The organism is Sporocytophaga myxococcoides (assembly GCF_000775915.1).
Classification (GTDB): domain Bacteria; phylum Bacteroidota; class Bacteroidia; order Cytophagales; family Cytophagaceae; genus Sporocytophaga; species Sporocytophaga myxococcoides_A.
The window spans coordinates 173,015-230,685 of the sequence record NZ_BBLT01000010.1 but is presented as its reverse complement, the minus strand read 5'-3'; the positions used below and the strand labels follow the sequence as shown (position 1 = coordinate 230,685).

The window sequence follows — 57,671 nt, the reverse complement described above, 5'->3', positions numbered from 1 at the left end:
GAATAATTCCTGCGAGATATGCTTCTACCAGATTTCCTGCTAAACCTTTGATAGATATAGGTGGAAAATCAATGATCAGAAGGGTTTATGAACAGGCTAAAAAAGCAAAACTACTTTCCAATGTTGTTGTAGCCACTGACAATAATGAAATATTTGACCATGTGAAAAGTTTCGGTGGGAATGTTGTCATGACAAAAGAAGAACATCCAAGCGGAACTGACAGGTGCTTTGAAGCATTGGAAAAAACTTCGGGCAATTTTGATTTTGTTATTAATATTCAGGGAGATGAGCCATTCATTCACCCTGAGCAGATTGACCTTTTGGCTTCTGCACTTAACCAAGAAACTGAACTGGCTACTTTAGTTAAAAAGATAGAAGACCAGGAAACCCTATTCAACCATAATACACCAAAAGTTATTTTTGATAAATATAAAGAAGCTATATACTTCAGCCGTCAGACCATTCCATACATAAGAGGGGCTGAACCTGAGCAATGGCTTTCGAAAGCCGCATTTTACAAGCACATCGGTATCTATGCTTATCGGTCAGATATTCTTAAGGCGATCACTTCTCTTGAGACCGGCAGTCTGGAGAAATCAGAATCTCTGGAACAATTAAGATGGCTGGAGAATGGATTTAAAATAAAAGTAGAGATTACAACTTATGAGAGTGTGGGAATAGATGTTCCTTCTGACCTGGAAAAAATAAAAGATCTGATATAATCAGATCTTTTTTTCAAGACTGTCTACAGCCGTCTCTACTTTTAATTTGAATCGGGTCCATCCCTCCTCTGCATCTGCTTTGGTAGAATCAATATTGTATCCTTGCACTTCCTTCTTTAAAGCTGTAAATTTCTGTTTCATTACCTTAGAGCCTTTGTCTGCTTTTTTATCAGCCTTTTTCTCCAAAGCTTCTATTTTATTTTCTAACTTCTCTTTCTCTTCCTCCATTTCAGCTTTTGAAGTTTCCTTCTTATTCTGGTTTTCCTGTTGAGAATACATTGAAGTTGCTGAATCACTATGTCCTGCTTCTGTTTTTCTTTCCTCACAACCTGAAAGGTAAATTCCGCCAATAAAGGCAAATCCTATAACAGAAGTAACTATGTTTATCTTTTTCATCTCTTTCATCACTTTATCAATCTCACAAATCTTCTCTATAACGCTGTCGGTCTTTTATACTCATTTTCCTTTCTTGTTTAACTGCCGCTTTTCCGGCAGACATTTCTTTTCTAAGTTTATATATTACAATCGCACAATCAGATTCTTTTACAATATTTTCTGAAATACTGTCACTGAAAATCCTCTTCAGTCCTTTCTTTTCATGACTAACAAGGCAGACTACATCCGCATTCACTTGTTTTGTAAAATGCAAAATACCTTCTTCCTCCGTTTTATCCGAAACCAGATGTATGGGATTATTTTCTAACTTAAAATCATCCCTGATCTCATCAAGTGTCTTCTGTATCTTCGCTTCAGAAATACTATTTGAAGGAGTATTAACCTTCAGAAAATGCAGGTTAGCCTTAAATGCCTCTGCCATACTTTTTACCTTTCCAACTATTTTATGAACAGGTTCTTCAAAGTCTGATGCAAAAACAATTGTTTCAACTTTAAAAGGAACCTCTGTATTCTTCAATATCAATAGTGGAACAGCAGCCTTTCTGATCAATTTTAAAGTAGTGGATCCGAATAGGACTTCTTCAATATCACTTTCTCCCTTCTTACCCACTATGATCAGATCTATCTCTTCATCTGCAGCATGCAGAAGGACTTCTTTTGAAACTTTCCCCTGAACAATGATACCGCTTGACTTAATACCTTTTGACTTAAGACGGTCTACAAAGCCCTTTAACAGTCTTTGCTTTACTTCCATTATTCTTGCCTGATAATCCATCTGCAGTTCATCTTCAAACAATGGATCACCAAAAGAACCTATTTTTGGTACATACACTTGCTGCACTACATGGAGCAGCTTCACTTCACATTTCTTTTGCAAAGCGATATATGCTGCTGCTTCAAGAGCTTTTTGTGAGTAAACAGAAAAATCCACGGGCACAAGTATTCTTTCCATTAATCAGTTTCTTATATCTTTAAATGCAACAGTTTTAAAAATCAAATTGTTGGAACCGCCCCGCAAATCAACTTAAAAATCAACATCTTAAGAGTTACTCAAATAATATTGAAAACAAAAAAATACTAAATAAAAAAGCTGAGCACAATTCAATGCTCAGCTTTTAAAAAATTGACTTCATCTAGTTTAACCTCCTATTTTCTTTACTTTATAACCTTTGCTTTGAAGGTAGGCCATGACTTTATCTCTGACGTCTCCTTGTATCAATATCTCACCGTCTTTCACACTTCCCCCTACACCGCATTTCTGTTTTAACTCTTTGCCTAATGTTTCAAGATCTTCAGCTTTGCCTACAAACTGAGTAACAGCTGTAACAACTTTTCCTCCACCTTTTCTGTCCAGCTGTATTCTGAGATCTTGTTGCTGGGGAGGTAAGGTCGTAACTTCTTCTTCCTGATTATATTGGTATTCAAATTCAGGGTTGGTAGAAAATACCACACCGTCTCTGTTCTTCTTATTTTTTTTCATATTGACAAAACTCTTAAACTATTAGGAACAATTGATATTTTTAATCGGGAATCCATATACACAGGTTCTCCATCAAGATGTACCGGACCAGATGACTCTCTTTCTATTTCAATATTTTTAGCTTTAATAATGTCCAGATAGTGAAATTTATTCACTTTTTTGGTGAACAACTTAAATCCGAGATTCAAAAGTGAGCTTGATGGAAAAGGATGCATCATACAGACATCAATGTAACCGTCCTGCAGACTTGCCTGAGGAGCAATAAATACATTGTTACCATATTGTGAGGCGTTGGCAAAACTTAAAAGAAATGCTTCCATTTCTATTTCTTTTCCATCCAGAGAGATTTTATAAGTTTCACATTTATAGCTTTTATATTCGGTAATGACAGTTTTCAGATAAGTAGAGAATCCTCTGGTTTTCTGTTCAGAAAAGACTTTTCCGATCAGAGCATCAAAGCCTACCCCTGCCGTGCAAAAAAATGGTAAATTATTTAACCTACAGTGATCGATAGAAACAGGAGCTGAGTCAAGAAGATATTTAATTGAATTTTGAATATGTATCGGAACCTTTAAATGTCTTGCAAGACCATTACCTGAACCAAGCGGTATTATCCCCAAAGCAGGTGTTTGCCCTATAAGCCCTGTGGCTACTTCATTGATTGTACCATCACCTCCCACAGCAACAACGGCATCAAAGTTATTATTTACCGCTTCCTGAGCCAGTTCTGTTGCATGACCTTTGAATTTGGTAAATGCAATTTCATAATACTTTTCCGAGCCGCTGAATACTTCTTTTATTTTCCGGGGAATATCCTCCTTACTTCTTACTCCTGCAATAGGATTAATAATAAAGAAAAATCGCTCTGGTTTTTGTTTCATTTAGTTATTTCCTTTCCAACCAACAAATCTGTTCCTCGAAAATACGACATATTCCTCACTTCACATATATAATCTTAATTCCAAGGATATTGAATAGCTGAATTTTTATAAAATAATAATTGCTTAATTTTATTTTTAATTACGCCCTATATTAAATTATTAAATAGAGATGGAAACAGCTCCTGCTAAAAAATTTTATCAAACACTTTACTTTTATGTCCTGATTGCTATAGTGGCAGGAGTATTAACAGGATACTTTTTTCCGTCAACGGGAGCAAAGTTAAAACCTCTTGGTGATGCTTTTATTAAGCTTATTAAAATGATTGTTCCGGGGGTTATTTTCACTACTGTTGCTTCTGGTATCGCAAGTGTCAAGGAAAATAAGAAAATAGGAAGAATAGGATTTAAAGCATTTATATACTTTGAAATAATTAGTACTCTTGCCCTTGTTATAGGGCTTATTGTTGCTAAATTCCTAAAACCAGGCCAAGGTATGAATGTCAATCCGGTCACCCTTGATATTTCAGGCATTGAGAGTTATACAGAATCAGCCAAAAAATTTGATACAACTACCTTTTTTCTGGACATTATCCCTGATTCCTTTTTCGGAGCTTTTGCTGAAGGTAAAATCCTTCAGGTGCTTTTTCTAGGTATTCTTTCAGGATTTGCAATTTCGAGAATGGGTGCATACAGGGATCCACTCGTAAAAGGAATAGATTACTTCAATCATTTCTTCTTTCGGGTAGTCTCAATTATTCTGAAGGCTGCACCAGTAGGAGCCTTTGGGGCTATGGCTTTTACTATTGGTAAATATGGCATTGAGAGTTTATTATCCCTGGGAGAGCTCATGGCATCTGTTTACCTGACCTGCCTCTTTTTTGTCTTTGTTATTCTGGGAATAATAAGCTGGCTTTCTGGCTTTTCTATTATTCGGATTTTAAAATATATAAAAGAAGAAATATTTCTTGTGCTTGGCACCAGTTCCTCGGAACCTGCCTTACCTGGATTAATGAAAAAAATGGAGAAGGCAGGTTGTTCTCAATCTATTACAGGACTGGTAATACCGGCAGGCTATACTTTTAACCTGGATGGCACTTCTATTTACCTCACCATGGCTACCATGTTCATTGCTTATGCAACCAACACTCAGATAAGTCTTTGGGATGAGATAGTACTACTTGGCATACTCATGCTTACTTCCAAAGGAGCTGCTGCTGTAACCGGAGGAGGTTTTATTGTCCTTGCTGCAACACTTTCATCTATAGATAAACTTCCTGTAGCTGGTATTGCCCTGCTTTTGGGTGTAGACAGATTTATGTCCGAGGCCAGGGCAATTACCAATCTCATAGGAAATACGGTAGCTACCTTGGTTATAGCGAAATGGGAAAAGGAATTTAAGCCAGATGAATTTTCTGAAAATCTGAGGTGATTTTCAATAATTCCCCTGAGGTCTGGAATTAAAATTTGTGTTCTCACAAATCAATGAAAATCTGAACTACACATGCACCTCACAAGAACCTGGGCTGCAAAAGCATAAGTACTTCATAAAAACAATTCTCTCTTCTGTAGACTTACTTTAATATAAGTAAGAATCAGGGGGAGATATTGAATTTATGTTAAAAAATCTGGTTTATCTGCTTTTGCTTAGCTTTTCATTCTTAATTGAAAGTCCTGCAAAATCGCAGGTGAAAGAGCCTGGTTATACATATATTCCCTGGGAAAGAATCAAAATTAACGATACAAAAAAAAACGAATCCGATACGGTTGTTGTCATCATTACTACAAGAAAATTCTCCCCGGACAAACTGCAACTGTTCAGTAAATACCAGGATGAACCATGTCACCTGCATTATGTAGTTGCAAGGTTGAAAAACAAAACCTGGAACCTGGAAATCAAAAATTCATTTGAAGAAGCAGCTCTTGAAATGCCTTTAAAGAAAGACTTCCTGTTCTATGTGCATGGAGATGGAAAAACATTTGCTGATGTGCTGGAAGGAGGTTTGCGCATGAGCATTCTCTATGGTGTAAATTTTGTAGCATTTGACTATCCTACCAAAGATGAAGAGTTGCCATTCTGGAAAAACTTTCAGACTTCTATCATTAACGTTAATAATGCTGTTGCTTCATTTGGAAAGATGATCAACGAAATAAAAACCTATCGTGCTTTACATGATAACACTGGCAAGTATACCTTACTATTACATAGTTTGGGAAATGAGCTGATCAAAAATTCTCCCGGCCTTCAGCACTCCTCAATAGTTTTTGAAAATATAGTGATGAATGCACCTGCAGTGAAACAAAGAAAACATTCTAAGTGGGTAGAAAATATTGCTATTCAAAATGATATATATATCATTTCAAACAGACGTGATATAATACTTACCGGAGCTTATTTTCTTACATTCAAGAGTTATCTTGGTAAAAAACACAGAAAGCCTCTTGCTGAAAATGCAACATACGTCCGTCTGGATAATGTTGCCGGCCATAAGCACAGCTTTTTTATTGATATAGAGCTGATGAACCTTACACCCTCAGTTAAACATTTCTATGATCAGATCCTTCACGGATTGCCCGCAGACAATAAAACTTGTTGCTATCTGAAAGCAAAAAGAAACAGGAATAATTACTCAATGGAAAAAAATCCACATTGCAGTTTTTTTATTACCCAAGAGAAAGCAAATGTAAACACTCCTGTAGCTAAGCCAATGACTGAATTAAGCCTTACTGATTTTATTAATCAGATATTCCATACCAAAAAATTCAGAACAGGTAGTAACTGAACTGATGGTAACTCCTAATACACCATGCAGGCTTATATTCTGCCCGGTGAAGAAAAGATTTGGCACTTTGGTACGAGTCGGTATAAATGTTTTGATAGGATCACTATAATCTTTCATTACTCCATACATGCTTCCATCTTTGGTTCCTATGTAATCTCTATAGGTTAAAGGAGTAGAAGTATTGTATGATTTGATTTTGCCTCTTAGTCCTGGAATTCTTTTTTCCAATTCATTAATCAGCTTTTCAGCCTTCCTGATTTTAAATTCCTCATATCCTTCTCCTCTGTTCGTTCTGTGGTGAGGTATGGTATGGAAAGAAAATTCCCAGGGAGCAACATCTTCATATTTCATGTAAGCCATTATTGTGAGGCTTTCGGCATATTCCTCGTCCTGTCTGCTTACAGGAAAAAACAATGCGTAACCGAGTGGCCAGTTTTCTTCATTATAGTTCAGAGTGTTCCACACATCAGGATTTTTATAATGATAGATGTTGCAGTTCCTGTATTTAATCGTTTTTGGTTTTAAGACTATATTAAGAATAAAAACAGAACTTGTATTTTCAAGACTATGAATCCTTGTTGAGTATGCCTTTCTGATCTTTCCAGGCTCAACCATATCAAGTGTATTACTTGGATGGATATTTGAAATGAATCGTTTTCCTTCTACCCTCTCCCCGTTTGACAACTCCACTGATTCAATCTCATCACCCTTGAAACAGAATTTAGTTACTTCCGAATAATTCCTGATTTCACCACCCATTTCTTTTATTGATTTCGTCAATATAGTTGCAATCTGAGCCCCTCCACCAATGCATTTGTAGGCGCTTTCTATATAGCTATTGATTATAAGCCCATGTACATAAAGTGGCGTTTTTTCTCCAATGCCTGCATACAATGGATTCGTACCAGCGAGTACATTCTGCAATATTTCATTAGAAGTAATAGATTCAATATATTCTTTAGCATTTACAGAAAGATACTCTGTATTAAAAAAGCTTTGTTCACTATATCGTAAATTATATAGCGGGGAAAAGTTACTTATTTCCCTAAGCTTTGTGCAATATTTCTGGATCGCTTCCTTCTCGGAAGGGAATTGTTCGATAAGCTTTTCGCTGAACCGTTCATAACCCATTGCATAAGGATATTCATTTTCATCATGATCAAAAGAAACTACATCAAAACAATCTTCGTCTAGTTTTTTCAGCTTTAGCTTATCCATCAATCCGAAATATCTGAAGTATTGATTCAGGTTTTGGCCTTCATCCAAACCTCCTATATAATGGATACCCGTATCAAATATCGCTTTATCTCTTACGAATATCTGAAGATTTCCTCCTATTTGTCTGTTCTTTTCAAGAATACAAACAGAATTCCCTTCTTTGGTAAGTGTGTACGCACATAATAACCCCCCTAGACCACTTCCAATAATTACATAATCAAATTGTGGCATTCTAAAAAATTATTTTTTTATTATAAAAATTCTATTTGATGTCAGCTTTGTATTGTCTACAATTTCAACATCAAGCCCTTTGTCTTTAGCTTGTTTTACGATAGCTTTGCCAGAAAGATACGAAAGCGGATTTTCTGTTTTGTTAAACTTAACAAAACGTGTGGAGAAGAATTCCGTTAACTTAGTACCTTTATGTCTCTCCTGATAATCCGTATCTCCATCTCTTAAAATCAGCATTCCCCCAAGGTTTAACTTATTAAAGCAATTGTTCAACAGGTCAGTTTGTGCTGCTTCAGGAAGATAATGCATCACATCATTTAATATAATCACATCCGAAGTTGGTATCTCATATTTAGTAATATCTCCAGCTTCAAAACTAACATTTGCAGGTTTGGCAAATCCATTGTTTGCTACCTCAATCTTTTCGGAGTCATAATCAATTCCAACAATTTTTCTTTCTTCAGATAGAAAACCAAGCATATTACACAAGAATCCATAACCGCATCCTAAGTCTGTGATCATAGCTTTTTTGGGTATGATAGCATTGAAAAACTCGTAGTTATTTTCTAATCTTAACTTTACTCTCAGATACCATTCCAGAACAGGTCCTTTATAGATATAGTTCTTGATTAACCTATCTTTATAGTAATTTACCGTTTCTTCTGAATCTTTAAGTTTTTGATATTCTCCTCTGAAATATCTTCCGATCAGTTTTGCTCTTTCAGAATACGTTTCTCCATATGTCTTGTCTTCCGGAGAAATTCTTGGCAAAAACTTCATTGTTATCCTTCCGCTTTTCAGAAGTAAGTCTCCCTTTGCAATTGTATCACCTGTGCCATGCAGAAGAAGAGGAAGAATATCTAGTTTTAAGCGCTCTGCCATAAGGAAAGCTCCTTTATGAAACCGTGCAACTTTCTTGTCTGCAGCTCTCGTTCCTTCCGGGAAAATAATGATGGAATAACCTTCGTCAACTAACCCTTTCAGTTTCTCCAAACCCGAATCATGGTCTGAGTTTGCAAGATAAAAATCAGCTGATCGGATAACTCTTCCAAAGAATGGAGAATTCCATACCCATTCATTCGTTACCATTACCATTTTGGGATAAAGCATAATAGTAACCAGAATATCCAGGAATGATTGATGATTCGCTATGATTACCGCAGGTTTCTTAAAGTCCTCCCCAGTTTCGTTTATAATCTTCTTCCTCACATTTCCCATAATATAAATCATGGACTTGCTGAAATACATCAGCAGATAATGCAGGATCAGCTTTCTCTTTTGAGTATTGACAGGAAGAACATACAATACAATAGGACCAACTATATTTAACAGCAAACATCCTGAAAGAAAATAGGTATAAGCTACAATTGTGAAGAATATCCCCTCAGCAGTATATGGATCAAACCCTTTTCTTGTCCTGTTGGTGATCAGCAACCTGAATAGTAATGGCTGTACGGTATAGGAAATGATAATTACCGAGAACATTCCTACTATTGATAAGAATGCTATCGATTGCAGGGCTGGATGTTGTGCAAACACCAACACACCTATTCCGACAATAGAAGTAAATGCTGAAAGAAATATGGACGTCTTATATGAAGCAAGATTATTGAGTCCCAGTCTGTACTCCTGAAGTAGACCTGACATGATAAATATGCTGTAATCAATTCCAAGACCGAGAATAAAAGTAGAGATGATGATATTAACTATGTTAAACTTTAGTCCCAGCATACCCATAAGTCCCAGTGTCCATAGCCAGCTCAAACACATTGGAACAAATGCTATTAAACCAAGCTCTAACCTTCCATAAGAAACAACAAGTATGAAGAATACCAATCCTAGGGAAAGCACCTCCAAAAGACTGAAATCCCTATTCAGAATTTCAATAAATTTATCAGTAAGATATTTTTTATCAACTATTGTAAGGTTATCATTTTCATGAATATCAGCATAGACCTGTTTTTTATTTTCCTCATCAACCTTTAATAAAGTAACTACCGTAGTCAGATCTTTACTTTCAGATATAAAATCATTGAAGAACAGTTTTCTTACATCAGCAAGCTCTTCCATTGATACTGGTTGATATTGTTTATCAAGCAACTCATAGAATCCTGCAAATGCTTCGGGCTTGAATTTATATTTACCTGACGACTCCTGAAGGTTCTTTTTCAACGCGGCTTTCTTTTCTTCTGTCCAGTAATGATTCCACCTTTTAATCTTTTCTTTCTGAAGACTATCACTGATCAGCATTTTACTAACTGAAGTATACTTGCGGATAACACCGTCTTCTCTCAGCTTTTCAACCTGATCAGCAACTTTCTCACTGCTGGCCAGAGCTTCATTCAGTGTTTTTCCGCTGGAAACGAGGTAAACTGACTTAGATGAAGCCGAACTGATTTTATTAAGATTTTCCTGAGCAACAAAAAGTTTATCAGAAACATAGTTCATCTTGAGCATATCACTTTCAAATTCAACCAGATTGTAAGTATATGCACAGATTATAGAGACCACAGCTATTGCCCCTATAATAAAAGGATTTCTGTCAAATTCGTAGGAAGTGTACTTATGAACAAAAGAAAGACTTCCCTGATCTTCTGCTTTTTGTTCTTCAACCTTTTTCTTCTTAAGAAAATGAGGAAGCACTATTAAACCAATCAAAGCTGCATTAATACAACTGATTGCAGCGAATAACCCCAGGTCCTGCAAAGCTTCGCTTTTCACAAACATCAGACAGAAGAACGAAGACGCAGTGATAAGACAACTTAGTAACAGAGGAGTTGTGACATCCTTTATAACTGCCTTAGGAGAACCGGTGCTCTTATAGTGGGTAAAAATATGAAGCGAGTAATCAATAGTAATACCAAGCAATACAGAACCCATTCCCAAAGCTATGGCAGAAATATTAGGCCTGAAGAAGGTTAATAAAGCAAGTGAAATCAATCCGCCAATAGCTACAGGCAGGAATATCAGAAATACAATTGCTGCTCTTCTGAAAAACAAACTGATAAATACGACAAGAATAGAGATAGCAATTGATACCGTTATGGTAATATCATTTTTAATTCTTTCGGCATTGCCAACTGACATCGCCATTGCTCCAAAATATTCTGCCTTTACCGTTCCGTTCTCTACCTTCTGCAGACTATCTATTGTAGCATCTATGCCTTTGATAAATTCAGCATTTTTTGCTGTTTTATTCCCGGAATGAGCAGGATCAATAAAAAACACAAGGTGCTTTTTATCTTTAGTTACAATACTTCCATTATATATTTCGTAATTATCTTCATATTGAAGATTCTGAAGTTTCTTTAATCCAATAAAAGTAATTCCAACAGGGTCTTTTACAATGAACTGTTTCATTACAATGCTGGCAGGTGATATCAAAGTCTTATAATTCCTTGCCATAGTTGAGTCAAGTTGCTGCCTTTCTGTCAACAGATTGATATCCGCATAATCCTTTTCATCCAGAAACAGGGGAATATTTTCATAGAAAGTATTATACACCTGAGCCATCATATCGTCAGACACTTTGTAATTAATGTCATTGATATATTCAGGCTGATATTTTCCCTTCAGTACTTCAGCCAGGCTTTCTGAGAAACTAACCAGTTTATCTGGATCCGTTGCTGTTGTGTCATTAAGATAAAGATGAAAGATAAGCTTATCTGTAAACTTAGAGTTCTGAAAGATCAGATTCATTTTCGTGATCTTCTCATCCTTGGGCATTATCTTGGAAATATCTTCTTCCATTTTGATGCCCGAGGCAAAATATGCAGCTACGGCAATGATAGAACAAATAATGACTGCAAGCAGCCATCTTCGTTTTTCAAAAAAATTATATAGAGTAAGAAATAGACCTGACATTAATATTTCAGCTTGAAATTTCAGTATTAAGTTTTTGCTTTGCAGGAAAAACTTTTAACAGCAAATAAGTTATAAGACCAAACAGTACAGCTGCAGCTACTGCTAGCAACATGCTTCCAACCGTATATTGGAAGAGATCTGCTTTAACATTTTCTAAAGTAATATCTCTGTTGAAAATCAAAACATCTTTCCCATTTGGCAAAACCATGCCTCCGGCCTTATAGCTTAAGAAAATAAGGATGGGAATCATTGGAGGAATGCTAATATGAGCTGCAGTTACGAAAAGCACTTTATTTAATCTCATTAAGTGCGCCAGTGTAATTCCCACAATCAACTGAAAACCCCATATCGGAACTATTCCCATAAAAACACCAAACATTACAGACAATGTTTTTCTCAAATCAGATTCATCCCTGTTGAATACATACTTCTTGAAAAAATCAGCTATGCTGTTTCTATTGAGACTTCTGATTACTTTAAAGGGTTTGATAAAAAGTATTGCAATAACTACCAGAATAGTGTTCAGAACACTTACTCTGCTAAAATCTTTAAATGGTCTGAAGTGCGTAACCCGTTCTTTACCATAATATACTTGCACTGGTACAGAATCTACTTTTACACCTTTCCAGGAAGCCCTGACTATATTCTCAATTTCAAACTCATATTTTCTGGTAAACCATTTCATTTTATATAATGGCTCCAGGGGATAAAGACGATATCCGGACTGAGTATCCGGAAGTTTTACACCTGTTTCAAACCAAAACCAGAAATTAGAGAACTTATGTCCAAAGCTGCTTTTCCCAGGCACAGAAGATTGTTCCATATTCCTTGCGCCTACAATAAGGGTTCCCGGTTCTTTTTCTATCTTATCTATAAATACAGGAAGATCTGATGCCATATGCTGACCATCAGAATCTATCGTAATAGCATATTGATATCCTTGCTCAAAAGCAGCTTTGAATCCTGTACGAAGGGCCATGCCTTTGCCCATATTACGAGGTTGCTGGACTACTTTAATCTGCGTGAAAGACTCAAGGATATTTCGGGTTGAATCTGTAGAGCCATCATTGACAACAATGACATCTCCAGTATATTCCAACACATCACTGATCACTTTGAACAAAGTTTTTTCATTGTTATATGTAGGAATCAACACACAACACTTAAGCTTGTCAAACTTCTCCCTATAGATATTTTTCAGAGATGTCATGAATCATTTCATATTGAACATTAGAAGACAAAAAGCTGATTAATAACATATTTCCCACTTGTTTAATTCCTTAAAAGCAAAAAATATTAATCAGTCCCTGTAGTTGCTATTTAAAGGTTCCGCTAAACTTAAAGAATACTTTATCTTCAAAAAATATGGTATTGTTTACCTTAATAACGGAATCTTCCAGTTGTTTATAATTGATATCAAAATCTAGAAACTTATTTACCTCCGGATTTACAATATTCATAAATTTCAAGTTATCACCCGTTACCAGAGTTAGTTCTTTTTCTAAAACTGATGATAGCATTTCTTTGATCATTTGAACCATGCACACTCCGGGCACAACAGGATTTCCAGGGAAATGACCTTCAAATATTTTATGTTTTTCATTCAGTTCAACTCTGACTTTTAGCGAACCTTCTGTAACCGGCTCTACTGCTTGTACTTTATAGAAATTCTTCTCTTGTAACATATTATCTTTTCAAAAGACTCATCTTTATTGTCAACTTTATATTCTTATGATCCAGCAGAATATTTGAGGGCACTTTATCTTTATAATCAGTGAATAGGATCTCCACTTTAACCTTGGATTTCTTACCGTAAGTCGTCATTATTTTTGACAATTGGCCATCTTCAAGATTGTAAAAATAAGCATTTTCTTCCTTCTTTCCTCTGAGTCTGTAAATTACATGAGTGCTATCATTTGAAACAACTGCTTCAGAAGCGATTAATGGATTCATGAGTAATAGCCTGAAGTCGTCCCGCAGAAGGTTGATTACTACCTTTTTGTTCATCTGGTCAATGCAGTAATGCACTTTAAAAAAATGAGACGGACCCAGCTCAAAGTCAAAAAGTTTAACACCTACTTCAGTGGTAAATACTAGTCTGTACTTATCCATCTCTGTATTTTTTATAATTAACAAGCCGCTAAGGTAATGACCATAAACATCTACAGCCGTTTTATAAACAAATGCACCACTGTCACTTTTAAAAAGCGACATCAGTTCTCCCGATTTCAAGGGCCTTCTTTCTTCTTCTGTACTGGCCGTTTTAGATCCTTTACATGAGAAAAGCAGAACTATGAGAATACTACTTAATATGAAACTTCTCATCTGAAATTTCTGCATTTACTTTTTTATTAATGAAAGCTATATTGGTATAATCCCCTGATGGCTCAGTCATAGTCAGTTTGGAAACTGTAAAATCCTTTTTGTCAAAGTATAAACTGATAGTTTTCAGAAAACCTTTCATGTTTTTGTTCAAAGGAGTAAGGTCAACCAGATAATACTTTTCATTCTGGTAATACTTGATATGATAATCCTTACTGTTCAGCACATTCCCCTGTACACTATTAATGATCATGTTGTTGATCTCCTGGAACATTTTATTAGATTGCATATCATATTTGTTTTCCCTGGAGTCATCTTTTATAAAGACTTTATTTTTATTCATGATGATCAGGTATTGAAAAGGATCAGTGTATTGCCATCTCAGCATGTTATCCTTTTTAAACATGAAAGTTCCCTTGGTAATAATTTTTTCTGCAAGTACATTCAGGTTTTTCTCCTGAACAAAATCACTTTGAATGGTCTTGGTTTCTTTCGCTGTTTTAGCAAGATTATTTTTAAATGAAACCGAATCCGTAAGCGGACTAAAACCAGCATGCTGACTTACAGCAATTGTGGTAAGCCCCAGAATAAACGAAAGAAAAAATCCGAATTTCTTAATTAAAAGCATATGCATCTTTATTTACAAACTTCTCAATTGATACAAAAGAATATCCATTTTCCTTTGCATACAAAATAAATGATTCTAAAATCTCAACAGTACGATCATTGGTATCATGAAAAAGATAAATAGCTCCAGGTTTCAGAGCCTTTTTCAGTTTATCCAATAAATTGATTTTATCCATTACAACAGTATCAAAGGAACGAACATTCCATCCGATTGTGGAATACCTTGTATCTCTAAGAGCCTTATACAAAGGAGGATTCGTTACTCCATAAGGCGGCCTGAAATACAAGGGATATTTCCCCAAAACTTCCCTGATCTTATCATCTGTCTGTTTCAATTCAAGTTTCATGCCTGAAGGTGATTTCAGGTCAAACCAGAAAGAATGATTGAAGGTATGATTTCCTACTATGTGTCCCTCCTGATCCGTTTTTTGTAATAAACCTTCATTTCCTTCTATGTTTTTTCCGATGACAAAAAAGGCTGCCGGGACAGAATGTTCTTTTAAAATCTTTAAAATTCTTGGCGTTATTTCAGGATGAGGTCCATCATCAAAGGTTATACATAATTCCTTCTTACTATCGGGACCAGAACAAACTGCCTTTACAAAAAAGCCAGCACTAAGATAGGTCACCCCATAAAATACAACAGCAGAATACACTAAAACATTAAGGACCAACCACCAAAAAGAAAAATCTTTTTCAATCGACAGAAAAAGGAGCAGTGCCGAAATGATGAAAAATAACGCGCTTACAAGCTTAAACCTCAACATGAGGATAATAAAATGAGGGAATGATTTCCGTGGTAATGGTTATACAAAAGAATTTTATTCACTTCCTTTTCAGGAGTGTGGCTTAAGGAAACACAAGCTGGAATTTCCTTTTTCTTTAATATCTGAGAAGCCAGCCAAACTCCAAATGCAGAAGAGGTCGAATATTCACCACAAAGATTTTTAAAAGCCGCTGAATTATTTTCTTTAAAGAAATTTTCTTTAAACTCTGAATATACCTTATCCCCTTCCTTATCGCCATTTGTTCCTATAAGGATAAGATCAATATCTTTCGCCTCAATATTATTGGAAGAGAATATTTTATCAAGAATCATTTTAAGATCTTCGTGGCTATTTGTGTTAAAAAGTATTTCAACAGCCAACACGATTGCATATGGATCCTTTGGACTTGAAGATAGAGAAAAGAATGCAGCACCTTCTCCAGGTATTGTCCCTTTTGAATTTTTGTTAAAAAACTCAGAAGTCGTTGCTCCTTTTTTCCAAACTCCTTTTTTCGCATGAATAGAATAATGATTATGCGTCATTTCGTCTACTCCACCTAACAAGACATTGGAAGCTTCTCCTTCTTTCAGAAGTAGTATTGAATCTACAAAAGCACTTTCGAATGAAAGATCTCTGTGAACATAGGTGAAGTTATAATTATTGCAGGTAAGAAGCAAAGCAATCTGAGCGCCTACAGTATTATGCGTTGACTGGATAAAAGATGTAGGAGTTAAAAACTGTTCCTTGTTGTTTAAAATATTACAAAGGAAATTTTCAGTATCTTCAAGACAACCCATGCCAGTGCCCGTAATGATTGCATCTGGGTTTTCCACCTTTGCATCTCTGAGACAATAATTGGCAGCAGCAACTCCCATCTTTATAACCCTGCCCATTCTCCGGGCAGAGGCAGGGGAAATAAACTCCTTGTAATTTGGCTCTATTACTTTAAAATAGTCCTGATGATATGTGATCTCTTCCAGAAAAGAGGAATTGTCCAGAGTATTCTGTGGAGAGACATTACCAAGACCATTAATATAAATCTGCATCATTTAAATCTTCTTAAAAACAAGAGCTGAGTTATTCCCTCCAAAACCAAAAGAATTGGAAAGTACGCTTTTAATATCGATACCTGATATTAAGGAAGTTTCAGGAGCAAGGTCCAGTTCTTTCATCTTAACTTTAAAGTTAAGATTCGGGAAGATGGTTTTATTCATAATGGATAAAGTAGAATAAACAGCCTCAATACCACCACAAGCCCCTAATGTGTGTCCGGTATATGACTTGGTAGAACTGAATTTCGGAATTTGTGTACCAAACAGTCGTGTCATCGCAGTACCCTCCGATAAATCGTTATTGGGAGTTCCTGTACCATGAACGTTAATATAGTCAATTTCCTCAGCTGCTAATCCTGCCACTTGAAGAGCTTTTTTCATGGCAAGAAACGCTCCTTGTCCATCAGGAGAACTTGCCGTCTGATGATAAGCGTCATTGGTATTCGCATATCCGCTTACTTCAGCGAGAATCGGTCTGTTTCCTGCTTTTGCAGCTTCTTCAGACTCTATCACAATATAACCTGCTCCCTCTCCGAGATTCAGTCCTTGCCTGCTATCGTCAAACGGTCGGCAATGCTCTTTATCCAGAATCATCAACGTGTTGAAGCCATTAATTGTAAAGACTGTAAGAGAGTCTACTCCTCCGGCAACAACCCTGTCAAGCATTCCTGCCTTTATCATTCTTGCCCCAAGCATGATAGAATTGGCAGAAGAAGAACAAGCAGTACTAATGGTAGTCATGAAGTCTTTAATACCCAATGCCTCAGCAATTCTTTCAGTACTTTCCCCGCAGTCGTGAGTTTCAAGAAATTTCATAAAATCCCCGTTGTCTGTCGGATCAAGATACTTATTATAAAGCATTTCAGTCTTACCCATTCCCCCTACAGAAGTAGCTGAAATAAAACCTGTTCTTAATTTGGATACTTTATCCAGGCCAGCTGCAAGATATGCCTCCCTCGCAGCAATGATTCCTAACAAAGTAGTTCTTGTCACTGGCCGATTCATATCAAATTCGGCCAATTGACCCAGATCCTTATCGGAAAGCTTTACTTCCGAAACAGGAATGATATTTTTATGAACAGTATCAAGGTTTTGAATATGCCCTATACCAGGCCTTAAAGATGTCAATGAGTTATAGTTCTCCTGCACATTGTTTCCAATGGAAGAGATAACTCCAAGACCGGTAATGACAACCTTTCTGCTCATTCCTAATTACGCTTTTTTGTGCTCTGAAATGTAGTCTGCCATCGACTTGATCGATGAAAATATCTTTTTGGCTGAAGCTGCATTTTCCACTCTTAAACCATATTCTTTCTCAAGAAGAACTATAAGTTCAAGAGCATCTATACTGTCAAGCCCAAGCCCGTCTCCGAATAAAGGAGCTGTAGGATTGATATCTTCAGGTTTTACATCTTCCAGTTTAAGGGCCTTTATTATCTGAACCTTTAATTGGTTTACTAAATCTTCCATAATAAACTTAAAAATTATATATTTTTTTAATTTGTTCTGTTGTATGTGTAATCATGTTATCTCCCTGATCCGCTTCTGCCAAATATACAAACGCCTCATATTTGCCCTCGCAAAACTCTACCCAACCAGCAATACAGGATTTCAATTTTCCTGAAGAGAAAAGATTATTTACATAATCTGTAATAAACTCAGGATTATATTCTTCAAAAATAAAAAAAGTATTTTCACCTTTTATCTTATTTCTGATACAAATTTCCCCAATTACAATATTGGGCAACGTATACACGAACACAGCAGGGCTTGGAAAGTAATTATTCTTATCCTTAACTGTTTCATAATAAGAAGTATCAGTTTGTAAACTCGAACTGGAATTCGAAAGTACCACACCAATCTCTGTTTCTGTATATTTTTCTTTAATTGCGATGTCTTTTAAAATCAGTTCCGTTGCCATCAGTCCAAGCTTGCACATATCATCCATTTTATAAAATGGTGAATGGGCTATTTCAAGCTTTTTGTAAAGGCTTCTGATAAAGGTAGCAAAGTCATCCTCTGGCTCGGCCTTAAGAAATTCTTCACCGTTCAGAATGGCCTTATTATTTCTTATGATCGAATATGATTTTATAAAACCCTTACTACTCATTGTTTCTCAAAAATCAATGCTGCATTACATCCTCCAAAACCGGCAGCTGTTTTTAAAACTTTTTTCACCTTTTTCTCCATGCAGTCACTTAATACATTTACGGGCTGAGTAACTCCCATTTTGGAAAAACCAGCTGTGGCAAACAGTATATTATTTTTCATTGAATAGGCTGCCATTACAGATTCTGCAATGCCGGCTGCTCCAAGAGTATGACCAATATATCCTTTCAGACTGTTCATCGGCACATTTTCCAGCCTGGCAGAATGAATTGCCTTGGATTCCATTTCATCATTATAATTTGTAGCAGTACCATGGCCTGAAATGTAATCAATTTCTTCTGCAGAAACAGCAGCATCTTTTAATGCCCCGTCTATTGCAAGAAATAAGCCCTCCCCAGTTCTTGAAGGACCTGAAATATGATTGGCATCGTTGGTGATTGCTCCTCCCTTTACTGCAATAGAAGTATTGTATTCAGGTTCAACAGAAAGAATAACCGTACTAGCACCTTCGCCCAGACTGATACCGTCTCTCTGTTCATCATATGGTCTGCACGGTCCGCTGCCGATTGCTCTAAATGACTGAAAACCGGAAACCGTAAACTCAGAAATAACATCTCCCCCGGCTATGATTATATTCCTGTATTTACCTTCATTTAAAATTCTTTTCCCTAACAATATTGCTACAGATCCTGATATACAGGCATTAGATACAACCAGCGGTTGATTTGGATTTTTGAAAAAAGAGCTTATCACTCTTGCCATTACAGCCGGCCTTAAACGTTCTTTAGGAAAGCTGTCATTCAGTCTTTCTTCCAGCAAATCTATATTTCCCTTGGCTGTAGAAATAATAAACAAAGTATCTCCTGAAGCAGGATCAATTTTAGTTTTATTCAGAGCATCCGAAATACTTGTAATAATCATTTTCTCAAGCCTTGTATACTCTGCATTAGAATTCAACCTGCAAAAAGCTTCTTCTAATAAAGGAGTGTTCACCAGTGATACAAAAAAAGGTGTCGGGGAAATAAAATGATCTTCGGAAAGTAATACTCCAGAGCATTTTTCCCTCATTTTTTTTGCATTGTCTCCGGTAGTAAAACCCAGAGATGTGATGACATTATCCGATATTAAAAAAACTGATTTCATCCTTTTTTATAAAGCCACTTTTCTTTCCACTGCTGATAGCAATCAGGATTTGTGATCGAAAGTTCCCCGTCTTTTAAAAAAACCTGAATAGTTTTTCCTGTAGTGAGTAATTCTCTTCCTTGGGGAGTATCTCTGTAAATTTTATAGTCGAATATTATTTTGGCAGCTTCTGTAGGCACAAAGGTCGTCTCCACAATTGCTTTTTCCTGCAGTCTTAATGGCCTTTTATAGTCGCAGTTTGCTGTTACAAGAGGAGTTAAATAACCTTGTGAACTGTATAATTCAACAAAATCAAGGTCAAATTCTTTCCCAAAAGCATCCCTGCCATCTTCAAAAAATTTGAGGTAATTTCCATGCCAGACAATTCCCATTGCATCCACCTCACAAAACCTTACTTTGATCTCAGTTCTGGCAACTAGTAAATTTGTTTCCAACTCTTAATTATTAAATTCTGAATTCTTTTTAGTTAAAAAGCCCAATATGGCTAACTTCTGACTTTAAATTTATTATAAAAATAGGCCATAATTAGCATTGCACCAAAAAAACCGGTTAATGCAGTTACCTCAGAGCATATATCCTGCATTCCAGCTCCCCTGAGAAATAAGTTATTAAACGTCTCCATACCCCATCCCAGAGGAGAAATAACACTCATTTTTCTCAATATTTCCGGCATTATAAATACTGGTATCCAGATTCCCCCTATTGCAGCAAGAATTACAATGAAAACGGCCGCAAATGTGGAAGATTGCTGATGAGTTTTAAATACTGTTCCAAGAAACACTCCTAATCCGGTAGCTGCCAATCCGATAGATACAACAGCTATTGTAAGCGCGGAAAGGTTTTGTCCTATTTCTAAGGCAGGTAATCCAAGTAGTGGCATTAAAAAAATTCCTGCCAACATCATTAAAACAAACTGCACAAGTGTAATCAACAAGTAAGCCAGGACCTTGCCAATCATTATTACCAGAGAAGTACCCGGAATTGTTCTCAACCTTAATGTGCTGCCATCTTCTCTCTCTTTAATAATACTGCCAGCCAAAGGAATGACAATAAAAAAAATTCCAAAGATTGTCCAGGCAGGAACATTATGCTGCACGGAATTCATAGACAAGCCTTCTAATTCTGGCACAGCACCTTTCTGATCTAACTGTATAAATCTTCTTGTATCTATATTAAACTGATTGCCATTAGGAAAATACTGGGATAAATGTTGCGAAATTACCTTTATCGACTGGCTGGCTTGATATCCGTCTAGAATTTTATCTAACGCTAATTGGACCGACTTTTTGAATGATGCCTGTAAAGCAGGATCATAAAAAACCTGAATACCCGCAAACAATGAATCTTTTACTTCTCCAGATTGGCCATTACTAAGCTCACCAAAAGCTCTGCTGATATCTCTGCCAATATGGGTGTGCAACATAAGAGAAGTACCCGGAGGAACAATGACACCAACTTTGTATGCTCCTTTTTTAACTTCTTCTCTTACACTGTTTATATCAGATTTTGAATATTCTGCCTGCGTTATCTTAAATATCCCTGCATGACTCAGACCTTGAAAAATCGCTTTACCACATTCATCTCTATCCTGATCAAGAACCAACACCTTTATTTCAGCCTGCTGATAATCCCTGAAAGGACCATCCTGAATTAATGCCATGATCACAATCATTGTTAAAGGCATTAAAAACAAGATCGTCAGACCTGCTTTGTCACGGATAAGAATCAAAAGTTCTTTATAAATAGCAAAGAAAATTCTCATACTAATCTCTCAATTCCTTTCCTGTTAGATTAATAAACAAGTCTTCAAGATTAGAATACCGATTCTCCTGGGATATCAGTTGTGCAGGCACACCTTCCTTAATGATCTTTCCCTTGTCTATAATAGCAATTCTGCTGCAAAGATCTTCAGCTTCTTCCAGATAATGACTTGTATAAATGATTGTTGTTCCGTTGCGGTTAATTTCTTTTAAAGTTTCAAGAATGAGCACTCTGGACTGCACATCCACTCCTACTGTCGGCTCATCCAGAATAATAATGGAAGGGTTGTGCAATATACCGGCAATAAGATTGACACGGCGCTTCATACCAGTAGAGTACTCATGAATCTTCTTATGACGATGATTTGAAAGCCCCATTTTCTTAAGCCAAAACTCGACTTCTACTTTTAATGGCTGGTTAGATAATCCATACATTCTCCCCAAAAAAATAAGGTTTTCCTCAGCGGTTAAAGTTGGATATAAAGCAATATCCTGTGGAACCAGACCATAGTATTTTTTTATTTTTTCAGGGTATCGAAGGATATCGGTCTCATTCATGTAAGCTGTCCCGATATTAGCGGATGAAAGTCCGCAGATAATAGAAATCAAAGTAGTTTTGCCGGCTCCATTAGGACCGAGTAACCCGAAAAAATCGCCCTTTTCAATATTCAGATTTATCCCCGAAAGCGCAGGGGCATATCCTTTTTTATAAGTTTTATAAAGATTATTTACCTGAACCACTTTTTATAAGGTAATTTTTTTCAGTTTGGTAAATATTGCTTTCTCACGATCTGCACATTCCAATAATATATCCGATAACGTTTTGTATGATACTGCAGAAGAAGCTCTCCCTTTACAGATTCTTCCAGCTTCAAATGCAAAATCTCTCCATCTGTCTCCGGTTTCTGTAACTTCCTGAGCCACCTCCTGAAGCCAAGGCTGTTGAAGTTGGTTGGATGCTTCCTGAAGAAAAGCACCAAATATAAATCTAAATCCGCCGCCTCCTGTCCCGATTTCTTCCTGCATTCTTATCACCTGACCCAGATATAAAATTGCCCTTCTTTCGTCCAGTTTATCCGGCCATTTTTTCAGGCTTCTAGCTAAAAAACGGATTCCTTTTACCCCAAAAAGAGGAATAGGAACATTAAGCATATCACCGGCAGTCTGCTTGATTCCTTTTACAATAGCAGGTTTAAAATCAAAGGAAGAAGGCACAGCTGTCGGATAGTACATTTTTCCTTTTGGAGGCATGGTCCCCTTAGCAAATCTTGCTCTTACCAAATCATCATAATCTATTTCACATGTTTCTTCCAGAACGGGATCACTTACCAGATATTTTCCGTTTCTCTTTCCGAAAACAACAATATTGTGAGCGTTAAAATGAAAGCGTAAAGCTTTAGGTAAATAAGGAAGATAAAATACACTTGTCACTAACCCAACAGGTAAGCCTTTTTCCAAAGTGCGATCCAATTCTTCCATTGCTTTTGTTTCGCTTCTGAAAGTTGTGGAATGCATAGAAATTCCCAGCCGGTTGCTTACTCTTTTAAATATCCATCCTGGAAGTATTCTATAAGAAGTAACTGGTATTCCGTTTAATTTTACAAAAGGAAGGTAGCTGAAAAACAAACCTGATCCTATCCCAAACACCATTGGCTCGGAGATACCTAGGTTGTGAAACTTCAGTAGATTTGATACAGCACCATTTTCACAATGCGCACTCTGATTATGTTCAAATTTCACTTCCAAGTTTATTCGGGTTTTATGAGTTGTGCCACAGAAAGATTCAGAGCACGAGCATATTTTTCAAGAGTTTTCTGGCTTAACTTTTCAAAAGCTGAAGGGCGCAAATGCCAGACAATTCTAAACCAAGAAATGCCTGTCATCTCTGCAAGCATTCCTTTGGTGATCATATTTTTTTCCAGATGAAATAGCAATGGGCTGGCTTTGCCGGATAATACCTGCTGTCTCGCCCGTTCGACTTTTTCATTGATTACCTCCCAGGCTTGATCTAGCGCAATATTTTCAGGTTCCCAACCAGCAGTCCTAACTTTAGTATAAGTGCCGTTTTTATCGGTTGCATATATAACTTTTCTAATGCTTTCCAGTGCACCATGATCTTGAGGAACCTGATCTTTTTCCATAAAAGCTAGATTAATCTTTTTTTACGAAAATCTTCATTTCACATTCAGCAACTGCATTTCCATTGCAGGTACAAAATGCTTTAATAAGCAGGACACCCATTACTTCATTTTCAAATCTCACTTCAGTTATCAGCTCTGATTGAATTGGAGGCAGTGAATGGATTTTCAGTCCTTTAATTGCTCCGATATAGCCTACTGGAGCACCTTTTAAATCACCATTAATATCAGATTTTTGTCGGTTAATTTCATAGCCCATTCGAAGAGCAGCAGTTTGAGCCATATTTTCTACCAACCCCGGTTCTCTGAAATAACCATTATAAGAAAAAATATTATCCTCTTTGATAGTCAGTCCGCTTATAGTTTTTGCATCATCAGAATACAAAAGCTTATCTACCATGACAAATGGCTCTTTTTGAGGAACCATGTTTACAACGATGTCGCCTTCGTAAATTGGACTATTGGAATTCATTTTAATAAAATTTAAAAATTTAACAGACAGTCAGAAGTGCATAAGAATAAGAGAACCTCGCACTTTCCGGAACTGCCAGCAATAATTTATCGCCTATATTTAATTTCCCTGAATTTATAATCTCTTCTACCATTACAAATACAGAAGCTGCTCCGATATTTCCTACACTGGTGAGATTAGTAAACCACTTTTCCTGAGGAATATCAAGATTACATTTTATTAATTCTTCTGCTATTTTATTTCTGAAAAACTCTGATGAAAGATGAGGAAGAACATAACTAACTTCTTTAACATCAAAATTTCGTTTTTTACAAATTCCTTTTAATGCCCTAGCTGCCAATTGAGAAATATTCTGATCCAACAATTTGACATCCTGTTTCATTGCCATTACAGAATTGTCTGCAATAGCTTTAGGTTCCATTTGCTTGAAACTTATCAGATTTCCATTTTCATCTTTATCTGAAGCAGCATACATACAAGTCTCTACTTCATTGGCAAAGGATATGCTATCGACCCATTCTATCTTAAGGGACAAACCTTTTTCTGCAGGTTTGTCTTCCAGGAGAAATGCTCCTGATCCATCTGAAAGCATCCATCTGAGGAAATCTTTTTCGAAAGCGAGTATGGGATTTTCATCCATTTCTCCGATCTTTTTTGCTTCCTCTTCATAATTTTTTGCCTGAAGCATGGGAGAACAAAGTTCTGAGCCTACAATTACAGCATTAGAAGTATTTTCAGACAGAATAGACATGTAACCTATCTTAAGTGCATGCATCCCAGAACAACAGTTGCCCATTGGAGAATATGTTTCCAGAGGTCTTCCTCCAAGATATCCATGGACCATAATTGCATGCGATGGCATAATTTGATCAGGATAAGAAGTACCACATGCTAGCAGTTCTATATCATCCTCCTTAAAGGATTTATCGAATAAAGATCTTACAGCTTCTGCTGCAAGCTGAGCGTTATTATGTGTTATATTACCCTCTTTGTTAAGAGCATAATATCTTGTTTTAATACCATTATTCCTTAATACTATCTTTTTAGCTCTCGAAGGTTTGCCGTTAATAAATCCCAGATAAGTTTCCATTTCATCAATTGAAACCGGATTATTTGGCAAATATTTCGCAACCCTTGTTATAAATACTTCCTTCATTAATAACTTCTCTTATGAAAATTTAGTCGCCGCCTAGTAGCAATAGCAACTAAAAACTTTAAGTCAAACAAAGAGTAAAATTAAGTGATTTCCTATTAAGAATCGCTAAAAATAATACTTAATATATTAAATTTCTATCTATCTGAATTGCAAGCCACTTCTACTTTACCCCAGAAAAATAAGCCACCTTCTTTTTCATTGGCCCCCAAAGTAATAGTCTTTTAATATTTGCAATCACAAACATAATCGGAGTACCTATAATGATTACAAATATTAAATAATATAAGAAAAATGATAAAGCTGCTTTTCTTTTTGGATTTCCGGAACGTCCTAATTTACTGATTGCTTTAGCCCAGATTTTAAAGATTTTAGATCCTGTCATTTCCATTGTCATCAATGGCTGTTTGATTTCTACAGCCCCTGCTTTTACAAGAGAATCCTGAAGGTTTTCTAATTGATTTCCCGATAAATATTTATAGATTATTTCCCCATATGCTGAAGCTCCCCTTATATCTGCCTCTGAAACTCCTGAAGCTGGTAAAAATCCCCAATAGCTTGATTTCTTTCCTTTCATAAGCCAGCCAATGATTGTTACAAGACTAACAAGATTGTGTGATTTATCAAACAAAGCAATGTTCCCTACAAGATTTCCACCCGCTGCTTTGATATAAGCTTTAGCCTTCTCCTGGCCAGAGATCCACATGTTTCGACAAGCTATGACGGTTATAACCGGTTTCCCATTCAAAATCCTTTTTGCTTCCTCGCTTTGGAGAAATGAACAGGCCGGCAAACTTGGAGACAAATACCATGGTTGGTATCCGAAAATTATAAGGTCGAAATCTGAATTCTGCACTTGCAAAGACTTCATCTTTATCCCCTCCTGATGAACGGTTTCAGGAAACACATCTAAAAATTCATCTGCAGACCAGGGAAAATTATAATCATTTTCTGGTTGGAGCTGCTCAAAAGTAAATTCTACGTCTTTCTTATTCATGCCCGAACAAACAGACTTCACAACTGCTGTTAACTGACCGGTTTGTGAATACCAGAGAACAAGTACTTTTTTCATGAATGTGTGTTTTTTGACCAGAAATTATAGAAATTAAACCATTGTTCCGGATAATTCTTTACCATTCTTTCAACTTCTTTCACATACTCTTTCACCATTTCTTCTACATTTCCATTACTTACCTTAGGAGGTGTAGCAAAGAAGTGATAATGTTCATCAGTTTCTTTCACTGCAAATACATAACTGTAAGGAACTTTTAAAGCTTTTGCAAGCTGAAAAGGGCCGAGAGGAAAGAGCGCCTCTTTTCCCAGAAAATCCGTTGATATTACTTTTCCACCTTCCACATACCTATCTCCATGAATACAGATTATTTCCTGATTTTTTAAAGCTTTATTTATTTCAAAGATATGAGAGAGGTCGTCCTTTACAGGGATAATATTAACAGGCCTTTCTCCATAAATTTCTGAAAAATAACTTTTAATTTTTTCATGTTCTGCATCGAACATGACTATGTTAATTTTTGCTTTGATCTGATTTAAAAGATGACCAGCTACCTCATAATTTCCAATGTGGGCGCTTATGAAGATCCCACCTTTACCCTGAGCTGCAATTTCTCTTAAATGAAGCTGGCCATCATGATTGATCGTAAACTTATTTCTGATTCCACCCATGATAGCCACTTTATCTATCAGAGTTTGACCAAATATATAATAATTTTGATATACTTTGAGCCAGGCTGTGAAGTACTTATATTTAAGAATTTCCCTGAAAAAATGAAATGATGATTTCGTTGACTTTAATGAAAAAAGCAAATAATAAAGTGCAACAAACCGAAGTACCAGATATGCGATTTTAAGACCAAGGTGCCTGATCAGGAAAACAAATATTTTGTGCCCTAATAAGGAACCCTGGGTTTTTCCTTTCCAGGCCATTATTACTTAACTTCCTGTTTCTCGCCTACTTTACTTAAAATGTAGTTATAAAAATCCTGGAAGTTAACTATTCCTACAAAATCTTCACCTTTAACTTTAAATCCGAAATTACTTTCAATAACAACTACAAGGTCTACATAGTCAAGGCTATCAAGACCAAGGGTTTCTTTCAGGTTAGCTTCGGGAGTTATTTTATCTGCATCTACCTCAAACTCTTCCACCAAAAAGCCATTAATTTTTTCGATAATTTCCTGATTTTTCATTTTACCTTTAAGTATGTTTTTTATTTTACCTTTTTCAATATTAGTGAGGAGTTGGTTCCTCCAAAGCCGAATGAATTTGACAATAAGGTGTCGATATTCTTTTCAACCGTTTTTGTAGCTATGTTTAATTTTGCGGAATCCTCATCGGGTGTTTCAAGATTGATGTTTGGTGCAACAAAATCATTTTGCATCATCAATAATGAATATACAATTTCGCTTGCTCCCGCCATCCAGCATTCATGACCTGTCATAGACTTAGTTGAGCTCACCAGCGGCTTTGAGCCACCAAACACTGAATCCAGGGCTCTTGCTTCATACATATCTCCAACAGGAGTAGACGTTGCATGAGCATTTACATAATCAATTAGACTTGCCGGAATACCAGCATCTCTGAGAGACATTTCCAAAGCCCTTACGGGACCTTCAACATTTGGTTGCGAAATATGACCTCCGTTAGAAGAAAATCCGTATCCGATAATTTCAGCAAGAATTGGCGCTCCTCTTTCTACTGCTGACTCATAACTTTCAATAATCACAGTAGCCGCGCCACCACTTGGCACCAAACCATCTCTGTTTTTATCAAAAGGTCTTGATGCCCTTGTTGGCTCATCTACTCTTACTGAGAACGTACTTAAAGCATCAAAATTACCCATTGAAAATGGGTTTATTTCCTGGGCACCTCCACAAATTACACCTTTCTGCAAACCATGTTTGATCAGAAAGTAGCCTATTCCGATGGCATGAGAGCCACTGGCACAAGCACCACTAACTGTGAAATTAACTCCTTTCAGTTTAAATATCGTAGCCAGATTCATGGTCACTGTTGAATTCATTGATTGAAAGACGGACCCTGAACCTACAAGAGTAGTATCTTTTTTCTCTCTTATTATGTCTGTTGCTTCAATTACAGCTCTTGCAGAACTGTCATTTCCAAACAAAACACCAAACTCGTTTCTGTCAATAATCTCCTCATCAAGTTTAGCATTTTTTATTGCTTCCAAAGTAGACAGGTATGCATATTCGCCTTGCTCAGCAAGACCAATTCTTTGCCTTCTGTCAAGTATTCCTTTGAGAACCGGTTTTTCAACCATTCCTGTAAGTGGCGAACGAAAGCCCATTATTTTTCGCTCTTCGTCAAATACTATTCCTGACTTGCCCTGGAAAAGAGAATCGCGCACTTGATCCAAACTTGTTCCCAAGCAAGAATAAATACCGATTCCAGTAATTACTACCCTGTTCATTTATACTAGGTGATTCTTATTAAATACTAGGTATACAATCCTCCGTTAACAGATATTACCTCTCCGGTAATATAAGATGCTTTATCTGAGGCTAAAAATGATACAACATTTGAAACCTCCTCAGCAGTTCCAAATCTTGCCAAAGGAATTAATGATTTAAATTCTTTTTCATTAATATCTTTTGTCATATCGGTAACTATAAAGCCCGGAGCTACTGCATTGACAGTTACCCCTCTTCTTCCCACTTCCTGAGCCAGGGCTTTTGTTGCCCCGATTATTGCGGCTTTACTTGCAGAATAGTTTGTTTGTCCCGGCATTCCCTTTATTCCTGAAAGCGAAACGACATTAACTATTCTTCCATATTTGTTAACCAACATTCCCTTTACTACCAGTCTGGTAATATAAAAGAATCCATTAAGACTTATATCCAGTACTCCGTGCCATTCTTCTTCACTCATCCACATCAGAAGATTATCTTTTCTGATTCCGGCATTGTTGACCAGAACCTCTATTACTTTATCAGGATTTTTTTCGATCCAGCTCCCAAGAACACCTTCTACTTCTTCTTTTTGGGAAACATTAAATTGCATCAATTCTCCATCACCTCCCTTTTCTCTTATCAATTCAAGAGTCTTTTCAGCTTCCTGAATGTTTGATTGAAAATTGATGAGAATTTTGTAGCCCATCTCTGCAAGATTCAGACACACTGCCCTTCCAATTCCTCTTGAACCTCCTGTTACTAAAGCGTATTTCATTATCTAAAAAATTTATTATTTCTTTCAAACAATTTCCTGCAAATCAGGTTAATGATTTAGGATAAGTGTAGATATTGTCTACAAATATAATAAAATAAATTTCTACCCACCCTTTATTTCAAGGGGTTGCTTATTTTTTAAATATTATCCGGCTTATTATCAATCAAATATTGTTTGACTTTTTTGATGTCCCCATATTTAGGGAGGTCATTTTCAAACCGTGGGAAAATCTCTCTTAATGCCTGATATACCCTATTCGTTTTCGCTGAAAGTTTGTCCTCAATTTCCAGATAATCTATTCCCTGAAGAATAGACATCAACTCAATAGATATCACTTCAAAAGTATTTTCTATGACTTTTTTAGTAAGTAAGGCCGAGTTGGTGCCCATACTTACAATATCCTGATTATCATTATTATTAGGAATACTATGAACATACATTGGATTACTTAAAACCTGATTCTCTGCAGTCGTGGAAGTCGCGGTGAACTGAACACCTTGCATCCCAAAGTTCAAGCCAAGTTTTCCAAGATTTGCGAAAGGAGGAATTTTACCATTCAGCTTATTATTCATCAGGTAATTCAATTGTCTTTCAGCAAGCATGGATAGTTTTGTGATGGCAATTTTTAATTTATCCATTTCCAGAGAAATGTAATCACCGTGAAAATTACCTCCATGATATACATTTTCAGCGATTGAATCAATTACAGGGTTATCATTTGCAGAATTCAATTCATTGATCAGAACTTCCTCTGCATAAGTGATGGTATCTTTTATCGGTCCAAGAATCTGAGGAACGCATCTTAGAGAATAGTACTCCTGTACCTTATCTTCGAGCACATATTCTTCCACTTTCTTCTTATAAAGTTCTTCCTGCCTGTTTCTTGTCAGCTTGCTGTCGAGAAGAATATTTCTCATTAGCTCTGCTATTTCCCGTTGGCCTTTATGCCTTTTTACCTGATTTAATTCATTGGAAAAATGATCATCATAGGAATTGACAAGCTCATTCAGCATACAGGATGCATAAGTACTCCATTCGATCAGCTTTTGAGCATGAATAAGGTTTACCAGGCCTATTCCTGTCATACATGAAGTACCATTCATGATGGCAAGGCCTTCTCTTCCGGTGACTTTCAAAGGGGAAATTTTATATTCTTTATAAACTTCGGCTGCAGGCCTCAGCTGGTTTTTCGAGGAAACCTCTCCCTCTCCTATCAGGCCAAGGGCCAAATGAGCCAGTTGAACAAGATCTCCGCTTGCTCCAACACCACCATGCTCAAATATTACAGGATATATCTCGTTATTAATCAAATCTTTTAACAGAGCAACCACCTCAATAGGAATACCTGAACATGCCTGGCAAAGTGAATTTAACCTGGCAACCATAACAGCTTTCAGATACATATCAGGCAATACAGCACCAACGCCGGAAGAATGGCTTCTTATAAGATTGTATTGAAGATCTATCTGATCTTTTTCGTCAATTCTATACTGAGCCATTGGCCCAAAACCAGTATTGATCCCATAAATCAGCTTATCTTTTGAAAAATAACTTAAAAAATCATGGTTTTTTCTTATTCTTTCTATTATAGATTCATGAATTTCAATAAGCTCTTTACCCGTCAATATTCTTTCAATTTCAGACAAATCGAGCTTTTTTTCTCCAATAGTAACCATCAGACTTATAAAATCAATTTTAGATTATTTTTTTACTAACCCTACAGAAGCGGTTAATCGTAAAAATATAATATTAGTTCCCAATATGATTAATTGTAAAAAAACTTAAACCTTTTCCAGGGAGATCAAGCTTTTTCACCTTTGATTAAAAATCAGGGTTCAAAATTAATGTAACTTTCGACCTTTAAAAAAAATTTTGCTCAAAGTTGCGGAAAGTATAATCAAAATGAAACCCCTTTAATAAAAATACGTCGATTTCATTATCCAAATACCTCTACCAAAATTAAAGATGAAAAAAATTTCCTGTTTTTTATTTATCACCATTCTGACCATAAAAGGAGCTATATCACAAAATTCACGGCCGGACTTATTTTCTTCTAAAAAGAGAAATCCTAAAACAAGTACATACTTCAGGAATGCTTCGGAAACGACTATTGATGGCAGACTAAACAGGAACGCTCTCCCTTATTTCCTCAATAGCATACCTTCAATTCAGGGTAATACCTCATTTTTGATTTCTTTAGATCAAGGGAAAAAGACGCCATACTTTATAAAGCGAAAACCATCTGAGATAAAAAATACTAGAAAAATTTCATTGGTCTCCCCTGAGCTTTGTAAAAAAGAAGCTGCAAATTTTCTGATTGAAGTTACCCCGGTCTTAAAATTTCACAATAATACCAATGAATTTGAAATTTTAAATAACCAGGAAGGAGATTTAAGACATATTCGTTTTGTGCAAAAAATTGCGGGAATTCCTGTTTTAGGTTGTGATGGAGTAATTCACCTCAATGAAGATGGTACCCATACATTTCATGGACACATCGAAAATGTGCCTGCTAATCTGAATGCAAATCCGTCTGTAAGTGCAGATCAGGTAGTTGAAACGGCACTCAATGATCTCAAAAAAACAGTTGTGGTAAGAACATTAACCTTGGAGGAAAAGCAGATTCTTGAATATAAAGGTCCGGAAGCAAAACTTGTAATTTTACCTAGATCTGAATTGATTAAGGTTTATGAGATAGCATGGGAAATTAGTATAAGACCCAATCTTATCGATCATTATCACTTTTATGTAAGCGCTGTTACCGGAAAAATAATCTTTAAAGAAAATCATACCTGCACTGCCATACATGCGACAGGTACAGCGCCTGACTTAAACGGAATTAACCAGACTTTAACCAGCTATCAAAAAGATGGAACCTACTACCTGATTGATACTTCCAATCCAATGTTCAGTGCTAAATCAGTTTTACCAGAACAGCCAATAGGTGCAATTTGGACAATGACTGCGGGAAATACAGACCTTACCAACATTGCGCAAATAACATCCTCTTCTGCATCTGCCTGGACTCCAACAGCAGTATCAGCCCACAGTAATGCTAAGATATGCTATGATTATTTCAAAAACACTCATAATAGAAATTCATTGAATGGCCAGGGTGGAAATATTATTTCAGTTATAAATGTAACTGACGGGGGCAAATCTATGGAAAATGCATACTGGAATGGAAAACTAATGGCTTATGGAAATGGAGGTTCTTATTTCAAACCTTTGGCTGGAGCTTTAGACGTGGCAGCACATGAAATGACACATGGTGTCATTCAAAATAGTTGCAATCTAAGATATTCGGGACAATCTGGCGCTATCAATGAATCATTGGCTGATATCTTTGGAGCCTTGGTTGATCGCGATGACTGGAAAATCGGTGAATCCATTACAAAGAATTTAACTTTATTTCCCTCAGGTGCTTTAAGGGATTTGTCTAATCCTCATAATGGCGGTTCTTCCAAATCTGATTACTGCTGGCAGCCACAACATATGGATGAATTTGTAATTACCTCAAGCGATAACGGAGGAGTACATATAAATAGTGGTATACCGAACAGGGCATTTTACTTGTATGCTACTCAGGTCACAAAAGAAAAAGCTGAAAAAGTCTATTATCTGGCTATGACCAAATACCTATTTGCGTCTTCCCGTTTTATTGACCTCAGAATATCGGTGGTCAGTGCTGCAGCTGAGCTCTATGGAGAAAACTCCAATGAAGTTGCTCAAGCCAAATCAGCTTTTGATCAGGTAGGAATTCTTGAAGGACAAGGAACCAAAGTCGAGGATACCCTTCCTGAAAACCCTGGTGATGAATATCTGCTAGTAACTAAAACAATAAAAGATAATTACAGACTTGAAACAATTAAAACTTCTACATCTGTGAGAACTCTTATTACTTCTACTAAAGTGGGGAGAAAACCAAGTATTTCCGATAATGGAAGAGTTATGTATTTTGTAACCCCGGAGGGAGCAATTAAACAAATATACACAGGAAGTAATGATGAAAGTATCTTTGATAATTCCAGAAAGTGGAATAATGTATCTGTCTCAAAAGACGGGACCAAAATAGCAGCAGTAACTGATGATGAAGATTCTTCTATCTATGTAAGGAAAACTACTGCTGAATCTCCCTGGATACGTTTTATTCTATACAATCCTACCTTTACTCAAGATTCTATAAGATCCAAAGGCCCTAAATATGCTGATGCGCTTGAATGGGATCATCCTGGAGAAAGCATTATGTACGATTGTTATAATGTTATTAAAGGAGATAAGGATAGTATAGTTTTCTGGGATGTGAACTTTATCAAAGTATGGGACAATGCTGAAAATGATTTTTCTGATGGAACTGTAACTAAACTTTATGCTGACCTTCCTCAGGACATAAGTATTGGTAATCCTTCCTTTTCCAAAAACTCACCCCATATTGTGGTATATGAGATAATAGATGAATCTGTCGGCTATGTCGATATGATTTCTACTAACCTTGAAACATCTGAAGGTAGCTTTATATTAGGTGGAAACAATGGCATGCTGTGTTTTCCCAGTTATAGTAAATCTGACGCCAGAATAGGATTTACAACATGGGCCCCCTCTGGTCAGGATACTATCTTCGCCTATGTGAATATGGATGTAGATAAAATAACCCCAAAAAATGGTTTCTATAGCTCCATCTCTGGCAAATACTTTAATTATTATGCAAACGGAGACCGTGTTTTGGGTAACGATCCAATAAAGTCTCTTGATTATAAAATTTATCCCAATCCCTTTGACAATAATAATATAACAATTGACTTCAATCCAATAGGAGCAACAGAGATTGTTTTGATAAATAGTTTAGGTCAGAACATTTATCAGGAAAACCTGAATCTGAATGGTTTCATTCACCATCATATTACATTACCAGAGCTAAAGGCCGGAACTTATATCATTAAAATCATTTCTAAAGATGGTATATTCACATCCAAGTTGATAAAGTTATAGATTAGATTTCTCATAACTCCGATTTTCAGAATGTTCTTTATACTATCAAAAATATTATTCTACATATTAATGCCTATGGTCTGGATCATTGGTATTCTTATTTATTCCATATTCATCAAAGACAGTAAGAGAAAAAAAGCAGCTGTTATTTTTTCTATCATCTTACTTTTATTTTTCTCTAATGAATATATTATTAATAAAGCCTTATCATTATGGGAAGAGCCTCCCATTCCAATAGCTCAGCTAGGAACAGGCTATACCGCCATCGTACTTACAGGAGTAACAGAGTCAAACAAGTCCCCCAAAGACCGCATTTACTATAATAAAGGGGCTGATCGCGTTCTACACACTCTGCAATTATACAAAGAACAAAAAATAAAATCTATAATCATTTCAGGGGGAGCAGCTGCAGTAGTAGGCGAACAAGCTCCGGAAGCCGAAAGTTTGAAAAAAACATTTCTCACTGCTGCAATTCCATCAAATGCAATGATTTTGGAGACCAAATCCCGAAATACAAGAGAGAATGCTTTATTAACAAAAAAGTTGATTGACTCCTTGAATTTAAATGGCCCCTTTCTGCTTGTTACTTCTGCATTTCACATGAAGAGAGCCAAAGGGTGTTTTAAAAAAGCAGGAATTGATGTTACAACCTATCCTGCAGACTATTATTCTACAGATGGTAAATTCACACCAGATCATTTTATTATTCCTTCAGAAAGAGCGATCTCAAAATGGAGTCTGTTAATACACGAGATTTTAGGATACGCGGTTTATAGAATGATGGGATATACTATTCCTACTTAACCCAAACTGATTTTATATTAACAAACTCCCTGATTCCAAAAGCTGCCAATTCCCTTCCATATCCGGAAAGTTTAACTCCACCAAATGGAAGCCTTGGGTCTGATTTTACCATACCATTGATAAATACAGAACCAGATTCTATTTGTCGAGCTAAAACTTTTCCCTTTTCAAAGTCTCTTGTCCAAATAGAAGCCCCTAGTCCATACTTGCTTTGATTAGCCAAATCAATTGCCTCCTGTTCATTCGGAACACTTATAATAGCAGCCACCGGACCAAAAAGCTCTTCATCAAATGCCGGCATACCTGGTTTAACATTTTCAAGAATTGTTGGAAAAAACATTGCTCCAACAGGGGGTGTCCCACCAACTGCCACTGAAGCGCCCAATGAAATACTCTTTTCCACTTGATCGAAAAGACTTTCAGCGAGATCCTTTCTTGCAAGAGGTCCAACCTGAATTTCTGGGGATAAAGGGTCTCCAAGTTTTAGAGCACTCACCGCTTTAGCCATAGACTGAACAAATTGATTCTTAACTGAATCAACAACTATAAATCGTTTAGCGGCGATACAACTTTGTCCATTATTGACCATTCTAGCCTTCACTGCCCATGATGCCGCATCATCAATATTAGCGTCTTTCAGCACTATAAAAGGATCACTCCCACCAAGCTCCAGAACAGTCTTTTTAAGATTAGCACCCGCAGAAGCTGCAACTTTCACTCCCGCCTGTTCGCTACCTGTCAAGGTCACAGCTTTAATTGTTTTATGCGCAATAAGCCGGTCAGTTTCCTCTCCGGAAATTAATACAGATTGAAATACACCTTTAGGAAAACCTGTTTCCTCAAATAAATCCTGTATCGCCAATGAACATTGGGGCACATTGGAAGCGTGCTTCAGAATACCAGTATTTCCTGCCATAATTGTTGGAGCAGCGAATCTGAATACCTGCCAAAAAGGAAAATTCCATGGCATAATTGCGAGTATGCATCCTAATGGATCATACTCAACATAGCTTTCAGAAGCATCAGAAATTATCAAATCATCTTTAAGGAAAAACTCTGCATTTTCAGCATAGTATTCACAGACCCATGCACATTTTTCAACTTCAGCTTCTGCTTCTTTGATAGGTTTACCCATTTCAGAAGTCATAAGAGTAGAGAGGAATCCTTTTTTGTCCCTGAGTTTTCTGGCCATTTTATTGAATAAGGAACTTCTTTTTTCAAAAGAATATTCCTTCCAAATTTTAAATGCTTTTTCAGATAAGGTCAAAACCTCATTAAGTTTATCCTCAGAATAAGATTCAAATTCTTTCAATAACTGTTCTGAAAATGGATTTACAGATTTTATCTTTCCCATGATTGAAAAATTTACAATTGAATAACTAAAATAAAAAAGGGCTGTTCCTTTCGGAAAGCCCTTTTTTTATTTTTCTTATTTTGGATTAGTCTTCGTAGTTAAATGAAGCTTTTTGTCCGCCTATGATTACATCAAAAGCACCTGGCTCAGTTATGAATGTTTTATCATCCATACCAACAAATGCTAAATCGCTCTTATTTAGCTCGAACTCAACAGTTTGTGTTTGTCCTGGAGCTAAAGAAATCTTCTTGAATTTTCTTAATCTCTCCCACGAAGGAGTAATAGAAGCAAAGTGATCTCTTGTATAAAGTTCAACAGCTTCTTTACCAGCTTTTGAACCAGCATTTTTCACATCTACAGTTACTTTAATTGATCCGTTTCCTTTAAGTGTAGGTGAACTTACTTTAAGGTTTGAATATTCAAACTTCGTATAGCTTAAGCCATATCCGAAAGGCCATTGTGGCTTATAACCATTTTCTCCCATTTGACCTGGAGCAAGCTCTGTAACTCTATCGCTATACTTATGGTCATATGGAATAATGTCTCCACTGAATCTTGGATAAGAGAATGGAAGTTTACCACTAGGGTTTACATCTCCAAAAAGAACTTCAGCAATAGCATTGTGTCCTTGGCTTCCAGGTATATAAGCATTGATGATACCTTTTGCACCGCCTTCAATTTTTCTGATTATTCTTGGTCTTCCCTCTACTAATACGATTACTACAGGCTTACCAGCTTCATAAAGAGAAGCAACTAACTTTTGCTGAGCCTCTGGCAGATCAAGTTCATCTATAACTCCAGGAGATTCTGCGTAAGCATCTTCACCAATACATACAACAACATAGTCAACTGATTTTGCAAGTTCTACAGCTTTCTTAGCATCTGCCTCTTTGTCAAACTCAGATCCTTTGGCATAAAGCGTAGTTCCACCTGTATTCTTCGCTTTTATTGCATTGAAGATATAAGCAGTAGTATCAGGATAATATTTAGCTTCATTTCCTTGCCAAGTATATGACCATGAACCATTAAGCGCTGTGATTGATTTTGCAGCAGGGCCAGTAACCAATACTTTTTTGCCTTTAGCCAGAGGAAGAATGTTGTCATTATTTTTCAATAAAGTTATTGATTCTCTTGCAGCTTCTAATGCAGCAGTTTTGTACTCTGCAAGACCGAAGTTTTTCGTAGCATCTTTTTCAGGATAAGCATTGATGAAAAGTCCGGTTCTGAATTTTAGAGCTAAAATTCTTCCTACCGCTTCGTCAATTCTTGCCTGAGAAACAGCACCCTCTTTTACAAGTTCTACAAGATATTCAAAGAAAGAATAATCATGAGGAACCATACTCATATCAATACCTGCATTTACAGCTAGTTTTACAGCTTCTTTAGGAGTTTGAGCTATTTTATGTTTAGTATGAAGTCTTATAACATCTTCCCAGTCAGAAACCGCAAGTCCTTTAAAGCCTAATTCACCTCTTAAAACATCAGTTAAAAGATATTTGCTAGCGTGAACAGGAACACCATTGATTTCACTTGAGTTGATCATGATTGTGCTTGAACCTGCCTTTACAGCTGCTGTAAATGGAGGAAGGAAATACTCTCTTAACACTCTTTCAGGAATGTAAGATGGGGTTCTGTCTTTACCAGATAGTGGTAAAGAGTAACCTATATAATGCTTCATACAAGAAGCCACTCTGTCAACTCGGTTTAGATTTTTGTCAGTTCCTTCCATTCCAATAATAGAAGCTACTCCCAATTGAGTTACTAAGTAAACATCTTCACCATAAGTTTCCGGGAATCTAGGCCATAGAGGCTGTCTACCCACGTCTAAAACAGGAGCAAAATTCCATCTGATACCAGATGCTCTTGTTTCTTTAGCTGTGATTTCTCCGGCAAGTCTTGATAATTCAACATTACGAGTAGCTCCTATTCCTATATTCTGAGGGAATAAAGTTGAATTCGAAGTGAATGTCACACCATGAATAGCATCTATTCCATAAAGTACCGGAATTTTATTAGGTGTTTGCTTAGTAGCAACATCCTGAATAGCTGTGATAATCTGATGCCATTTTTCAACAGAATAAGCATGGTTAATTGCATTAAGAAGAGAACCTACTTTGTAATCCACTAAAGCTTTTCTTAGAGCTTCTGGATCAATAGTTCCATCCATGTTATTATAACCTCCCTTAAGAACAACGTTAAGGTTAATCTGAGTCATTTGGCCAACCTTTTCCTCAATACTCATTTTACCCAAGAGTTCCCGAACTTTGGCATCTACTTCAGCATCCGTCATTACTACAGGCGCAGAGGCCACAGGAGTTTTAGATCCTTTTTTCTGCCCGTACGCTGGGCCTAGCAAGGTGGCTAAAAAAATCATTGAACCGATCAGGGTTTTCAATGAAAATAAACGTTTCTCCATAAAATGTTTTAAATGGTTCTTTTTTTAAGATAAGTTAAATAAAAAGAAAAAGCTGTTTCCTTACGGAAACAGCTTCAAAGCTAATTATATTTTTATTTAAATCCGAACAATAATTCGGCAGAGTTAAAATGACCAGGCTAATTTATTTCTTTGCCATTGCATCATCTGCAGTCATAATTTTAATTTCATCAATTACAAGGGTTCCCGTAAAGGCCTTTCCTCCAGGATTAACATAAAATAACACTTGAACTATCTTAGCAGGATTTACTTTCTGCTTAGTTGGGAAAGATTGCTCAAATTTATCAGTAAAGTCGAAATACAAATCAACGAAATCGGTCCCGGCTGCAATAGTCTGCACTACAGGCTTAAGATTTGTAGAGTAACCATCAATATCCTTTACATCAAGTCTTAATTGACCCGCTTTATCTGCTTTAACTCTTACTTTTACAACAGGTGTTGTGCTAAAATCTGTTGACAGAAAGCCTCTTCCGAAAGTTTCGTACATTGGTCCTACTCCATTCAACTCTACTTTCAAATCTTCACCAACTTTTGAAAGTTTCACTTTATCACTTCCTCCATACCATTTAGTAATTCCATCCTTGAAATTATCAAGATTAACAATCTTAGAATTTACAGGAGAAATAGTTACTACAGCGTCTTCTGCTTTTACAGCAGCTTCTATAACTGCAGGCTCTTCAGCTTTTTTCTCAGCAACAGGTTTCGTTCCAACTGCTGTCTTCTTTTCAGCAGCTACTGTTTTTGTTGCAGATGATACAGATGAAGCAGAAGTTTCTTTAGCAGCCGCAGATTCCGTCTCAGTGGTACCAGGTGTAGTTGTATTAGAAGAAGATGAAGATGATGATTCCTCTTTTTTCTCCTCAACTTTTCCTTGACCAGTTAACTCATTATACTTTTGTCTGGTAATCACTTCGATTTCATCAACGTAAATCTTCCCTTCAAAAGCCGGTCCTCCCGGGTTAATAAAGAATAAGATATCCTTTATTTCAGCAGGATTTACAGTTTGATTGTCTGGATACACCTGAGAAAATTTACCTTTATAATCATAAAAATAATCTCTGTATTCATTTAAGGCGATTTTGTGAGCTATTACACTTGAATTGGTAACTCTACCTTCAGAATCTTTTACATCACCTCTGAGAATTGGCTCACTGTCTCCGATAGCTTTAGCTTTAACCCTTACAATATCAGCTTTATTAAAGTCTTTTATTGAAAATGCTCTACCAAAACATTCATATCCTGGACCTGCACCAGTAGCAGTGATCGCAAGCTCTTCACCTTCAGTCATCAGGTTAATTTTATCAGCAGCCCACCAGGAATCGATCGGTTCTGAAAAATCATCAATGATACCACCAACCGCTGCAGGACCAGCAGCAGGTAATTCAGAAAGAGGAATTGCTTTTATTTCGTCAATATAAAGTGTTCCTGTGTATGGAGATCCACCCCCATTAATAAAGAATAAAACCTCATTGATGATTTTAGGATCTACATCTTTAGATTCAGGCCATGCCTGTTTCCATTTACCTGTAAAGTTGTAGTAAAAATCCTGATATGGCTCATTTTTGGGTACTTTATTATTTGGAATCATGTCTGCCATATATCCATTAGCATCACGGAATCTGATACTAACATTAGGAGCTGTTGCTCCTTCAGAACGCATTCTAAGCTTAAGAACAGACGCTTCTGTAAAATCAAGCATTGTTATTGCGCTACCGAAACATTCCCATTTTGGTCCGACATTTTTCATCTGGATTTTCAAGGTATCACCTTTTTTAGCCAGAGCAAGTTGATCGTTGGCAACCCACCAGCTATATATTTCATTTGAAAACCCTTCCACAACTCCCTTATTGAATTTCAGAACCGGAACACCAAATTCCGGATCTTCAGCAACAGCAAGTTGATGACTGTCATCTAAAGTGGCTTTCTCAAGGCTTACACAGCCACTAAATATGACAGGTAAGAAAAGTACCTTTATTGAATATTTAAAGAATTTCTTCATTTGTTAATGTCCTTATTAATTTTGAGGTAAAGGTTTACCGTAAGTAAATACTGGATAATCAAATCCATATCGTGTGGTTGCGCCACTTGGATCAGAGAGTAAAGTAAATCCTACTTTTCCCGCTTTTTTCGGCTCTCTAATCTTATTACCCTTAAATTTTGCGTCTTTTGTGAATGACAAATCACTATACTTAACAGAAATCAACTTCCAACCAGTCCAAGTAATTTTAAAATCATAGAAAAGCTCGTCTTCATGATCTTCTACTTTACCGCTTCCATTGTCATCTTCCTGTATTTTTAATGAACCTTTATCAGATACAAATCCTCTACCATAAACAAAAACATTATAATAAACACTATCAGGATTATTAGTAGCCAAATTTAGGGCTATTTCACCTCCTGCACCATCAATATAAAAGTCATTGTTAGCATCAGTACCTGAAATAAAATAATATTTACTTCCGGAAGGTGGCTTAACAGAATTAATTACTTCACTGTTTGGATCTGTAGGATCTACAATAATTGAACTAGTGGGATATTGGAAAATACCATTATACGCACCATTTTTTCCTGATTCTGCTTCTCCAGTAAAAGTATACCACCCAGAAGGCCATTTTTTATGGCCAGCTTTAAATGGTTCAAAGTCCTCACCAACAAGCACTCCATAAGACTTAGGTTTTGCTATTGTCAATGGATTACTCTTTAATACTATATTTGAACCTAAGAAACTGAGTTCTGCAGTTACCTGATCATTAGCCGTGAAAAAGTATAACCCATTGTGACCTCCATCCCACTTTACCTTGCTTAGGTCAGATCCTTTACCTGTAAAACTAACAGAAGCTCCGCTAGTCCCTGTTAAAGTTAAAAAGTAAGTAACCTCCTGAGAGAATTTGGAGTCAAATGAAACTACTCCCTTGGTAAAATCTATCTTAGAAGAAGGAGTTGCTGTAAAAGCATCATTCACAACAAAGAAACCTGGATCCGCATTTTTGTATTCAGGTCCTATCATTTTTTCAGGATGTTTGTCTCTTTTACAACTAATGCCAAGGAAACAAGCACAGAAAACTGCAAACCACAAAATCGAATTTCTTTTTAATTTTTTCATAAGAAATGGTCTTAAAATTTTAGAATACCATTGTATAATTTAAGAAAATTTGATTGATTTTGTAATCAAAATCTCCTAAAGTTGTTGTTTCTAACTTGCTTTTGTTATTATAAAACACTGCCTGACCGGTAAAGTAAGTATTTTTAGTAAATCTGTATCTGATACCTGCCGCTACAAGTCCTTGATTAAATAGCTGACTTGAAATAGTATTTGATGCTGCGATATCAGAATATCCTTGAACAGGGTTAACTAAATCATTATATGCATTTCTTGCAAGTACATACTCATTTCCTTTGGCATTCAACATCTTGTATCCAGCTATTAAATCAAAACTTTTAACAACTTCAACGTTTATCCCTGCATCTAACAACGTACTTTTCAGATCAATCTTACTATCTCCACCTCTTTTTGTATGCTCGTATCTGTATCCAAAGTTGATCCCTAAAGCTCTTTCCCAATTAATTAGCTTGTTAACGTTAAAGAAAAATCCACCTCTGATACCAGTATACTCTCTTGTATCCGTTGATCCCTCACCTACCACTTCAGATAATAGGTCAACTTTCACATCACCCTTGATTACTTTCTCCATTTCGCCGACTGAGGCACCGAATGAAATACCTTTTCTATTTGGAGTTGCAGTTCCATAAGGTGTTATATTGTTATATTCAGGTCTGTATGTCATTAACACAGGCATGATATTAAGGTTTCTTATATTTTCTTCAGAAATTCTGTCTAACAAACCAGGTTGTCTGATCGCAGCACCTTCTTTTACAGTAGAAAATAGTTCTGGAGTTCCATAATCATAAATTCTCCTGGTTTGTGCACCAGGGCTGTTGAAGTTATCACTAACATTTCTATAAGACGCAAATAGCTTTATCTTCAACGGCTTATACTCACCAGAGACTCCAATATCATAAAAGTTTCCGTTTTTACTTACAGTTGAATCATCCTGAGCTCTGAAGAACGAATATTTTGAAAAACCTGCTTCACCATATAAAAAGGCACCGATTTGATCATTATCATACCCAAGTTTAAAATCAACTGTAGCTACTTTATTATCAAACTCAAAAACATTAGTTGCTGCTGTTCCGGTTAGATCAAGCATTTGAATGTAATTTCCACCAACCTGGAAAAATTTGCTTTGAACCAAATCAACTCTTCCTCCCCAGTTTACTCTGTCTGGAGTAGCAAAATCCAAAATATCTTTTTTACCAGCTCTTGCAGCAAAAACTCTCACACCTATTTTTTCAATTCCTTGGGTAAATCTGAAATTCGCATTCGCGTGAGCTCCCTGAAGTCTCCATTTATTTCCAAAATTGAAGTTTTCATAATTTACAATGCTTCTTCTGATTGCAAATACGTCAGCCTCATAATCATGGTAAGATTCATCAAAATTATAAAGTGTATATGGAGTTAGTCCTAAATCTATATCTCCAATTTCATATTTTACTATTTTTGCAATAACACCGTCAATACGAAGCTGTCTGAAAAATACAGAGCTACCGTTTCCATAAAAACCTCCAAAATTATTTCTAATTCTAAGGATTGCACTTGCCCTTAAGTTTTCATTAGGTTGCGCATTAACACCAAGATCAAATATTGTGTATCCTCCAGTACCTCTTCTACCAGTTACAGTATCTGTTCTAGAGCCATTATATAGAGGACTTGCATCAGGTATAGTCAATACATTTCCCTTTAATTGATCAGTAGTAACAAGTGCTCTTCCAAGACCATTAAAGTAAACTGTCTGGGCGTTTGTATTTTGAATACAGACAGCAATAAAAATTACTAAACCAAGTAAAAATTTCTTGCTCATTATATTATAAGTTATCATTTAAATCAGTTCTTAAATTTTGTAATAGTTATTAAAAGAAAATTTTTAATTCAACCGTAGTCTCCTGACCGTTAAATCTGTCCTTAGTAAAGTTAACATCCCTGTGGTCAAACCATCTGTGTCTGACATAGAGACCAGCTCTCCCTGAAAAATCGTAGTCAAATCCAAGTCCATATCCATACCCTCTTTGATTAATTGGTTTTCCATTAGGATCTGCAATTGGTTTATTGTCTGAATTAACAATCAGTTCCCCATTAGCATCTACCAATTGAGTTCTATTATTACCCAATGCCTTTTCATAGCTGACAAAACCAATCAGAGTAAGTTTTGGTCTAAATGCGTAAAATGCCATGAACTCCTCATAAAAATAGCGTAAGAAAGCTTTATCTGAGAATTTAGGAATTGCTGAAAAACCAGGCTGAACAGAGCTATAATTATTGTAGTTTGCGAGAATCAATTCACGACCAAAAAGTGACAGTTTATATTTAAGATTAAGGTCAAGACTATTAAACCCTTTTTTATAATTGCTCACTGTATCAGTAATTGCCAGAACTTCAAATGCTCTTCTATAAATATTCATAATGTTTCCATAAGGACCATTATTTCTTGTAAAAAATGCAAACCTTGATCTGGTAAATGAATTAGCTCTGTGCTGAAAGCTTATTGAATCATAAAGATTTTCAATCTCCTGTGCGAAACCGGTACCAATATTAACTTTCAACTTACCATATGTATCTTCATGTTTCAGATACCCACCCCATCTGTTGTTTGCCATTTGCTGAATATCTGTTACCCCTCCATAGTATGTTGTGATATCATATATTGAACCTATGTTTTCTGCTGTTCCCAAGGCATGCGGGTTTGCAGTATTCATAACCTGGCTATTGATGTTGGTTACAGCTTTATCAATATAATACATCATTAGGTTAACCGGAACATTAAATGCTTCTTTCGTTACATCAATCTGCGCCATAACAGTTGGAGCCCAATTATAATCTACTCCATAGTTATCTCCCTTTATTATTTTCATCGGGGTCTTTGAAGCCAGTACATTACTTTTCGAGTAATTATTCAGAATAACATCCTCCTGATCTCTTTGAGCTATAAAGTCCTGGAACCTACCGACACCACCTTCAAAATAAATCTTCACATTATTAAGATTTAACCTTCCATCGATAGTGGCAATCTGTTGTCTGATTTTGAAAAGTTCCTGTACGTCAAGAAAACCGAACTGGTTAAAATAGTTAATACCGAATTTGTGCATGCCAAATCCTTTATCTATTCTTCCTGCTACCAGATTTCTAGGGCTTTTTGTTTTTACTGCGGTAAAACCACCGCTATTATCAGTTTTACCATAAACTATATTACCCCCGAACCCTAAAGGCAAGTTTTTAGCTTCTAAAATAAAGCCCTGGGTTGCGGTGTTTCCCCAACGAGCATCTCTGGCAATGTTTTGAGTTGCGTAAAACTGATTATATCTATTGAACGATGCTCCTTCTGGCTCCCATGGATAGCGTTCAAAAAGATCATCACGATACTCATAGTTCCAGAATGTAAATGGGCTTACTCTGTGCCAAAGTACCCCACCGCCAGCGATTAATTTAAAATCTCCAATACCGGTATTAGCACTTCCTTCAAACTGAAGAATTCTATAAGTAGAAATCCTTCTGTTATAAGCAGTATTTGTTCCTTCTATAATCCCGCCATTATCTTTTATAATCCCTGTAAGTTGATTATCCATAGCATATTCAACTTTGAAGAAAGTTCTCGCAGTAGGATTTCCTTCAAGACGCAATAAAAGCAACGGTTCCTGATATCCCTGAAGTGAACCATTATAGGCTTCTACCCCATTAAATACCAATGACTTTTCGGTCAAATTTGGATTTCCTGTATAAAAGTTAGGCATTACACGATACTGTGTAAATGATCTCGCATATCCGGAATATTTTAAACCAGACCATCTCTTGTAGCCCCCGGCAGGAGTTTCTGCATTTGAAGTGTTTGATTTAAGTCCCAGTAATTTTTTAACAGGCAATTTTCTGAGAAGCAGTGGCGTTGAGCTCTTTTGCTCTTCAGATGGGGGATCTCCCGCAAAGGCAAAAAACCCGGGGAAACATGCCAATAAAAAGATGATTAGTTTAGTACGCGTTTTCAAACGATAAACAATTATTTAAGTGAACTAAATTCTATTCTGTATTAAGTAAATAAAATACATCAAAATTGGTATGAACTTTTATCTAAGTTCTTTGTATTGTTTAAAATGAAAGCTCTTTTTCAGTCAAATCCCCTTGATTAAAAAAGCTTTAAAAAAATAGCTAAGCCTGAATACTAATTTTGTAACCGAAATATCAGCATAAATTTGAATTTCGCCTAGCAAGGACATGACTATTTACAGGTTGCAATATTATATTTTTAATTTCAAATAAGAAAGAGTTTTTTTCCCTAAAATTACACTAAAATCCTATTTAATAAAAAAAAAATCATATAATACAGAGTTTTAGAATCAGTTTTAGAAAAATAATTTAAATTTATTTTTACAAGTAAGGCTCCTGGCCTGGCCGAGAATAGTTGAAATCTAAAAAGTTATAAAAAAATCTAGACCGTTCATAAAATTGGAGCGGGGTTTTATTGAGTCTGACAGCATCAGGATAATAACCAACCATCACTTGAACCATACTGAAAACGAGATGTTCATTTCTGAATCTTAGTCCAAGACCGAATCCTGAATAATAATTCGATTTTGTAATTAAACTTCCATTTAGTCCAATCCATGCAATATCGGCAAAGAGAACAAATGCCATCTTAAATCCTAACAGATTTAATGGCGGATAAAAATTGGATTCTATATTAACGACAAACTTTTTTGTACCAACTAATCCGTCTGAGATAAAACCTCTCAGACCATTTTCTTTATTAATGTTCACATAATAACCATCTAGCTGATTCAAGCCTTGAGTATATCTGAAACTTATATAATTTCTGTACTTCCAGTTTTTAAAGTTTATCAAAGGAGTAAAATGAAGAAGCCGGCCATAGTAAACTCCTTCCTCCATCTTGCCTTTTCGCCAAAAAGAGCCATATCCTGTTGTTACAGAAACGTATCCAAACTTTGGAAGAAAATCAGCAACAGTAAAATTTATTCCACTATAGGGTAGCAATGGACCATCTCTTTTCTTTATCCCGGTCGTAACTCCAATCATCTTTCCTATTGGAATATCTTCTGTTCTTCCCAACCTAAATATGTATCTATCTTTAAAAAATCTCCTGTTAATATAAGTCAAACCCGCAAATACATTATCAGATGAGTAGTAAGTAAAAGATCTTCCTGCTTTTTTTTCCGGGACATTTCCATAGAGGCAACTCAAGGCTCTAACAGCCAGGATTAATCTGCTCCCCTCCTCTCCTTCTTTTTTCTGAAGAACAGGAAAGGCATATCCTGCCCAGACATCTTCAACACTAAGTTTTATCTTCTGATCAACCCTAAAACTATCAAAAGGCATATTGTAAGGCCAAAACTCTAAAATTGAATAATTTACTCCTCCTAGCCATTTTATTTCAGGGGTTTGAAACTCTCTATTAATTCCAGCTATAAAACTGCTTAACCCAAAAGCATATCGATAAGTAAAATTTGCATTAATAAGACCCTTTTGAAAAGTATTGACATTATAATTGCCATAAAAATTCATTCCTTTCGGATACCTGCTGTTAAAGGTAAAATCTGTTAAGAGCTGCTGGCCAAGTCCGGCAAAATTAGCATCCTGAATATAAAAGCCTTTTGATCCTGTTTTCTGATCAAAACCCCCACCAACTGATATATTCCAAACATCCTGGACCAAAACAACTACATCTACACTATCCAATCCTTCATAGTCAACAATAACAATTTTTGCATCATAAGCATAACTGGTCGCTCTTAAAAGCCTTTCTGTTTCACTGAGAGCCAGAGAATTCACTTTATCACCCTTCGTAAAAAGCAATCTCCTTTTTATCATCCACTTCTGACTTTTTATGTGTAGTGCATTACCACTTTTTTCCAAAAATCCTCTGGGTTTTTTATCAGGATTGTCAACAGATGGGCCAAATACTCCTAAAACACGAATATCTATCTTTCTAATAACCTTGTTTTCATAACTATCATATCTTTCATCACTTTTTTCGCGCGATTCGGGCTTTTCCTGATTTTCTGTTTTTGTTTCAAATACCAGAAAATTCTTAATTAGCTGGGAGAAGAAATTCTTTTTTTGAGAGAACTGCTGAATATCTTTCAGCACTTGTTCATTCTTTGTTCGTAAGGTATCCTGATGAACAATTACCGTATCAATCTTAGGAATAATCTCCTTACTTTCAATAAATTCAATTCTACCATCTTTCAAAATTGGCCTGAGAAACTGTACCAGTGTATCTTTTTCTCTGATCACCAAATCCTTGACTATAATTAATGTATCTGTTTTTGTAAAAAAAGTATCTTTCCTTGAAATAAATAGCTCTTTTATTAACAACTCTTTGAATAATGTATCTCTATTTAAAAATGAAAGAGAATCCACTTTTTCATCTTGCGCAAAAGCATGCAAAGCAGAAACCAGACATATCTGTATGAGGAAAATAATTTTGAAATAACTGGGGCATTTCATTTAAAAACACTTACTAGGAAGTTCTTTAATAAAACTTTTGTAATACGGATTGTTTTAAATTTTACAAATTTTAATCCAATCGTATCCACCCAGAGAGCAGTTTCCCTTATTACATAAAAAAATATGATTATCCTAAATAACAAAATTTACTTTTTATTAGATTATAATCTATAAATAGAAAATCAAAAAACAACAAAACAACCTCAATTCATTATACATAATTTTATAAAACTATTTTTTTAACTTTATTTGATACTTAATTTTAGTACTTAATTCAAATATTATATATTAATTATAAAAATTACCGTTATTTTTTTAACTTATATAACCAAACCTTAATTATATAATAAATTCAAGATTAATATAATAAAACTATCAGCAGATAAACTGATTATGTATATAAAACAAGTGGTATATGAAAAAAATTGAAGCGATAATAAGATCATCTCACTTTTATCCTGTGAAAGACGCACTCCATAAAATAGGTATTGATTTTTTTACTTTTCAGGATGTAAAAGGTGTAGGAAATCAAAAAAGTGAAAAAACAATTTACAGAGGCCAGGAATATGATCTTGGTTCGATTGCCAGAACTAAAATAACAATTGTTGCATCTAATGATTCTGTGGATGAAATAATCAATGCAATTCTCTGCAGCGCGAGAACAGGAGAAATAGGCGATGGGAAAATTTTTATCTCCCCCATTGAACAAGCAATCAGAATAAGGTCTGGAGAACGTGACATTACCGCACTTTAACCTTTATTAAAATTCACCTTTACTAAATTACACTTCACATATCAATGAATCAGCCCATACCCGATACTTCTGCAACTGGATCTATTGATTTAGCTTCAAATTTTAATGCAATGCCTAATGATTCACTTCTTATAAATGCTGAAATCATTAGTAGTCTCAAAGCTGAAATTGCCGGAAACACTTTACTTTCCAATAATTTGTGGATGATGACTGCAACTGCTTTGATGTTCATTATGCATTTGGGGTTTGCGACAATTGAATCAGGACTTTCCAGATCAAAAAACACCACTAATATTTTGTTTAAAAACACTATTATACCTGCAATTGGAATTCTGATATTCAGCTTATGGGGATATAACCTCATGTATCCAGGCAACCTCTTTGAGGGAAGCTTTATTGGGTTTTCTGGATTTGGAATTGCTGCACCGGAAGTTAGTTATAACGAACAGCGCAATTACACGTTCTGGTCTTTTTTTCTCTTTCAGGCCATGTTCGCCGCCACTGCTACAACCATAGTATCGGGGGCAGTAGCTGAACGCATTAAAATATGGAGTTTTATCCTGTTTTCATTTTTTCTTGTGGGTATCATCTATCCTATCATTGGTTTCTGGACCTGGGGTGGAGGATTTTTGCAAAAAATGAATGTCCACTTTTACGATTTTGCTGGATCCACTGTAGTACATTCGGTAGGTGGATGGTCTGCTCTTGCCGGAGTTATTGTCCTTGGACCAAGGATTGGGAAATATGTAGACAACAGAATAATTCCACTTCCTGGCCATAGTATGCCACTTGCTACCGTTGGAGTATTTCTACTGTGGTTTGGCTGGTTTGGATTTAATGGAGGCTCTGTTTTATCTGCTAATCCTAAACTGGTCTCACTTGTACTTGTCACGACATGCCTATCTGCTTCGGCCGGAGCCATTGGAGCCCTTACAACTTCCTTTATCACGACCAGGACTATTGATCATAGCATGGTCCTGAATGGAATACTTGGAGGGCTTGTCGCTATCACTGCAGGAGCAGACAAAATGAATCCTTCGGAAGCTATTATTATTGGACTTACTTCTGGAACATTAGTAGTCCTTGCTGTACTCCTCTTTGATAAACTAAGAATTGATGACCCTGTTGGCGCAATCTCAGTTCACCTGATTTGCGGAATATTCGGAACTCTTGCAGTAGGTTTTATGGGAGATCTGGCTGAAATCAATGGAGCAAGGCAGCTTGTCAGTCAGCTAATAGGGATCACATCTACAGGGGTATTTGTTTTTCCTTTAACCTATCTTTTATTTATCATTATAGATAAAACCATTGGACTCAGAGTTACAGCCAAAGAAGAACTGGAAGGACTTGACGTTAGTATTCATGGTATGAGAGCCTATCATATTGATAACGCAAAATAATATTAACTTTAAGATGATCAACCTTCATATATTAATTTAAAGCAGGGCTGACGAATCTATCTTGAGCATAATCTTCTCAACCCATTTCTCATACTGATATCCGCTTGGATGAAGACCATCCGAAGCTGTATATCTTTTATCGTCAGCTGACCGCCTGCTAATCCCGGTAATACTAAGATAAAGAGCACCCTCAGATTCAGATATTTCAAAGTTTTCCCTATTAAAGGCATCAATCTCCTCCGAGATTCTTGCTTTGTCATTTTCCGAGGCAAATGGAGTACTGGACCAATCTGGAATAGACAATATAAACACAGAATTATTAACTGAATATGACTTTGCTTTCAGTAAAAGCCTTCTGAATTCATTCCGATATTTATCAATACAATAGCCCCTGTATTGATTATTTACACCAATAAGAAGAAACACCAGGTCGTATTCATTTTTCCCCAATTTTTCTCTCTCTATAGCTAAATCAAGTTCATCTGTCGTCCAACCGGTTTTTGCTACAACCTTCAGAACAACAGAGAAATTTCTTTCTTCTAAATTTCTTTTAAGCAAAAATGGCCAGCTTTCATTTTGAGGAACATCCTCTCCTATTGTATAGGAATCTCCCAGAGCAAGTATTTTAATTTTCTTCATAATATTAAATCCTTCAAGTGATTTTTTTATGATCAACTTCTCCTAAAAAATGAATTGACTTTTAGGTAATCCTTCCCTTTAACAAGGGAAATACATTAAAAAAGGCAAAGTAAATTTAATAATTCCCACAAACTTTTATAATACACCGAGGTTTGAAATTCAAACAACAAGTGTATGACAAAAGGCCTTACATTTATATGTCTTGGAAATGAGCACTGGGATTGCGGCAACCCTTCTCCACTAATAGAGATCATGCATGAATTAAGTCGCGACAATACCGTGCTTTATGTAGAAAATCAATATTCTATCAGTGACATATTTGATAGTATTAAAGGGAAAAGAGAAGTACCTGTACGAAAGATACTTAATCTTGATAAAAGATTAAGAGCTCAGCAATCACGGACAGGCTCAAATGTATATATTTTAACTCCTCCCCCAGTTTTACCCTTAAACAAGATCAGAGATAAGGAGATTTATAAAAAACTACTTGCATTTAATGCCCGCATATTAGAAACAGAATTAAGAAAAAGCATTCACTTCTTAAATCTTTCTGACATTATTTTTATCTCAGGAGCTAACCCTGATTATGGTTTAGCACTTTTAAAAAAATTCAACGACAGCCTCAACGTTTATTATACATTTGAAGGCTCTGATGAAGAGGAGTCACATGAGCATACACTGCTTGAAAAGGAGTATATAGAAGCTACTGATGTAGTCATTACCAATACTGAAGTTTTATACAACAAAATCAGATCCATTAAAGATGCCACCTTTCTTATAAGAAATGGTGTAAGATTTGAAGACTTTTATAAGCGGAGTATGTCTATACAAAAATCAGAATCTATAACTGTTGGCTCTATTGGGATCATAGATAAGGATTTTGATATAAATACAGCGATCTACCTTATAGAAAATCTAAAAGATATCAATTTCGTCTTTTCAGGCAAAGTGCTTGATAATACCATCATAAAAAAACTCGAATCCTATCCTAACTTCTCTCACATAGGAATAAGAAAAAGAGATGAGTTTGCAGATCTTTTATCAAGTTTTGACATTGGCATTATTCTTAATAAGGGAGATTCCCATCCTCCATTAGAGGTAGGGCTTAATGAATATCTTTCAGCAGGAAAATCCGTCATAGCATTCAATTACAGTTTTATCAAGGACTACAAAGATGTTGTCAGATTTTGCAGTTCAAAAGAAGAAATGTTAAAGTCAATTAAAGAAGAATTGATCCTTGATTCAAAAGAAAAAAAGGAAAAAAGATATGAACGCGCAAGAGGGAACTCCTGGGAAAGGAAGGCTGATATTTTCCAGACAATTGTAAAAGACTATATTGACAAAAAACTTTATTCAAAAGCATAATATTAAGAGGCTGTAATCTTCAGAGGATGAGATTTTGAAGATTAACAGCCTCCAAATTATAATTAACTATATAAAGAAATAAAGTAAAATAAATATAAATCTCTATTAAAAGAACACACAGGTTTATCAAATTGTTCTCCATCCACTTCTTTTGAATTAACCAAACTGATAAAATACGGTTCTATTGTAAAGAGGGATTAAAATGATGAGAATATTTATTGCGCTAGATGGAACAATATGTCCTGTCAAAAAAGAAGATGAGAGCTTTGAAAACTTAATACCCTTTCCCGGCGCTAAAGAAAAGATCAACAAACTCAGAAAAGCCGGACACTATATAATTATCCTCACTAAGCGACACCTTTCCGCTTATAATTCAGGAATAAAAAATATCGGTAAGATTACCCTGGAATGGCTTGATGCAAATGGAATAGAATTCGACGAATTATATCTAGGAACACCTGATATCTCTCAGCTACAGGTTTCAGTTAAATTTACAGACTGGAACGTGATTGAAGAAAAATTATTAGGTTATTAAATAAAAAAGAGCTGCCATTTATGACAGCCCCTCACTTCGCCTTTAAAAAACTAAACTTAACTTAATTATTGATTTTCCCTAACGTGCTTAATTTGCTTCAAGAGGTCCCCTTTCTTGTTAAAAAGGAGTTCATACCTATAACTGTCCTTAAATAAGAATACTTCTATCTTATTTGATCTTTGGGTTTTCAATTCATTCATTTCTTCTATCCTGCAACCAGAAAAATGATCAGAGATATATTTTCTGGTCTGAATGGGCAATTGAATCCAGGTTAGTGTTATTTTCTGCAAAAGCATTTCAGAAGCAAAAGGCAAAAGAATGGGAGAAATCAAAATCTTTCTATTAGCAACCGTATAGGTAGCAACTGACAAAATCACAACAATAGTCATGATGAGCGTCCAGAATAATGTTTTCATCACCTTTATAATTATATCATAAAGGTAATTTAGAATTCTGAGAACATTTTGAAGTTGAAATGAAGGGGCAAGTATCTAATAAAATACGAGATTAAAAATTTACAACCAATGTATGTAAGCCATCCTTATGAATATATACGATTTTATAATCCAGGAAATCACATATCTTTTTCACTATTGACAAACCTAATCCCACTGAATTTTCTACCGAAGAATCCTTTCGAAAACGTTCAAACATTTCGTCAGCAGGAAAGCTGAGCGGGATACCTGTATTTGTAATAATAAAATGATTTTCTGTAAGCTCTGCGGTAATTTTTCCATTTTGGATGTTATGTTTTATGGAATTGGAGACAAGATTATTGAGCAATCCTTCTATTAGAATTCTGTTTGTCTTAATCGGGCCTGTACTTTTAATTTCTATCTCAGTAGTTATATTTTTATCAATGATTTGTTCCTCAAGAAGGTTAAAGATCGACTGAAGCAGCTCTCCCAGATTTACATTTTCTTTCTGGGTAAATTGTCTGTTTTCTATTTTGCTTAAAAGCAACAATCCTTTATTTAATAAGGTCAGTCGTTTTACGGCATTGAAAATAGATTGTATATGAAGCATCTCTTGTTCTGTGAGATTTTTTGACTGAATGATCAACTCTAGCTTGTTTTTAATAATAGCAAGCGGAGTCTGCATTTCATGAGAAGAGTTCTCATTAAATTCCTTTTGAGTAAGAAAATCCTTATAAATACGTTCTGTCATTTTTTCGACATTAATATTCAGCTCCTGAAATTCAATAATATCAGTAGATTCATAGGGAATAATCTTAGTAGTTTCAAGATTATATTTTTTTAACTTGTCCAGCAATACATAAAAAGGTTGCCATATTTTAGCAAGTATAAACCTGTTCATTAGTAACACGCCCCCCAGCAGTATCAAAAAGAGGCCAATCTCAACGGGCAAGATACTATTGAGTAATGATTCTGCTTCTGCAAGAGGCTGTCTTATTGTCACCTTGTACCAATCTTCTCCATTTTTATGGTAGGAAGTTAATTGCCTGAAATCGGTATATTCTTTTGTAAGTGAGTCGTAAATGGGTACTGTGTTATATTTATCCTTTTCAACCTCTGCTTCCAGAGCAGGCATAATCGAAACTTCTGTACTAGGTTGAAGTCCTTCCCCTATTTTCTCATAATTAAGGTTCGCTACAAGCTGAACTTTCTCCTGATAAATAGCTTCATCTATTCCGTCCCATAGAATAATCTTAATAAAAACATAGAATAGAATCGTTCCTATTCCAAAAATAAAAAGTGAATATAAAAGGTAATAAAGGGTTGTTCTTTGTAATAATTTCATTCAGACTGGAACTTATATCCTATACCGTAAACAGTGTTAAGATAATCTTTCGCTCCTTGTTGTACTAGTTTTCTTCTTAAATTCTTTATGTGAGTATAAATAAAATCGAATGAATCGGCTTGATCCATATAGTCACCCCATAGGTGTTCGGCTATTGAGTCCTTGGGAATAACTCTTCCCTTGTTGACAATAAAAAACAACAAGAGATCGTATTCTTTTGCTGTAAGCGAGATTTCTTTTCCATTAATATAAACTTGCCTGGAGTCCGGCAAAATGCGTATCTCATTAAATTGAATTTCATTATTACCATTAAAACTTCTTCTTCTGATAATAGATTTTATTCTTGCATTAAGTTCAGATAAATGAAAAGGTTTTGTGAGGTAATCATCCGAGCCTATTTCAAGACCAACTATTTTATCCTCTATTGAGTTTTTGGCTGACACAATGATAATTCCCCCCTGATGCTTTTGTGACTTGATAGTCTTTACAAGATCCAGTCCTGTACCTCCTGGTAGCATAATATCAATTACATAGCAGTCATATTCATAAACACCTATTTTATCAACAGCTTCACTAAAATTTCTTGCTGATTCACAGAGAAATCCTTCTTGTGAAAGATAGCTAACCATGTCATATCTTAGCTCCTTTTCATCTTCAATTATTAAAACTTTCATAACATAATCATTCGTCCACTTTTACAAAAGGTAAGGAAGACTATTAAGCCTTCCTTCCCAACAAATAAACAAACTAAACAAACTTACTTTAACTGACTATATGAAAATCTGGTACTGCAATATAAAGCAACTCTTTCTTTGCCCCACTGTGTAATCTGAGTTGTATGCTGGTCTGTTCTGATAATCAAATGACAATTTTGATTTATGACCATTCATTAAAAGATTAACTCCAATATCATAAATATTTGCAGGATCTTTAAGCTTATCAAAATCAGAACGAGTGTAGCTTGCAAATGGCATGATTCCTGGCTTCCCAGATTCATGAGGAAGTAAATACCCAAGTTGAGCATATATAACCTGTCCTGTTCCCATCATAGGAACTGCATTACCGAATGAACCCGAAGGTGCGTTTGCTGAATTTACCAATCCGTTTGCAGGATTCATGATACCATTATACCTTAAATAATTTTTACCAAAGTTGTAATTGAAATACCCAAGATAAACTGAGATTGCATCATTCTTATCTTTGTTTATATAGCTATCAAGATAACCTTCAACACTCCATAAAAACATATCATCGTATGTTGTAGCAGAATCAGAGTTAAGTCTCCACATAGCCTTTGACTGATAGATTGCTCCAGCTGCAAGATTCAAAACCTTCCTTTTTCCAAGATAAGTACCAGTCATATATGGAGTAAGATGAGGCTCCTTTTCCCAGAAATTATAGGAGAAATATCCCTGATATTGATATGTATGACCTATATTGGCAAAGGTTGCATCTTTAGAGTCAGGTGCTCTTTTAGTGATAGGTTGAATATTACCTGCTGCATTGGTTGCAATAGAAGTTCCGGCTGAATTAACCGAGAATGGATCAGTTAACACTAATCTGTAATCGAGCTTACCTAACTGTCCACGGGCATACACACTTAGTTTTCTGGAAAAAAGATCTGTCTGATCCACTGTTGCCTGAGCAAATACTGGAAGATCCAGTGTCATTATAGTTCCCACACTTGGATTTGAAAATCTGGAAAGACCATTGGCAATCGTTAAACCTCCTCCAAGTTTAAGCTCATTGCCTTTAGTAATGCGGTACTCTCCCAAAGCATCATGAAAAAAAGACTGAATTTTTCTATTGTTATCCATCTGATAGGTTCGGTTGAAGTTATTCATACCAAACTGAAAATAAACAAAAGCCCTATCCGTAATCTGACCATACATTTGAATGCGTGTGCGTCTTAACCCTATATCAAAAGTATTTTTTTCAACATCTCCAAATACTGTAGTTCCTGGGTTGCTTTCATTAAATCTTACCCAAGACTGATTCAAAAAGGTAACTTGAAAATATCTTGATCCATCTTTATTGAGCGAAAACTTTAAGGGTCTATCCTCAGCAGGTGCAAGACTACTAGCGGGGGAAATCAGACTATCTATTTGTGCAAAAGCAAAAAGAGAGAACAAAAACACAAAAATAGTAAGTGATACTTTTTTTTCCATTACTACTAAATTTAAACATTTAATAAAAGGCCAGTCTCATTCAATAATTGGCCTTTAAACCCTATTTTTTTTAGTTTGCAAATGAGACCACCTTAATATTAATGAACACTTGTGTTTCTTACAAATTTATTTGATACTAGTATTTGTCATTTATGTATTGTACCTAAGAATGTCTTAGAAAAGTTAAGTAGCTGGAGTATTTCGTCCACAGAAAGTAATATTCTCATTTATAGATTAATACTTTATGAGGCTCTCAACATTGTAAAATGTGTTTTGTTCGAAAAATCTGGAAGATCTTTATTAAGGAAATTATTACCTCCCTTTTATTCAAGCCTTTCAGTCAGTATTTATCAAGATTCTGTTTTTACACCAATATTGTCATAGGATCCAGAAAATTACAAATAATGTTTACTACTGAAACCCTGTATTAATATCTTCATTCCGACAATGGCATTGCTTATCTTATTAGCAAATATCCTTTATAAGAAATGTTCAAACGTTTGGTCAGATCCATTCTTGCAATTTGCTCCAAAATAATTAGAGATTCTGAAGTAATTCTGAATAAACAGAATGTCTTCACAA

At 35.8% G+C, this 57,671-nt stretch carries 50 protein-coding genes (1 of these 50 cut by a window edge); 9 read left to right on the top strand and 41 right to left on the bottom strand.

The window, feature by feature from the left end; genetic code table 11:
- Positions 1 to 722, top strand: partial view of a 3-deoxy-manno-octulosonate cytidylyltransferase gene (gene kdsB / locus MYP_RS20700; RefSeq protein WP_045467694.1) — the 3' portion only. Its footprint begins 13 nt before the window's first position; only the last 722 of its 735 coding nucleotides appear in the window; the start codon falls outside the window, past its left edge; its stop codon occupies positions 720 to 722.
- Here kdsB and MYP_RS20695 read toward each other — a convergent pair whose 3' ends face one another.
- From MYP_RS20695 to MYP_RS20680, 4 genes are all read right to left on the bottom strand, one after another.
- Complete coding sequence (locus MYP_RS20695; protein ID WP_156140762.1) at positions 723 to 1,118, bottom strand: hypothetical protein; 396 nt, start codon at positions 1,116 to 1,118, stop codon at positions 723 to 725.
- A 22-nt stretch (positions 1,119 to 1,140) separates the two neighbouring features.
- On the bottom strand, positions 1,141 to 2,070 hold the full coding sequence (locus tag MYP_RS20690) for a universal stress protein (protein ID WP_045467691.1): 930 nt from the start codon (positions 2,068 to 2,070) through the stop codon (positions 1,141 to 1,143).
- 186 nt (positions 2,071 to 2,256) lie between these two features.
- Complete coding sequence (locus MYP_RS20685) at positions 2,257 to 2,598, bottom strand: translation initiation factor (RefSeq protein ID WP_045467689.1); 342 nt, start codon at positions 2,596 to 2,598, stop codon at positions 2,257 to 2,259.
- Positions 2,595 to 3,479, bottom strand: coding sequence for a diacylglycerol/lipid kinase family protein (locus MYP_RS20680; protein ID WP_045467687.1), 885 nt, complete (start codon positions 3,477 to 3,479; stop codon positions 2,595 to 2,597). Before MYP_RS20680 ends, MYP_RS20685 begins: the two co-directional genes overlap by 4 nt.
- 169 nt (positions 3,480 to 3,648) lie before the next feature.
- On the opposite strand from MYP_RS20680, the gene dctA reads away from it, so the two are divergent.
- Positions 3,649 to 4,908 (top strand): C4-dicarboxylate transporter DctA, encoded by a 1,260-nt coding sequence (gene dctA / locus MYP_RS20675; RefSeq protein WP_045467685.1) that lies wholly within the window; start codon positions 3,649 to 3,651, stop codon positions 4,906 to 4,908.
- Between the two features lie 184 nt (positions 4,909 to 5,092).
- Positions 5,093 to 6,259, top strand: coding sequence for a hypothetical protein (locus tag MYP_RS20670; RefSeq protein ID WP_045467683.1), 1,167 nt, complete (start codon positions 5,093 to 5,095; stop codon positions 6,257 to 6,259).
- Here the strand turns inward: MYP_RS20670 and MYP_RS20665 are convergent.
- The 25 genes from MYP_RS20665 to MYP_RS20545 form a co-directional block, all read right to left on the bottom strand.
- Entirely contained in the window at positions 6,194 to 7,708 is a 1,515-nt protein-coding gene (locus MYP_RS20665; RefSeq protein WP_045467681.1) for a phytoene desaturase family protein, read from the bottom strand. The two genes, MYP_RS20670 and MYP_RS20665, sit on opposite strands and share 66 nt — an antisense overlap.
- A gap of 9 nt (positions 7,709 to 7,717) precedes the next feature.
- The gene (locus MYP_RS20660; RefSeq protein ID WP_045467680.1) at positions 7,718 to 11,572 is read right to left on the bottom strand and encodes a trifunctional MMPL family transporter/lysophospholipid acyltransferase/class I SAM-dependent methyltransferase; all 3,855 of its coding nucleotides are present in this window, start codon (positions 11,570 to 11,572) and stop codon (positions 7,718 to 7,720) included.
- 7 nt (positions 11,573 to 11,579) lie between these two features.
- Positions 11,580 to 12,782 (bottom strand): DUF2062 domain-containing protein, encoded by a 1,203-nt coding sequence (locus MYP_RS20655; protein ID WP_045467678.1) that lies wholly within the window; start codon positions 12,780 to 12,782, stop codon positions 11,580 to 11,582.
- Between the two features lie 106 nt (positions 12,783 to 12,888).
- Positions 12,889 to 13,257, bottom strand: a complete 369-nt coding sequence (locus MYP_RS20650; RefSeq protein ID WP_045467676.1) for a hypothetical protein — start codon at positions 13,255 to 13,257, stop codon at positions 12,889 to 12,891.
- A 1-nt stretch (position 13,258) separates the two neighbouring features.
- Entirely contained in the window at positions 13,259 to 13,912 is a 654-nt protein-coding gene (locus MYP_RS20645) for a hypothetical protein (protein WP_156140761.1), read from the bottom strand.
- Positions 13,875 to 14,522 (bottom strand): LolA family protein, encoded by a 648-nt coding sequence (locus tag MYP_RS20640; protein ID WP_052430398.1) that lies wholly within the window; start codon positions 14,520 to 14,522, stop codon positions 13,875 to 13,877. The genes MYP_RS20645 and MYP_RS20640 overlap by 38 nt, the downstream gene beginning before the upstream one ends.
- Positions 14,509 to 15,288: a polysaccharide deacetylase family protein gene (locus tag MYP_RS20635; RefSeq protein ID WP_045467672.1), complete on the bottom strand. Its 780-nt coding sequence runs from the start codon at positions 15,286 to 15,288 to the stop codon at positions 14,509 to 14,511. Before MYP_RS20635 ends, MYP_RS20640 begins: the two co-directional genes overlap by 14 nt.
- A complete protein-coding gene (locus MYP_RS20630; RefSeq protein ID WP_045467670.1) occupies positions 15,282 to 16,337 on the bottom strand; it encodes a beta-ketoacyl synthase chain length factor in 1,056 nt (351 codons plus the stop codon). The genes MYP_RS20635 and MYP_RS20630 overlap by 7 nt, the downstream gene beginning before the upstream one ends.
- A complete protein-coding gene (locus MYP_RS20625) occupies positions 16,338 to 17,546 on the bottom strand; it encodes a beta-ketoacyl-[acyl-carrier-protein] synthase family protein (protein WP_045467668.1) in 1,209 nt (402 codons plus the stop codon).
- Positions 17,547 to 17,552: 6 nt separating this feature from the next.
- The gene (locus tag MYP_RS20620) at positions 17,553 to 17,810 is read right to left on the bottom strand and encodes a phosphopantetheine-binding protein (RefSeq protein WP_045467666.1); all 258 of its coding nucleotides are present in this window, start codon (positions 17,808 to 17,810) and stop codon (positions 17,553 to 17,555) included.
- A gap of 7 nt (positions 17,811 to 17,817) precedes the next feature.
- Entirely contained in the window at positions 17,818 to 18,450 is a 633-nt protein-coding gene (locus MYP_RS20615; protein WP_045467664.1) for a hypothetical protein, read from the bottom strand.
- The gene (locus MYP_RS20610) at positions 18,447 to 19,592 is read right to left on the bottom strand and encodes a beta-ketoacyl-[acyl-carrier-protein] synthase family protein (RefSeq protein ID WP_045467662.1); all 1,146 of its coding nucleotides are present in this window, start codon (positions 19,590 to 19,592) and stop codon (positions 18,447 to 18,449) included. Before MYP_RS20610 ends, MYP_RS20615 begins: the two co-directional genes overlap by 4 nt.
- Positions 19,589 to 20,026 carry an acyl-CoA thioesterase gene (locus MYP_RS20605; protein ID WP_045467660.1) on the bottom strand — a complete coding sequence of 146 codons (438 nt, stop codon included), beginning with the start codon at positions 20,024 to 20,026 and terminating at the stop codon, positions 19,589 to 19,591. The genes MYP_RS20610 and MYP_RS20605 overlap by 4 nt, the downstream gene beginning before the upstream one ends.
- A gap of 50 nt (positions 20,027 to 20,076) precedes the next feature.
- A complete protein-coding gene (locus tag MYP_RS20600) occupies positions 20,077 to 21,354 on the bottom strand; it encodes an ABC transporter permease (protein ID WP_045467657.1) in 1,278 nt (425 codons plus the stop codon).
- Between the two features lies 1 nt (position 21,355).
- On the bottom strand, positions 21,356 to 22,093 hold the full coding sequence (locus tag MYP_RS20595; RefSeq protein WP_045467656.1) for an ABC transporter ATP-binding protein: 738 nt from the start codon (positions 22,091 to 22,093) through the stop codon (positions 21,356 to 21,358).
- 3 nt (positions 22,094 to 22,096) lie between these two features.
- Positions 22,097 to 23,092: a BtrH N-terminal domain-containing protein gene (locus MYP_RS20590; RefSeq protein ID WP_231570078.1), complete on the bottom strand. Its 996-nt coding sequence runs from the start codon at positions 23,090 to 23,092 to the stop codon at positions 22,097 to 22,099.
- A gap of 8 nt (positions 23,093 to 23,100) precedes the next feature.
- Entirely contained in the window at positions 23,101 to 23,493 is a 393-nt protein-coding gene (locus MYP_RS20585; protein ID WP_045467652.1) for a helix-turn-helix domain-containing protein, read from the bottom strand.
- 10 nt (positions 23,494 to 23,503) lie between these two features.
- Positions 23,504 to 23,962, bottom strand: coding sequence for a hypothetical protein (locus tag MYP_RS20580; protein ID WP_045467650.1), 459 nt, complete (start codon positions 23,960 to 23,962; stop codon positions 23,504 to 23,506).
- A gap of 19 nt (positions 23,963 to 23,981) precedes the next feature.
- On the bottom strand, positions 23,982 to 25,118 hold the full coding sequence (locus MYP_RS20575) for a beta-ketoacyl-ACP synthase III (protein ID WP_045467648.1): 1,137 nt from the start codon (positions 25,116 to 25,118) through the stop codon (positions 23,982 to 23,984).
- A 160-nt stretch (positions 25,119 to 25,278) separates the two neighbouring features.
- Positions 25,279 to 26,187, bottom strand: coding sequence for a hypothetical protein (locus MYP_RS20570; RefSeq protein WP_045467646.1), 909 nt, complete (start codon positions 26,185 to 26,187; stop codon positions 25,279 to 25,281).
- Positions 26,184 to 27,059, bottom strand: a complete 876-nt coding sequence (locus tag MYP_RS20565) for an LpxL/LpxP family acyltransferase (protein ID WP_045467644.1) — start codon at positions 27,057 to 27,059, stop codon at positions 26,184 to 26,186. Before MYP_RS20565 ends, MYP_RS20570 begins: the two co-directional genes overlap by 4 nt.
- 2 nt (positions 27,060 to 27,061) lie before the next feature.
- The gene (locus tag MYP_RS20560) at positions 27,062 to 27,322 is read right to left on the bottom strand and encodes an acyl carrier protein (protein WP_045467642.1); all 261 of its coding nucleotides are present in this window, start codon (positions 27,320 to 27,322) and stop codon (positions 27,062 to 27,064) included.
- A gap of 20 nt (positions 27,323 to 27,342) precedes the next feature.
- Positions 27,343 to 28,563, bottom strand: a complete 1,221-nt coding sequence (locus tag MYP_RS20555) for a beta-ketoacyl-[acyl-carrier-protein] synthase family protein (protein WP_045467640.1) — start codon at positions 28,561 to 28,563, stop codon at positions 27,343 to 27,345.
- A 26-nt stretch (positions 28,564 to 28,589) separates the two neighbouring features.
- On the bottom strand, positions 28,590 to 29,318 hold the full coding sequence (gene fabG, locus MYP_RS20550) for a 3-oxoacyl-ACP reductase FabG (protein ID WP_045467638.1): 729 nt from the start codon (positions 29,316 to 29,318) through the stop codon (positions 28,590 to 28,592).
- A 137-nt stretch (positions 29,319 to 29,455) separates the two neighbouring features.
- The gene (locus tag MYP_RS20545; protein WP_045467637.1) at positions 29,456 to 30,994 is read right to left on the bottom strand and encodes an HAL/PAL/TAL family ammonia-lyase; all 1,539 of its coding nucleotides are present in this window, start codon (positions 30,992 to 30,994) and stop codon (positions 29,456 to 29,458) included.
- Positions 30,995 to 31,283: 289 nt separating this feature from the next.
- Here MYP_RS20545 and MYP_RS20540 point away from each other — a divergent pair, with 289 nt between their 5' ends.
- Both MYP_RS20540 and MYP_RS20535 read left to right on the top strand, forming a co-directional pair.
- Positions 31,284 to 34,307 carry a M4 family metallopeptidase gene (locus tag MYP_RS20540; protein WP_052430396.1) on the top strand — a complete coding sequence of 1,008 codons (3,024 nt, stop codon included), beginning with the start codon at positions 31,284 to 31,286 and terminating at the stop codon, positions 34,305 to 34,307.
- A 75-nt stretch (positions 34,308 to 34,382) separates the two neighbouring features.
- Positions 34,383 to 35,111: a YdcF family protein gene (locus MYP_RS20535; RefSeq protein WP_197060148.1), complete on the top strand. Its 729-nt coding sequence runs from the start codon at positions 34,383 to 34,385 to the stop codon at positions 35,109 to 35,111.
- On the opposite strand, the gene MYP_RS20530 is transcribed toward MYP_RS20535, so the two are convergent.
- From MYP_RS20530 to MYP_RS20500, 7 genes are all read right to left on the bottom strand, one after another.
- Positions 35,104 to 36,465, bottom strand: a complete 1,362-nt coding sequence (locus tag MYP_RS20530; RefSeq protein ID WP_045467633.1) for an NAD-dependent succinate-semialdehyde dehydrogenase — start codon at positions 36,463 to 36,465, stop codon at positions 35,104 to 35,106. The genes MYP_RS20535 and MYP_RS20530 overlap by 8 nt on opposite strands.
- 85 nt (positions 36,466 to 36,550) lie before the next feature.
- Positions 36,551 to 38,881, bottom strand: coding sequence for a glycoside hydrolase family 3 N-terminal domain-containing protein (locus MYP_RS20525; RefSeq protein WP_081990622.1), 2,331 nt, complete (start codon positions 38,879 to 38,881; stop codon positions 36,551 to 36,553).
- A 142-nt stretch (positions 38,882 to 39,023) separates the two neighbouring features.
- On the bottom strand, positions 39,024 to 40,898 hold the full coding sequence (locus tag MYP_RS26440; RefSeq protein ID WP_052430394.1) for a hypothetical protein: 1,875 nt from the start codon (positions 40,896 to 40,898) through the stop codon (positions 39,024 to 39,026).
- Between the two features lie 15 nt (positions 40,899 to 40,913).
- Positions 40,914 to 42,002, bottom strand: coding sequence for a hypothetical protein (locus MYP_RS20515; RefSeq protein ID WP_045467632.1), 1,089 nt, complete (start codon positions 42,000 to 42,002; stop codon positions 40,914 to 40,916).
- A 19-nt stretch (positions 42,003 to 42,021) separates the two neighbouring features.
- A complete protein-coding gene (locus tag MYP_RS20510) occupies positions 42,022 to 43,818 on the bottom strand; it encodes a hypothetical protein (RefSeq protein WP_052430401.1) in 1,797 nt (598 codons plus the stop codon).
- A 49-nt stretch (positions 43,819 to 43,867) separates the two neighbouring features.
- On the bottom strand, positions 43,868 to 45,991 hold the full coding sequence (locus MYP_RS20505; protein WP_156140760.1) for a hypothetical protein: 2,124 nt from the start codon (positions 45,989 to 45,991) through the stop codon (positions 43,868 to 43,870).
- Positions 45,992 to 46,370: 379 nt separating this feature from the next.
- Positions 46,371 to 48,467 (bottom strand): hypothetical protein, encoded by a 2,097-nt coding sequence (locus tag MYP_RS20500; RefSeq protein ID WP_156140759.1) that lies wholly within the window; start codon positions 48,465 to 48,467, stop codon positions 46,371 to 46,373.
- Between the two features lie 415 nt (positions 48,468 to 48,882).
- On the opposite strand from MYP_RS20500, the gene MYP_RS20490 reads away from it, so the two are divergent.
- Both MYP_RS20490 and MYP_RS20485 read left to right on the top strand, forming a co-directional pair.
- On the top strand, positions 48,883 to 49,221 hold the full coding sequence (locus MYP_RS20490) for a P-II family nitrogen regulator (protein ID WP_045467625.1): 339 nt from the start codon (positions 48,883 to 48,885) through the stop codon (positions 49,219 to 49,221).
- Between the two features lie 44 nt (positions 49,222 to 49,265).
- Positions 49,266 to 50,621: an ammonium transporter gene (locus tag MYP_RS20485; protein WP_081990621.1), complete on the top strand. Its 1,356-nt coding sequence runs from the start codon at positions 49,266 to 49,268 to the stop codon at positions 50,619 to 50,621.
- A 36-nt stretch (positions 50,622 to 50,657) separates the two neighbouring features.
- Here MYP_RS20485 and MYP_RS20480 read toward each other — a convergent pair whose 3' ends face one another.
- A complete protein-coding gene (locus MYP_RS20480; protein ID WP_045467793.1) occupies positions 50,658 to 51,260 on the bottom strand; it encodes an SGNH/GDSL hydrolase family protein in 603 nt (200 codons plus the stop codon).
- A gap of 174 nt (positions 51,261 to 51,434) precedes the next feature.
- Between MYP_RS20480 and MYP_RS20475 the strand changes: the two genes are divergently transcribed.
- Positions 51,435 to 52,625, top strand: coding sequence for a hypothetical protein (locus tag MYP_RS20475; protein ID WP_045467623.1), 1,191 nt, complete (start codon positions 51,435 to 51,437; stop codon positions 52,623 to 52,625).
- A 202-nt stretch (positions 52,626 to 52,827) separates the two neighbouring features.
- Positions 52,828 to 53,160 carry a capsular biosynthesis protein gene (locus tag MYP_RS20470; protein WP_156140758.1) on the top strand — a complete coding sequence of 111 codons (333 nt, stop codon included), beginning with the start codon at positions 52,828 to 52,830 and terminating at the stop codon, positions 53,158 to 53,160.
- Positions 53,161 to 53,225: 65 nt separating this feature from the next.
- Here MYP_RS20470 and MYP_RS20465 read toward each other — a convergent pair whose 3' ends face one another.
- The 4 genes from MYP_RS20465 to MYP_RS20450 form a co-directional block, all read right to left on the bottom strand.
- On the bottom strand, positions 53,226 to 53,576 hold the full coding sequence (locus MYP_RS20465; RefSeq protein WP_045467621.1) for a hypothetical protein: 351 nt from the start codon (positions 53,574 to 53,576) through the stop codon (positions 53,226 to 53,228).
- Between the two features lie 91 nt (positions 53,577 to 53,667).
- Positions 53,668 to 54,921, bottom strand: a complete 1,254-nt coding sequence (locus MYP_RS20460; RefSeq protein ID WP_045467619.1) for a type IX secretion system histidine kinase PorY — start codon at positions 54,919 to 54,921, stop codon at positions 53,668 to 53,670.
- Positions 54,918 to 55,595: a response regulator transcription factor gene (locus tag MYP_RS20455; RefSeq protein WP_045467617.1), complete on the bottom strand. Its 678-nt coding sequence runs from the start codon at positions 55,593 to 55,595 to the stop codon at positions 54,918 to 54,920. Before MYP_RS20455 ends, MYP_RS20460 begins: the two co-directional genes overlap by 4 nt.
- A 96-nt stretch (positions 55,596 to 55,691) precedes the next feature.
- Positions 55,692 to 57,089, bottom strand: coding sequence for a hypothetical protein (locus tag MYP_RS20450; protein WP_052430390.1), 1,398 nt, complete (start codon positions 57,087 to 57,089; stop codon positions 55,692 to 55,694).
- Positions 57,090 to 57,671: the final 582 nt, after the last annotated feature.

Excerpts from the sequence above, each read along its gene's own strand:
- MYP_RS20615 (WP_045467664.1), bottom strand. The coding sequence starts at position 18,450 with ATGAGTAGTAAGGGTTTTATAAAATCATATTCGATCATAAGAAATAAT.
- MYP_RS20645 (WP_156140761.1), bottom strand. The coding sequence starts at position 13,912 with ATGCAGAAATTTCAGATGAGAAGTTTCATATTAAGTAGTATTCTCATA.
- MYP_RS20660 (WP_045467680.1), bottom strand. The coding sequence starts at position 11,572 with ATGTCAGGTCTATTTCTTACTCTATATAATTTTTTTGAAAAACGAAGA.
- MYP_RS20540 (WP_052430396.1), top strand. The coding sequence starts at position 31,284 with ATGAAAAAAATTTCCTGTTTTTTATTTATCACCATTCTGACCATAAAA.
- MYP_RS20670 (WP_045467683.1), top strand. The coding sequence starts at position 5,093 with ATGTTAAAAAATCTGGTTTATCTGCTTTTGCTTAGCTTTTCATTCTTA.
- MYP_RS20530 (WP_045467633.1), bottom strand. The coding sequence starts at position 36,465 with ATGGGAAAGATAAAATCTGTAAATCCATTTTCAGAACAGTTATTGAAA.
- MYP_RS20460 (WP_045467619.1), bottom strand. The coding sequence starts at position 54,921 with ATGAAATTATTACAAAGAACAACCCTTTATTACCTTTTATATTCACTT.
- MYP_RS20620 (WP_045467666.1), bottom strand. The coding sequence starts at position 17,810 with ATGGAAGATTTAGTAAACCAATTAAAGGTTCAGATAATAAAGGCCCTT.
- MYP_RS20545 (WP_045467637.1), bottom strand. The coding sequence starts at position 30,994 with ATGGTTACTATTGGAGAAAAAAAGCTCGATTTGTCTGAAATTGAAAGA.
- dctA (WP_045467685.1), top strand. The coding sequence starts at position 3,649 with ATGGAAACAGCTCCTGCTAAAAAATTTTATCAAACACTTTACTTTTAT.
- MYP_RS20565 (WP_045467644.1), bottom strand. The coding sequence starts at position 27,059 with ATGGCCTGGAAAGGAAAAACCCAGGGTTCCTTATTAGGGCACAAAATA.
- MYP_RS20465 (WP_045467621.1), bottom strand. The coding sequence starts at position 53,576 with ATGAAAACATTATTCTGGACGCTCATCATGACTATTGTTGTGATTTTG.
- MYP_RS20515 (WP_045467632.1), bottom strand. The coding sequence starts at position 42,002 with ATGAAAAAATTAAAAAGAAATTCGATTTTGTGGTTTGCAGTTTTCTGT.
- MYP_RS20585 (WP_045467652.1), bottom strand. The coding sequence starts at position 23,493 with ATGGAAAAAGATCAGGTTCCTCAAGATCATGGTGCACTGGAAAGCATT.
- MYP_RS20650 (WP_045467676.1), bottom strand. The coding sequence starts at position 13,257 with ATGTTACAAGAGAAGAATTTCTATAAAGTACAAGCAGTAGAGCCGGTT.
- MYP_RS20500 (WP_156140759.1), bottom strand. The coding sequence starts at position 48,467 with ATGAAATGCCCCAGTTATTTCAAAATTATTTTCCTCATACAGATATGT.
- MYP_RS20490 (WP_045467625.1), top strand. The coding sequence starts at position 48,883 with ATGAAAAAAATTGAAGCGATAATAAGATCATCTCACTTTTATCCTGTG.
- MYP_RS20685 (WP_045467689.1), bottom strand. The coding sequence starts at position 2,598 with ATGAAAAAAAATAAGAAGAACAGAGACGGTGTGGTATTTTCTACCAAC.
- MYP_RS20560 (WP_045467642.1), bottom strand. The coding sequence starts at position 27,322 with ATGAAAAATCAGGAAATTATCGAAAAAATTAATGGCTTTTTGGTGGAA.
- MYP_RS20485 (WP_081990621.1), top strand. The coding sequence starts at position 49,266 with ATGAATCAGCCCATACCCGATACTTCTGCAACTGGATCTATTGATTTA.
- MYP_RS20570 (WP_045467646.1), bottom strand. The coding sequence starts at position 26,187 with ATGAAAAAAGTACTTGTTCTCTGGTATTCACAAACCGGTCAGTTAACA.
- MYP_RS20575 (WP_045467648.1), bottom strand. The coding sequence starts at position 25,118 with ATGAAGGAAGTATTTATAACAAGGGTTGCGAAATATTTGCCAAATAAT.
- MYP_RS20695 (WP_156140762.1), bottom strand. The coding sequence starts at position 1,118 with ATGAAAAAGATAAACATAGTTACTTCTGTTATAGGATTTGCCTTTATT.
- MYP_RS20665 (WP_045467681.1), bottom strand. The coding sequence starts at position 7,708 with ATGCCACAATTTGATTATGTAATTATTGGAAGTGGTCTAGGGGGGTTA.
- fabG (WP_045467638.1), bottom strand. The coding sequence starts at position 29,318 with ATGAAATACGCTTTAGTAACAGGAGGTTCAAGAGGAATTGGAAGGGCA.
- MYP_RS20600 (WP_045467657.1), bottom strand. The coding sequence starts at position 21,354 with ATGAGAATTTTCTTTGCTATTTATAAAGAACTTTTGATTCTTATCCGT.
- MYP_RS20510 (WP_052430401.1), bottom strand. The coding sequence starts at position 43,818 with ATGAGCAAGAAATTTTTACTTGGTTTAGTAATTTTTATTGCTGTCTGT.
- MYP_RS20640 (WP_052430398.1), bottom strand. The coding sequence starts at position 14,522 with ATGCTTTTAATTAAGAAATTCGGATTTTTTCTTTCGTTTATTCTGGGG.
- MYP_RS20450 (WP_052430390.1), bottom strand. The coding sequence starts at position 57,089 with ATGGAAAAAAAAGTATCACTTACTATTTTTGTGTTTTTGTTCTCTCTT.
- MYP_RS20690 (WP_045467691.1), bottom strand. The coding sequence starts at position 2,070 with ATGGAAAGAATACTTGTGCCCGTGGATTTTTCTGTTTACTCACAAAAA.
- MYP_RS20480 (WP_045467793.1), bottom strand. The coding sequence starts at position 51,260 with ATGAAGAAAATTAAAATACTTGCTCTGGGAGATTCCTATACAATAGGA.
- MYP_RS20625 (WP_045467668.1), bottom strand. The coding sequence starts at position 17,546 with ATGAGCAGAAAGGTTGTCATTACCGGTCTTGGAGTTATCTCTTCCATT.
- MYP_RS20680 (WP_045467687.1), bottom strand. The coding sequence starts at position 3,479 with ATGAAACAAAAACCAGAGCGATTTTTCTTTATTATTAATCCTATTGCA.
- MYP_RS20535 (WP_197060148.1), top strand. The coding sequence starts at position 34,383 with ATGGTCTGGATCATTGGTATTCTTATTTATTCCATATTCATCAAAGAC.
- MYP_RS20635 (WP_045467672.1), bottom strand. The coding sequence starts at position 15,288 with ATGTTGAGGTTTAAGCTTGTAAGCGCGTTATTTTTCATCATTTCGGCA.
- MYP_RS20470 (WP_156140758.1), top strand. The coding sequence starts at position 52,828 with ATGATGAGAATATTTATTGCGCTAGATGGAACAATATGTCCTGTCAAA.
- MYP_RS20655 (WP_045467678.1), bottom strand. The coding sequence starts at position 12,782 with ATGACATCTCTGAAAAATATCTATAGGGAGAAGTTTGACAAGCTTAAG.
- MYP_RS20525 (WP_081990622.1), bottom strand. The coding sequence starts at position 38,881 with ATGGAGAAACGTTTATTTTCATTGAAAACCCTGATCGGTTCAATGATT.
- MYP_RS26440 (WP_052430394.1), bottom strand. The coding sequence starts at position 40,898 with ATGAAGAAATTCTTTAAATATTCAATAAAGGTACTTTTCTTACCTGTC.
- MYP_RS20455 (WP_045467617.1), bottom strand. The coding sequence starts at position 55,595 with ATGAAAGTTTTAATAATTGAAGATGAAAAGGAGCTAAGATATGACATG.
- MYP_RS20630 (WP_045467670.1), bottom strand. The coding sequence starts at position 16,337 with ATGATGCAGATTTATATTAATGGTCTTGGTAATGTCTCTCCACAGAAT.
- MYP_RS20555 (WP_045467640.1), bottom strand. The coding sequence starts at position 28,563 with ATGAACAGGGTAGTAATTACTGGAATCGGTATTTATTCTTGCTTGGGA.
- MYP_RS20610 (WP_045467662.1), bottom strand. The coding sequence starts at position 19,592 with ATGAAATCAGTTTTTTTAATATCGGATAATGTCATCACATCTCTGGGT.
- MYP_RS20475 (WP_045467623.1), top strand. The coding sequence starts at position 51,435 with ATGACAAAAGGCCTTACATTTATATGTCTTGGAAATGAGCACTGGGAT.
- MYP_RS20580 (WP_045467650.1), bottom strand. The coding sequence starts at position 23,962 with ATGAATTCCAATAGTCCAATTTACGAAGGCGACATCGTTGTAAACATG.